Source organism: Tepidimonas ignava (assembly GCF_004342625.1).
Lineage (GTDB): Bacteria > Pseudomonadota > Gammaproteobacteria > Burkholderiales > Burkholderiaceae_C > Tepidimonas > Tepidimonas ignava.
On the sequence record NZ_SMAH01000018.1, the window covers coordinates 1 to 42,808 of the forward strand.

General features: G+C 69.2%; 38 protein-coding genes and 1 pseudogene. 15 read left to right on the plus strand and 24 right to left on the minus strand.

The window, feature by feature from the left end:
- Positions 1-752 (minus strand): annotated as a pseudogene (locus tag EDC36_RS11870) (heme utilization protein); the annotation flags it as partial.
- Positions 753-851: 99 nt separating this feature from the next.
- Here EDC36_RS11870 and EDC36_RS11875 point away from each other — a divergent pair.
- The 5 genes from EDC36_RS11875 to EDC36_RS11895 all read left to right on the plus strand — a co-directional run bounded on the left by EDC36_RS11875 (position 852) and on the right by EDC36_RS11895 (position 4,892).
- Entirely contained in the window at positions 852-2,090 is a 1,239-nt protein-coding gene (locus EDC36_RS11875; RefSeq protein WP_132963481.1) for an IS256 family transposase, read from the plus strand.
- A gap of 368 nt (positions 2,091-2,458) precedes the next feature.
- Positions 2,459-3,301 (plus strand): prepilin peptidase, encoded by an 843-nt coding sequence (locus EDC36_RS11880; RefSeq protein ID WP_132963482.1) that lies wholly within the window; start codon positions 2,459-2,461, stop codon positions 3,299-3,301.
- Positions 3,298-3,909: a dephospho-CoA kinase gene (coaE, locus tag EDC36_RS11885; protein WP_132963483.1), complete on the plus strand. Its 612-nt coding sequence runs from the start codon at positions 3,298-3,300 to the stop codon at positions 3,907-3,909. Before EDC36_RS11880 ends, coaE begins: the two co-directional genes overlap by 4 nt.
- 4 nt (positions 3,910-3,913) lie before the next feature.
- The gene (gene zapD / locus EDC36_RS11890; protein WP_132963484.1) at positions 3,914-4,672 is read left to right on the plus strand and encodes a cell division protein ZapD; all 759 of its coding nucleotides are present in this window, start codon (positions 3,914-3,916) and stop codon (positions 4,670-4,672) included.
- A 10-nt stretch (positions 4,673-4,682) separates the two neighbouring features.
- A complete protein-coding gene (locus EDC36_RS11895; protein ID WP_132963485.1) occupies positions 4,683-4,892 on the plus strand; it encodes a DNA gyrase inhibitor YacG in 210 nt (69 codons plus the stop codon).
- A gap of 26 nt (positions 4,893-4,918) precedes the next feature.
- Here the strand turns inward: EDC36_RS11895 and EDC36_RS11900 are convergent, their stop codons facing one another.
- The 7 genes from EDC36_RS11900 to EDC36_RS11930 all read right to left on the minus strand — a co-directional run bounded on the left by EDC36_RS11900 (position 4,919) and on the right by EDC36_RS11930 (position 11,777).
- Entirely contained in the window at positions 4,919-5,503 is a 585-nt protein-coding gene (locus tag EDC36_RS11900) for a CBS domain-containing protein (protein WP_207895079.1), read from the minus strand.
- 99 nt (positions 5,504-5,602) lie between these two features.
- Positions 5,603-6,082, minus strand: a complete 480-nt coding sequence (locus EDC36_RS11905) for an NUDIX domain-containing protein (protein ID WP_132963486.1) — start codon at positions 6,080-6,082, stop codon at positions 5,603-5,605.
- Positions 6,079-6,960 (minus strand): ATP-binding protein, encoded by an 882-nt coding sequence (locus tag EDC36_RS11910; RefSeq protein WP_132963487.1) that lies wholly within the window; start codon positions 6,958-6,960, stop codon positions 6,079-6,081. The genes EDC36_RS11905 and EDC36_RS11910 overlap by 4 nt, the downstream gene beginning before the upstream one ends.
- Before the next feature lie 8 nt (positions 6,961-6,968).
- Positions 6,969-8,204, minus strand: a complete 1,236-nt coding sequence (gene argJ, locus EDC36_RS11915; RefSeq protein ID WP_132963488.1) for a bifunctional glutamate N-acetyltransferase/amino-acid acetyltransferase ArgJ — start codon at positions 8,202-8,204, stop codon at positions 6,969-6,971.
- A gap of 23 nt (positions 8,205-8,227) precedes the next feature.
- On the minus strand, positions 8,228-10,984 hold the full coding sequence (secA, locus tag EDC36_RS11920) for a preprotein translocase subunit SecA (RefSeq protein ID WP_132963489.1): 2,757 nt from the start codon (positions 10,982-10,984) through the stop codon (positions 8,228-8,230).
- A 183-nt stretch (positions 10,985-11,167) separates the two neighbouring features.
- Positions 11,168-11,461 carry a DciA family protein gene (locus EDC36_RS11925; RefSeq protein ID WP_165902867.1) on the minus strand — a complete coding sequence of 98 codons (294 nt, stop codon included), beginning with the start codon at positions 11,459-11,461 and terminating at the stop codon, positions 11,168-11,170.
- Positions 11,462-11,471: 10 nt separating this feature from the next.
- Entirely contained in the window at positions 11,472-11,777 is a 306-nt protein-coding gene (locus tag EDC36_RS11930) for a hypothetical protein (RefSeq protein ID WP_243646584.1), read from the minus strand.
- Between the two features lie 177 nt (positions 11,778-11,954).
- Between EDC36_RS11930 and rpoH the strand changes: the two genes are divergently transcribed.
- A complete protein-coding gene (gene rpoH, locus EDC36_RS11935; RefSeq protein ID WP_132963491.1) occupies positions 11,955-12,914 on the plus strand; it encodes an RNA polymerase sigma factor RpoH in 960 nt (319 codons plus the stop codon).
- On the opposite strand, the gene lysS is transcribed toward rpoH, so the two are convergent.
- From lysS to EDC36_RS11975, 8 genes are all read right to left on the minus strand, one after another.
- Positions 12,915-14,465 carry a lysine--tRNA ligase gene (lysS, locus tag EDC36_RS11940; protein WP_132963492.1) on the minus strand — a complete coding sequence of 517 codons (1,551 nt, stop codon included), beginning with the start codon at positions 14,463-14,465 and terminating at the stop codon, positions 12,915-12,917. It abuts the gene before it with no gap.
- A gap of 114 nt (positions 14,466-14,579) precedes the next feature.
- Positions 14,580-15,308: an ABC transporter ATP-binding protein gene (locus EDC36_RS11945; RefSeq protein WP_132963493.1), complete on the minus strand. Its 729-nt coding sequence runs from the start codon at positions 15,306-15,308 to the stop codon at positions 14,580-14,582.
- Position 15,309: 1 nt separating this feature from the next.
- Positions 15,310-16,080, minus strand: a complete 771-nt coding sequence (locus tag EDC36_RS11950) for an ABC transporter ATP-binding protein (RefSeq protein ID WP_132963494.1) — start codon at positions 16,078-16,080, stop codon at positions 15,310-15,312.
- An 18-nt stretch (positions 16,081-16,098) separates the two neighbouring features.
- On the minus strand, positions 16,099-17,208 hold the full coding sequence (locus EDC36_RS11955) for an ABC transporter permease subunit (RefSeq protein WP_132963495.1): 1,110 nt from the start codon (positions 17,206-17,208) through the stop codon (positions 16,099-16,101).
- A 20-nt stretch (positions 17,209-17,228) separates the two neighbouring features.
- On the minus strand, positions 17,229-18,158 hold the full coding sequence (locus tag EDC36_RS11960) for a branched-chain amino acid ABC transporter permease (protein WP_132963496.1): 930 nt from the start codon (positions 18,156-18,158) through the stop codon (positions 17,229-17,231).
- A 247-nt stretch (positions 18,159-18,405) separates the two neighbouring features.
- Positions 18,406-19,737 (minus strand): replication-associated recombination protein A, encoded by a 1,332-nt coding sequence (locus tag EDC36_RS11965; protein ID WP_132963497.1) that lies wholly within the window; start codon positions 19,735-19,737, stop codon positions 18,406-18,408.
- Positions 19,738-19,781: 44 nt separating this feature from the next.
- Positions 19,782-20,432: an outer membrane lipoprotein periplasmic chaperone LolA gene (lolA, locus tag EDC36_RS11970; RefSeq protein WP_132963498.1), complete on the minus strand. Its 651-nt coding sequence runs from the start codon at positions 20,430-20,432 to the stop codon at positions 19,782-19,784.
- 54 nt (positions 20,433-20,486) lie between these two features.
- Entirely contained in the window at positions 20,487-22,925 is a 2,439-nt protein-coding gene (locus tag EDC36_RS11975; RefSeq protein WP_132963499.1) for a DNA translocase FtsK, read from the minus strand.
- 112 nt (positions 22,926-23,037) lie between these two features.
- Here EDC36_RS11975 and trxB point away from each other — a divergent pair, with 112 nt between their 5' ends.
- From trxB to rpmG, 3 genes are all read left to right on the plus strand, one after another.
- On the plus strand, positions 23,038-23,997 hold the full coding sequence (gene trxB, locus EDC36_RS11980; RefSeq protein ID WP_132963500.1) for a thioredoxin-disulfide reductase: 960 nt from the start codon (positions 23,038-23,040) through the stop codon (positions 23,995-23,997).
- Positions 23,998-24,315: 318 nt separating this feature from the next.
- A complete protein-coding gene (rpmB, locus tag EDC36_RS11985) occupies positions 24,316-24,549 on the plus strand; it encodes a 50S ribosomal protein L28 (protein ID WP_132963501.1) in 234 nt (77 codons plus the stop codon).
- Between the two features lie 28 nt (positions 24,550-24,577).
- Entirely contained in the window at positions 24,578-24,748 is a 171-nt protein-coding gene (rpmG, locus tag EDC36_RS11990; protein ID WP_132963502.1) for a 50S ribosomal protein L33, read from the plus strand.
- Between the two features lie 153 nt (positions 24,749-24,901).
- Here the strand turns inward: rpmG and EDC36_RS11995 are convergent, their stop codons facing one another.
- Complete coding sequence (locus tag EDC36_RS11995) at positions 24,902-26,122, minus strand: DesA family fatty acid desaturase (protein ID WP_132963503.1); 1,221 nt, start codon at positions 26,120-26,122, stop codon at positions 24,902-24,904.
- A gap of 149 nt (positions 26,123-26,271) precedes the next feature.
- On the opposite strand from EDC36_RS11995, the gene EDC36_RS12000 reads away from it, so the two are divergent.
- From EDC36_RS12000 to EDC36_RS12010, 3 genes are read left to right on the plus strand one after another with little or no spacing between them, the layout of a single operon-like run.
- Positions 26,272-27,006 (plus strand): SOS cell division inhibitor SulA, encoded by a 735-nt coding sequence (locus EDC36_RS12000; protein ID WP_132963504.1) that lies wholly within the window; start codon positions 26,272-26,274, stop codon positions 27,004-27,006.
- Entirely contained in the window at positions 26,945-28,213 is a 1,269-nt protein-coding gene (locus EDC36_RS12005) for a DNA polymerase Y subunit UmuC family protein (RefSeq protein WP_132963505.1), read from the plus strand. Before EDC36_RS12000 ends, EDC36_RS12005 begins: the two co-directional genes overlap by 62 nt.
- Positions 28,206-31,457: an error-prone DNA polymerase gene (locus EDC36_RS12010; protein ID WP_279388355.1), complete on the plus strand. Its 3,252-nt coding sequence runs from the start codon at positions 28,206-28,208 to the stop codon at positions 31,455-31,457. The genes EDC36_RS12005 and EDC36_RS12010 overlap by 8 nt, the downstream gene beginning before the upstream one ends.
- A 25-nt stretch (positions 31,458-31,482) precedes the next feature.
- On the opposite strand, the gene lexA is transcribed toward EDC36_RS12010, so the two are convergent.
- The 5 genes from lexA to EDC36_RS12035 form a co-directional block, all read right to left on the minus strand.
- Complete coding sequence (lexA, locus tag EDC36_RS12015; protein ID WP_132963506.1) at positions 31,483-32,148, minus strand: transcriptional repressor LexA; 666 nt, start codon at positions 32,146-32,148, stop codon at positions 31,483-31,485.
- Positions 32,149-32,167: 19 nt separating this feature from the next.
- Positions 32,168-33,112, minus strand: a complete 945-nt coding sequence (gene ylqF, locus EDC36_RS12020; protein WP_132963507.1) for a ribosome biogenesis GTPase YlqF — start codon at positions 33,110-33,112, stop codon at positions 32,168-32,170.
- Between the two features lie 15 nt (positions 33,113-33,127).
- Complete coding sequence (locus EDC36_RS12025) at positions 33,128-33,808, minus strand: HAD family hydrolase (protein ID WP_132963508.1); 681 nt, start codon at positions 33,806-33,808, stop codon at positions 33,128-33,130.
- An 88-nt stretch (positions 33,809-33,896) separates the two neighbouring features.
- Positions 33,897-34,205, minus strand: a complete 309-nt coding sequence (locus EDC36_RS12030) for an H-NS histone family protein (RefSeq protein ID WP_132963509.1) — start codon at positions 34,203-34,205, stop codon at positions 33,897-33,899.
- Positions 34,206-34,276: 71 nt separating this feature from the next.
- The gene (locus EDC36_RS12035; RefSeq protein ID WP_132963510.1) at positions 34,277-35,248 is read right to left on the minus strand and encodes an RluA family pseudouridine synthase; all 972 of its coding nucleotides are present in this window, start codon (positions 35,246-35,248) and stop codon (positions 34,277-34,279) included.
- Between the two features lie 599 nt (positions 35,249-35,847).
- On the opposite strand from EDC36_RS12035, the gene EDC36_RS12040 reads away from it, so the two are divergent.
- The 3 genes from EDC36_RS12040 (at position 35,848) to EDC36_RS12050 (ending at position 40,734) form a co-directional block, all read left to right on the plus strand.
- Positions 35,848-38,871, plus strand: a complete 3,024-nt coding sequence (locus tag EDC36_RS12040) for an Rne/Rng family ribonuclease (RefSeq protein ID WP_132963511.1) — start codon at positions 35,848-35,850, stop codon at positions 38,869-38,871.
- 78 nt (positions 38,872-38,949) lie between these two features.
- Positions 38,950-39,447, plus strand: coding sequence for a hemerythrin domain-containing protein (locus EDC36_RS12045; protein WP_132963512.1), 498 nt, complete (start codon positions 38,950-38,952; stop codon positions 39,445-39,447).
- Between the two features lie 132 nt (positions 39,448-39,579).
- On the plus strand, positions 39,580-40,734 hold the full coding sequence (locus tag EDC36_RS12050) for an alpha-hydroxy acid oxidase (protein WP_132963513.1): 1,155 nt from the start codon (positions 39,580-39,582) through the stop codon (positions 40,732-40,734).
- Positions 40,735-40,806: 72 nt separating this feature from the next.
- Here EDC36_RS12050 and soxB read toward each other — a convergent pair whose 3' ends face one another.
- Both soxB and EDC36_RS12060 read right to left on the minus strand, forming a co-directional pair.
- Positions 40,807-42,537, minus strand: a complete 1,731-nt coding sequence (soxB, locus tag EDC36_RS12055; RefSeq protein ID WP_132963514.1) for a thiosulfohydrolase SoxB — start codon at positions 42,535-42,537, stop codon at positions 40,807-40,809.
- A 174-nt stretch (positions 42,538-42,711) separates the two neighbouring features.
- Positions 42,712-42,808, minus strand: a 97-nt coding sequence (locus tag EDC36_RS12060) for a thiosulfate oxidation carrier complex protein SoxZ (protein WP_207895080.1), incomplete at its 5' end; no start/stop codon positions are given.

Consider the following 42,808-nt stretch of genomic DNA (forward strand, 5'->3'; position numbering starts at 1 on the left):
TGCGCCGCGGTGAGCGCCGCCACATCCTCCGTGTCCAGGCTCGCAACCTGATCCGTGCCCAGCGCCGCCACCTGCGCCGCCGTCAGCGCCTTGACCTGGTCCGACGTCAGATTCTTCGTAAAGTCCGTGCCCGCACCTTGCAGCTGCGTCGTCGTCAGCGCCACGAGCTGCGTCGCCTTGAGCGCCTGCACTTGATCCGACGTCAGCGCCTGCAACTGTGCCGTGGTCAACGCCTTGATCTGCGCCGCGGTGAGCGCCGCCACCTGCGCCGTGCTCATCTCAGCCAAATCAGCCGCGTCGATTGCCGCCACCTGCGCCGCGGTGAGCGCCGCCACCTGCGCCGTACCCAACGCCTTGACTTGATCCGAGGTCAACGCAACGATCGAGTCGGTGCTCAGCGCCTTGATTTGCTGGGCTGAGAGCTGCGCCACGTCCTCCGTGTCCCACTCGACGATCTCAGTTCCCAAGGCGTTGATCTGGGCCGCCGTCAGACCAGCCACCTGATTGCTGGTCAACGTCTTCATATCGTAGGGCCCCATGGCGTCTGCAAACGCCTTGGTATTGAATGCCGAGATTTGGGCGCTGCTCAGGACAACAAAATCCTGTGTCTCGATCGCTGCGATCTGCTCCGACGTAAGCGCCGCGATCTGGGTTTTGCTGAGTGCCGCAACGTCAGCGGTCCCTAGATTTTGGATTTGTGTGGTGGTCAGCGCAGCGATTTGGGTAGGGGTCAGGCTGGAAATGATCGACATGGCACACACCTCTCTGTAAGGTTGAGCTGACTTGCGCTCGCGCGAGGGTGTCAGGATTTTTGTGTGAGGGGCCTACCATGACGATGTTCAGGAGCCCCCATGCCACGCAAGAAGACCACCCCCGCCGCGAAGCCGGACGCCATTCTTCCCGACGAGCTGCTTGAGAAGCTGATCCCCGGACCGATGGACGCCGCCGGCGTCGAGGCCGTGTTCCAGAAGCTGAAGAAGGCCGTGATCGAGCGCGCCTTGGGGGCTGAGCTGGGCGTGCACTTGGCCAGCCCCGAGGGCGGCTGCGGGAACCATCGCAACGGCCGCAGCGGCAAGACCGTGCTGACCGACGGCGGGCCGCTGCGGATCGAGGTGCCCCGCGACCGGGCCGGCAGCTTCGAACCGCAGCTGATCCCGAAGCATGAGCGCCGGTTTGCCGGCTTTGACGACCGGATCATCTCGATGTATGCCCGCGGCATGTCGGTGCGCGAGATTCAGGGCCATCTGGCCGAGATGTACGCCATCGAGGTGTCAGCGGAGTTCATCAGCGCCGTCACCGACGCGGTGATGGCCGAGGTGGGGGCCTGGCAGGCCCGGCCGCTGGAGCCGATGTACCCGGTGGTGTTCTTCGATGCCCTGCGGGTGAAGATCCGCGAGGACGGCGTGGTGCGCAACAAGGCGGTGTATCTGGCCTTGGGCGTGCTGCCGGACGGGACCCGCGACATTCTGGGGCTTTGGATCGAGAACACCGAAGGCGCGAAGTTCTGGATGAAGGTGTTCAACGATCTCAAGACCCGCGGGGTCACGGACCTGCTGATCGGCGTGGCCGACGGCCTGAAGGGCCTGCCGGAGGCACTGGAGGCGGTGTTTCCGGCCACGACCCTGCAGACCTGCATCGTGCACCTGATCCGCAACAGCCTCGACTATGCGAGCTGGAAGGACCGTAAGGCGCTGGCCGCGGCGATCAAGCCGATCTACACCGCACCGAGCGCGGAAGCCGCCGAGCGCGCGCTGGACGCGTTCGAGGCAGGGCCGTGGGGCCAGCGCTTCCCGACCGTGGTCGCGGCCTGGCGGCGGGCGTGGAGCCGGGTGATCCCGTTCTTCGCGTTCCCGCCCGAAGTGCGGCGGATCATCTACACCACCAACGCCATCGAGAGCGTGCATTCGCGGTTACGCAAGATCATCAAGAGCCGCGGGCACTTCCCAAGCGACGAGGCGGCCACCAAGCTGATCTGGCTGGCCTTGCGCAACATCACCGCGGACTGGAAGCGGGCGAGCAAGGAGTGGAAATCGGCGATGAACCAGTTCGCGATACTATACGGCGACCGCTTCACCCTCGCACCACGCTGAACGACACGAGGACAGATTCAGAAACCGCCCCACACACAAAAAACAGGACATCCCCGCTCGCGCCGCACCGTTCGCAGAAAACCAAGAGCCCCTGCCCCTGCGACATCCCGTTGTGGCGCACTCACATGCGGTATCGGCCAAAGCCAGGAAAACTTGAGGGTGCAACCTGCACGAGCCGACACGACACACGTTGCTTTTAAAGGCTACCTCGGTATCGTTTTGCTGTGCATGCGTTCAGTGTCGCTTTGGGGGCGTGTTCGCTGGACAGGGGACCCGCGAGGGCAGCAGCCAGGGCTCGGTGACCCTAGGGCCACCACATCCACCGCTTCGCGCAGGCGAACGCCTGCCGTGCAAGTACACTGGCGCCCATGCTCAGCACCCTCGAATGGTCCGCTGCCGTGCTGCTTGGCCTGCTGGTGGGCAGCTTCCTCAACGTCGTCATCCACCGCCTGCCCACCATGCTGCAGCGGCGCTGGGAGGTCGAATGCGCCGCGCTGCGCGGCGAGGAGCCGCCCGCGCAGCCCCCCTACAACCTGCTGGTGCCGCGATCGCACTGCCCGGCGTGCCGGGCGTCGATCCCGTGGTGGCGCAACATTCCGCTCGTCAGTTTTGCGCTGCAGCGCGGGCGCTGCGCGGCGTGCGGGACGCGCATCGCGTGGCGCTACCCCGTGGTGGAGCTGGCCTGCGGGGCGCTGTTTGGGGCGGCGGCGTGGCGCTACGGGGTCAGCTACCCTGCGCTGGCCTGGGCCGTTTGGGGGGCGGCGTTGCTGGCGCTGGCCGCCATCGATTGGGACACAACGCTGCTGCCGGACGACATCACGCTGCCGCTGACGTGGGCGGGGCTGATCGGGGCGGCGCTGGGCTGGACCGGGGTGCCGCTGGCCGATGCGCTGTGGGGTGCGGTCGCCGGTTACCTGAGCCTGTGGAGCGTGTACTGGGCGTTCAAGCTGCTCACCGGCAAGGAGGGCATGGGCTACGGTGATTTCAAGTTGCTGGCGGGGCTGGGGGCGTGGCTTGGTTGGCAGGCGCTGATCCCGCTGGTGTTGGTCGCGTCGCTGGTGGGCGCCGTCGTGGGCCTTGTGCTCAAGGCCACGGGCGGCCTGCGCGAAGGACGCTACGTGCCGTTTGGTCCGTTTTTGGCCTTGGGCGGGCTACTGGTGTGGGCCGCAGGCCCCAAGACGCTGCTGACGTGGCTGGGGCTGCCGGCATGAGTAGGCCGCTGCGCATCGGGCTGACCGGCGGCATCGGCAGCGGCAAAAGCACCGTGGCGGCGATGCTGGCGGCGTTGGGCGCCGAGGTCATCGACGCCGACGCCATCGCCCGTGCGGTCACGGCCCCCGGGGGTTCGGCCATCGAACCCATCCGCCAGGCTTTTGGCCCCGAGGTCATCGACGACCAAGGCGCGCTGGACCGTGCGCGCATGCGGGCCTTGGTCTTTGGGGATGCTGGGGCGCGGGCGCGGCTGGAGGCCATTGTGCACCCGCTGGTGCGCGCCGAGATCGACCGCCGCGTGGCCGCGTCGACCGCCGACACGGTGGTGCTGGACCTGCCGTTGCTGGTGGAATCGGCCGCGTGGCGCCAGCGCTGCGACCGCGTGTGGGTGGTGGACTGCGCCCCCGAGACCCAAATCGAGCGCGTGATGGCACGCAACGGCTGGCCGCGTGAGCAGGTGCAGGCCGTGCTGGCGGCCCAGGCGGACCGGGCCACGCGGCTGGCCGCCGCCGACGTCGTGATCGACAACGACGCCGGCACCGACCTGGCCACGCTGCGCGAGCGCGTGGCACGCGCGTGGGCAGCGCGCCGAATGCCGCTATCATGACCGTGTGATCCTTTACGAATACCCCCTCAACGAGCGCACCCGCACCTACCTGCGGCTGGAGCACCTGCTGCAACGGTTGGGCCAGTTGGTGCCGCGCGAACACCCGCTGGACCACCACCACGCGCTGCAGACGTTGTTCGAGATCCTCGAAGTGGGCGCGCGCGCCGACCTCAAGAGCGAAATCCTCAAAGACCTGGAGCGCCACAAGCACGTGTTCGAGGGCTACCGGGGCAACCCCGCCATCTCGGAGGCTGCGCTGGAGCAACTGATCGCCCGCATCGACCGCTGCTACGCGGTGCTGCGCGACGACGAGGGCCGCCCCGGCCACGCGCTGGCCGGCGTGGAGTGGCTGCAAACGGTGCGCAACCGCATGGCCATCCCGGGGGGCACCTGCGGCTTTGATGTGCCGGCCTACCACGACTGGCAGCACCGGCCGCCGGCCGAGCGACAGGCCGACTTGGCGCGCTGGGCGCAGGAGGTGGCATGCCTGGCCGAGCCGGTGCACCTGCTGCTGCAACTGCTGCGGGAGTCGGCCATCGCGCAAAAGGTGTACGCCACGCAGGGGCAGTTCCAGCAAAACCTGCCCCAGAGCCGAACGTTCCAGTTGCTGCGCGTGTGGCTGGATCCAGCGCTGCAACTGATCCCCGAAATCAGCGGCAACCGCCTGCTGGTGGCGGTGCGCTTGTTGCGGCGCAACGGCGACGGTCGGCTGGAGCACGCGGCCGACGCCGAGGCTGAGTTCGAAATCCACCTGTGCCACTGAGCCCGCGGCCATGACGGACACCCCGCCCCCGACGTGGCCCGCCCGTACCGTGCCGTGCCCGGCCTGCGGTCAGCCGGCCCGCTACGCCCCGGACAACCCGTGGCGGCCGTTTTGCAGCGCGCGCTGCAAGCAGCTCGACCTGGGTGCATGGGCCAGCGAGGCGTACCGCGTGCCGGACCCCACACCCCCGGCACCGCCCGACGACACCCCGCCGCACTAAGCCGCGCGGCGGGGCCTGCGCGCCCCTCAGGCGGCCAACGACGCGCGGATTTCCGAAAACGTGCTGGCTAGGTCCAGCACGTCGATGGGCTGGCCGAGCTGGCGCTCGATTTGCGTGTGCGAGATGACACCCCGGATCCACGGGCCGTGGTCGGCGCCCGCCTTTTCGGCCACCAGCAGGTGGCGCCGCCCGACGCTTTTGAGCGTGGCGATCACGTCGGCCACGCTGCAGCGCTTGAGGTCGTCGTAGTCGACGGCGTCGAACGCTTCCAGCGGCGTCATCACGTCGGACACCACCAGTTCGCCGTAGGCGACGCCACGGCGCTGGGCCGCCATCAAGGGGCGCTCGCCCTCCAGATCGGCGGCGGTGATCAGCCCCTCCACGCACGGCATGGCGCGCACCACGAACAGCAGGCGCACCCCTTGGTGGATCATGGCCTGCCGCGCCGCCTCCAGCGTTTCGTCGGGATGGGTGGTCGCCGCGCGCACCTCGGTCAGGTCGGTCATCACCGTGATGCCGGGCGAGTGCAGCGTCACCGAAGGGCGCTGCGGCGGCTGCGCTTGGACGATGCAGGTGCCGGGAGGGAAGCGAAACGGTGTCAGGCGTGCCATGAACGACTCCAGTCCAACCCCCGTCACCACCGCCGGGGGTATTCAGCGTCAAGCCTAGCGCCACTCGACCCGCGCCGCAAGGGGGCGCACCCGAACCCGTTACGGCGTTGCGGCCAGCGGCTCGTCTTCGAGCCAGCGCAGCAGCGGCACCGTACCCGGCAGCACCGGCGCCACCGCCACCGGCAGGCGCTGCCAGGCGTAGGTTTGGCCTTCGTGCATCTGCAGCTCGCCGTGCCAGGTGTGGACACGACCGACGTGCAACCGCACCAGCGCGTGGGGGTAGTCCACCGTCAGCGTGCGCCAGGGCCGCACCGGGCCGATGGTGACGCCGATTTCTTCCTGCAGCTCGCGGCGCAACGCTTGCTCGACGCTTTCGCCCGGCTCGACCTTGCCACCGGGGAACTCCCAGTACCCGGCGTAGGCCTTGCCCGGCGGCCGCGTGGTCAGCAGCACACGCCCCTCGGGGTCGGTGAGCACGCCCACGGCCACATCCGTCACCGGGCGCGGCCCGGCCTTGCGGGGCTCGGCCGCGTCCACCACCAGCACGCCGCCGTCGGCCCACGCCGCGGGCGCGGTCATGCCACGGCCCCCACACCGACGCGGCCGGCCCAATCGCGCGCGAACTGGTGCGCCACACGGCCGCTGCGCGAGCCGCGCTCCAAGGCCCACACCAGCGCGGCGCGACGGGCGTCGTCCCACTGCGCCTCGGGCACGCCGTACGCCTGCAGCCACTGGCGCACGACGCGCAGGTACTCGTCCTGACTGAAGGGGTAAAAGCTCACCCACAGCCCGAAGCGCTCGGACAGCGAGATTTTTTCCTCCACCGCCTCGGCCGGGTGCAATTCGCCGTCCTCGTCGTAGGTGGCGTCGAGGTTGTCACGCATCGTCTCCGGCAGCAGATGACGGCGGTTGCTGGTGGCGTAAATGAGCACGTTGGGGCTGGCCGCCGCCACCGAGCCGTCCAGCATCGACTTGAGCGCCTTGTAGCCCGACTCGCCCGCTTCGAAGCTCAGGTCGTCGCAGTACACGATGAAGCGCTCCGGGCGGCCCGCCACCAGCTCGGCGATGTCCGGCAGGTCCACCAAATCGGCCTTGTCGACCTCGATCAGGCGCAGCCCTGCGGGCGCGTAAGCGTTGAGGCAAGCGCGGATCAGGGAGCTTTTGCCGGTGCCGCGCGCGCCGGTCAGCAGCACGTTGTTGGCCGGCAAGCCACGCACAAAGCGCTCGGTGTTGGCGCGCACGCGCTCCTTTTGGTCGTCGATCTCGCGCAGGTCGTCCAGCCGGATCGTGGCCACGTGCCGCACGGGCTCCAGCACCCCGTGCGCGCCGCGCTTGCGGTAGCGAAACGCCACCGCCGCGGCCCAATCGGGCGCGGTCAACGGCTGCGGCAACACGGCCTCCAGCCGCGTCACCAGGCTTTCCACACGCTGCAACACACGCTCGAAGTGCTCGTTCATCGAGGGCCTCAGCTGCGGTAGTCGGCGTTGATGCTGACGTAGTCGTGGCTGAGGTCGCAGGTCCACACCGTTTCGGCGGCCTGCCCGCGCCCCAGCAACACCCGCACGGTGATTTCGCTTTGCTTCATGACGCGCTGGCCATCTTCTTCGCGGTACGCAGGGTGGCGCCCGCCGCGCGTGACGACGTGCACGTCGTCCAGGTACAGCTCGATGCCGCGTTGGTCCAGGTCGTCGATGCCGGCGTAGCCCACGGCGGCCAGGATGCGCCCGAGGTTGGGGTCGCTGGCGTAGAACGCGGTTTTGACCAACGGCGAGTGCGCGATCGCGTAAGCGGCTTTGAGGCACTCATCGGCGTCGCGCCCGCCTTCGACGCGCACGGTGATGAACTTGGTCGCCCCCTCGCCGTCGCGCACGATGGCGTGCGCCAGCCAGCGCGCCACGTCGATAAGCGCGGCCAGCAACGCCTGCCCTGCGGGGCTGTCCAGCGCGGTGATGGGGGGCAGCGACGCACGGCCGGTGGCGATGACGATGAACGAGTCGTTGGTGGACGTGTCGCCGTCGACCGTGATGCGGTTGAACGAGGCGTCGGCCACCCGCCGGGCCAGCTCCGGCATCAGCGCCGCCGCCACCGGCGCGTCGGTGGCCACGAACCCCAGCATCGTGGCCATGTTGGGCCGGATCATGCCCGCGCCTTTGGCGATGCCCGTGACGCTGACCGGCACCCCGTCGATGACCACGCGGCGGCTGGTGGCCTTGGGCACGGTGTCGGTGGTCATGATGCCCTCGGCCGCGCGCGCCCAGTGCGCGCCGTCGTCTGCGGCGTCGGCCAGCGCCGCCGGCAGCCCATCGACGATGCGCTGCACCGGCAGCGGCTCCATGATGACGCCGGTGGAAAACGGCAGCACCTGCTGCGGCGACACGCCCAGCTTTTGCGCCAGCGCGATGCACACGGTGCGTGCGTCGATGAGACCTTGCTCGCCCGTGCCGGCGTTGGCGCAACCGGTGTTGATCACCAGCGCCCGGATGGCGTGGCCCGCCGCCAGGTGCTCGCGGCACACCTGCACCGGCGCGGCGCAGTAGCGGTTGCGCGTGAACACCCCGCCCACCGTGGCGCCGTCATCGAGCAGCATCACGGTCAGGTCTTTGCGCTGGGCCTTGCGGATACCCGCTTCGGCCACGCCGAGACGCAAACCAGGCACGCACAGCAGGTCCGCGGGGTTGGGGGCACTCAGGTTGACGGCCATCGCTCGGGGCTCCAGCAGGGGGTTCAAGTCAATTTGCCGTGGCAGTGCTTGTATTTTTTGCCACTGCCACACGGACAGGGGTCGTTGCGCCCCACGCGCGCCACAGCCGGCGCTGGCGGTTGACCCAGCAGGCCTTGGTCGGCCACGGTCTGCGCTTCGCCGGTTTCGGTGGGGGCGGTGTAGGTCACGTTGGTCAGGTGCGTGGCGCTTTGCTCGATGCGCTGCGCCGCGCCGCTGACCTCATCGGGCGTTTGCACGCGCACGTTCATCAGGATGCGCGTGACTTCGTCGCGCACCGCGTCGAGCATCTGACCAAAAAGCTGGAACGCTTCGCGCTTGTACTCCTGCTTGGGTTGCTTTTGCGCGTAGCCGCGCAGGTGGATGCCCTGGCGCAGGTAGTCCAGCGCGGCCAGGTGGTCGCGCCAGTGCTGGTCCAGCGTTTGCAGCAGCACCACACGTTCAAACGGCGTGAACGCGGCGCGGCCCGCCAGGGCCACCTTGGCCTCGTAGGCGTCGTGCCCGGCCTGCACCACGCGACGCACGATCTCCTCGTCGTCCATCTCGCTGGCCTGCTCCACCTGCGCGGTCAGGTCCAGTTGCAGGCCGTACTGCTCGGCCAGCGCCTTTTGCAAGCCGGGCAGGTCCCACTGCTCCTCGACGCTGCCGGCGGGCACGTACTGGCGCACGAGGTCGGTCAAGCAACCCTCGCGCAGCGCGGTGATTTGCGCCGTCAGGTCGTCGGCGTCGATGATGTCGTTGCGCTGCTGGTAAATCACCTTGCGCTGGTCGTTGGCGACGTCGTCGTACTCGAGCAACTGCTTGCGGATGTCGAAGTTGCGCGCTTCGACCTTGCGCTGCGCGCTCTCGATGGCGCGGGTGACCATGCCGGCTTCGATCGCCTCGCCCTCGGGGATCTTGAGCCGCTCCATGATGGCCTTGACGCGCTCGCCAGCGAAGATGCGCATCAGCGGATCGTCCAGGCTGAGGTAAAAGCGGCTGGAGCCCGGGTCGCCCTGGCGGCCGGCGCGGCCGCGCAGCTGGTTGTCGATGCGCCGGCTCTCGTGCCGCTCGGTGCCGATGATGCGCAAGCCCCCCAGCGCCTTGACCTTGTCGTGGTCAGCCTGCCACTGCGCGCGCGCTTGCTCGACGCGCTGGCGCTTGGTGGCCTCGTCCAGGCTGGCGTCGGCCTCGATGGCGGCGATCATTTTCTCGAGGTTGCCGCCGAGCACGATGTCGGTGCCGCGGCCCGCCATGTTGGTGGCGATGGTGATGGCGCCTGGACGGCCCGCCTGGGCGATGATCTCGGCCTCGCGCGCGTGCTGCTTGGCGTTGAGCACCTCGTGCGGCAGGCCCTCGCGCTGCAGCAGTTGCGACAGCACCTCGGAGTTTTCGATCGACGACGTGCCCACCAGCACCGGCTGGCCGCGCTCGTGGCAGGCGCGGATGTCCTCGACCACCGCGCGGTATTTCTCCGCCAGGGTTTTGTAGACGCGGTCTTGCTCGTCGCGCCGCTGGCTGGGCTTGTTGGGCGGGATGACCACCGTCTCCAGCCCGTAGATTTGCTGGAACTCGTACGCCTCGGTGTCGGCGGTGCCGGTCATGCCCGCCAGCTTTTCGTACAGGCGGAAGTAGTTCTGGAACGTGATCGACGCCAACGTTTGGTTTTCCGGCTGGATGGCCACGCCTTCCTTGGCCTCGACCGCCTGGTGCAGGCCGTCACTCCAGCGCCGCCCGACCATCAGGCGGCCGGTGAACTCGTCGACGATGACCACTTCGCCGTTTTGCACCACGTAGTGCTGGTCGCGGTGGTACAGGTGGTGCGCTTTGAGCGCCGTGACCAGGTGGTGCAGCAAGGTGATGTTGGCCGGGTCGTACAACGACGCGCCCTCGGGCAGCAGCCCGGCGCGGGCCAGCAGCTCCTCGGCGCGCTCGTGCCCCTGCTCGGTCAGGTGGATCTGGTGCGACTTTTCGTCCAACGTGAAGTCGCCCGGCTCGACAACGCCTTCGCCCGTGCGCGGGTCGGCCTCGCCGATTTGGCGCTTGAGCTGCGGCACCAGCCGGTTGATCTTGATGTACAGCTCGGTGTGGTCCTCGGCCTGGCCACTGATGATCAGCGGCGTGCGCGCTTCGTCGATCAGGATCGAGTCCACCTCGTCGACGATGGCGTAGTGCAGCCCACGCTGCACGCGGTCGCGCGCCTCGTAGACCATGTTGTCGCGCAGGTAGTCGAAACCGTACTCGTTGTTGGTGCCGTAGGTGATGTCGGCGGCGTAGGCGGCTTGCTTTTGCTCGCGGCTCATCAGCGGCAGGTTGACGCCGACGCTCAGGCCCAACCAGTTGTACAGCCGCCCCATCCACTCGGCGTCGCGCCCGGCCAGGTAGTCGTTGACGGTGACGACGTGCACGCCCTTGCCGGTCAGGGCGTTGAGGTACACCGGCAGCGTGGCGGTCAGCGTTTTGCCTTCGCCGGTGCGCATCTCGGCGATCTTGCCCTGGTGCAGCGCGATGCCGCCCATCAGCTGCACGTCGAAGTGGCGCATCTTCATGACACGCCGGCTGGCCTCGCGCACGACGGCAAACGCTTCGGGCAGCAGCTCGTCGAGCGTCTGCCCGTTGGCCAGGCGCTGCTTGAACTCGGCCGTCTTGGCCTGCAGCTGCTCGTCGCTGAGCGACTGCAGGCCGCTTTCCAGCGCGTTGATGCGCTCGACGATGCGGCGGTAGCCCTTGAGCAGCCGGTCGTTGCGGCTGCCGAAAATTTTGGTCAACAACGGGATGGCCATACAAACCCCGCCGCGGCGACCCTGCCCGAGCAGTGCTGCGCGCGGCCCTGACTGTTCATAACGTTGGCGCCGCCACCCCCGTGGGGCAGCGCCGCGATGGCTGGGTCTGGCATTGTGGCGCGCACCCGGCACGCCGCTGGCCAGCCCAAAGCGGTCATTGTAGTGGCCTCGCCGAACCGGGCTTCAGACGCGGCTGCGCCCCGCCACGCGCACACGCAGCTCCTGCACCGGCGCGCCAGCGTTGCGCGCGGCCGCCAGCAGCACCGGCACCAGTTGCCGAACTTTGGCCGCCACCGACGGGTTGGCCGCCAGCACGCACCACGTCCCCTCCTCCAAAGGACCCGCCTGCACCAGGTCGCGCAACCCCGGTGGCAGGTGCACCGCCACCCGTTGCAGCAGCCGCCGCGAGGCCCAGGCCCGCTCGGCCACGTCGGCCAGCGTGGCGTTGGCGCGCACCGCTTGTTGCAGTGTCAGCATCGCGACAACGTCACTGGCCCGGGGTGGGCACGGGGGTCTCGCGCACGCATTTCTTGACGAAGCTGGTGCGTGCGGCGCCCGCGAGCTTTTTGTCGGCTGCCTGGGCTTCACAAGCAGCTTGCGCATCGCGCTCGCACTTGGTCACGAACGAAGTGCGCGCCGCCCCAGCGAGCTTTTTGCCCTGCGCTGCAGCCTCGCAGGCAGACGTACCGGCGGCATGGACGGCCCCGGACGCCACCAACAGCCAACCCAACGAACAGGCCGCCCACACCCGGACGTGCCTCTTGGCCCGTGTCCTCATCAACTGGTTCGTCATCGCTTGGCCACCTACGCTTACCAACTTACCAACACGCAGTCTACGTCAATCATAGGGGAAGCGTGGGGAACGAACTCCCACGCGGTGGTTGCAGGCACGGAACTTCACCGTTAGCACTCGATCCAAGAGAGTGCTAATATGATGACCACGCTCCCACAGTCAAGGAGAGGAGAACCGATGAGCGGCACGTCTTTTGCCCTGGCCCCCAGCACCGCGGCCACGCTGCCGGCGGCGTCGTGGAGCAGCACGGCGCTGACGCTGCCGCCGCTGGGCAACCTGGATGCTTACATCAGCGCGGTCAACCGCATTCCGATGCTCAGCGCCGACGAGGAGCGCGAGTGCGCGCGGCGCTGGCGCGAGCAGCACGACCTGGAAGCCGCCGGCAAGCTGGTGTTGTCGCACCTGCGGCTGGTGGTGGCCATTTCACGCCAATACCTGGGCTACGGCCTGCCGCAGGCCGACCTGATCCAGGAGGGCAACATCGGCCTGATGAAGGCGGTCAAGCGCTTCGACCCGGCGCAGGGCGTGCGCCTGGTCAGCTACGCCGTGCACTGGATCAAGGCCGAGATCCACGAATTCATCGTGCGCAACTGGCGCATGGTCAAAGTGGCCACCACCAAGGCGCAGCGCAAGCTGTTTTTCAACCTGCGCGCGCTCAAGCGCAGCGTCAAGGCCGGCGCCGGTGACGACGAGGTGCTGCGTGAGCGGCTGACCGACGCCGAGATCGACGTCGTGGCGCGTGAGCTCAACGTCAAGCGCGAAGACGTCATCGAGATGGAAACGCGCCTGAGCGGCCACGACGTGGCGCTGGACCCGCTGCCCGCCGCGGACGATGCCGATGAACCGCAGGCGCCGATCGCCTACCTGGCCGACCTGCGCCACGAACCCACCGAGGTGCTGGCCGCGCGCGAGCGCGAGCTGCTGGCCACCGAAGGCATCGAGCAGGCGCTGGCGCAGCTCGACGAGCGCGCGCGGCGCATCATCACCGCGCGCTGGTTGCAGGTCAACGACGATGGCAGCGGTGGCGCCACGCTGCACGAGCTGGCCGCCGAGTTTGGCATCAGCGCCGAGCGCGTGCGGCAAATCGAAGCGGCCGCGCTCAAAAAGCTGCGCAAGGCGCTCGAAGCCTACGCCTGATCAGCCCTCGCGCCGCAACGCGGGGAACAGGATCACGTCGCGGATGCTGGGGCTGTCGGTCAGCAGCATCACCAGCCGGTCGATGCCCACGCCGCAGCCACCGGCGGGCGGCATGCCGTACTCCAGCGCACGGATGTAGTCGGCGTCGAAGTACATCGCTTCGTCGTCGCCCGCCTCTTTGTTGGCCACCTGAGCCAAAAAGCGCTCGGCCTGGTCTTCGGGGTCGTTGAGCTCGGAAAAGCCGTTGGCGATTTCGCGTCCGGTGATGTACAGCTCGAAGCGCTCGGTGATGCTGGGGTCGGCGTCGCTGGCGCGCGCCAGCGGCGAAATTTCGGTCGGGTGGTTGCAAATGAAGGTGGGCTGCCACAGCTTGTCTTCCACCACCTCCTCGAAGTACAGCACCTGCAGCGCGGCAAGGCTGCGCTGATCGAGCCGCTCCTTGACCGGGTCCACCCCCAAGCGGCGCAGTTGCTCGCGCAGCCACGCGGCGTCGTCCACGCGCGCGCCGGCGTCGGTGTGCTTGAGGATGGCCTCGCGGATGGTCAGGCGCTCAAACGGCGCGTCCAGGTCCACGTCGCGCCCTTGGTAAACGAGCTTGCCGCCACCGCACACGGCGTGCGCGACGCGGCGGATCATGTCCTCGGTGAAGGCCATCATGTCGGCGTGGTTCCAGTACGCCGCGTAAAACTCCATCATCGTGAACTCGGGGTTGTGGCGCACGCTGATGCCTTCGTTGCGGAAGTTGCGGTTGATCTCGAAGACGCGATCAAACCCACCCACCAACAGCCGCTTGAGGTACAGCTCTGGCGCGATGCGCAGGTACATATCCTGCTCCAGCGCGTTGTGGTGGGTCACGAAGGGCCGCGCGTTGGCGCCACCCGGGATGGGGTGCAGCATTGGCGTTTCCACCTCCAAAAAGCCCTGCTGCACCATGTGCTCGCGCAGCGTCGTCACCGCCAAGCTGCGCGCCACGAAGCGCTGGCGCGCCTGTACGTCGGTCATCAAATCGACGTAGCGCTGGCGGTACTTGAGCTCCTGGTCGTGGATGCCGTGGAATTTGTCCGGCAGCGGCCGCAGGCTTTTGACCACCAGGCGCAGCCGCGCAACCTTGATCGACAGCTCGCCCGTGCGGGTTTTGAACACCGTGCCTTCGGCGTACAGGATGTCGCCCAGGTCCCAGTGCTTGAAGGCTTCGTAGGTGGCCTCGCCCACGCCGTCCTTGGTGATGTAGAGCTGGATGCGCCCGCCCGTGGGGCCGAACGAGGCGTCTTGCACGGTGGCGAAGCTGGCCTTGCCCATGACGCGCTTGAGCATCATGCGCCCGGCCACGCTGACGCGCGCCTGCAGCGGCTCCAGCAGTTCGTTGCTCATGTGGCCGTACTCGGCCTGCAGGCCGGCCGCCGTGTGCTGCGGCCGCACGTCGTTGGGGAAAGCCGGCCCGGCCCCGTGACGGGCCGCTTCGCGCAGGGCGGCCAGTTTGGCGCGGCGCTCGGCGATGAGCTGGTTGTCGTCGACGTGGGGCGCAGCGGGGGTGTGGTCGGGCTGGGTCATGGTACGAAAGCCGCAAAAAGCAAGGCAGGCGCCGGCGCGGCGCCTTGGGCAACAAAAAAGCTTGGCGGCCATCGAAACCGCCAAGCCCGCGATTGTAGGACGCCCGCCGGGGGTTCAGGCGACGGACGCTTCGCCCAGGTACGCCGCGCGCACCTTGGGGTCGTCCAGCATGGCCTTGGCCTCGCCGGTCATGATGATCTCGCCCGAGTCCATCACGTAGCCGCGATCGGCCACTTGCAGCGCGCGGCGGGCGTTTTGCTCCACCAGCAGCACCGTCATGCCCTGCGCGTGCACGTCGCGCACCACCTCGAAGATCTTGTCCACCATGATCGGCGACAGGCCCATCGACGGCTCGTCCAGCAGCAGCAGCTTGGGGCGGCTCATCAGCGCGCGGGCCATCGCCAGCATCTGCTGCTCGCCGCCGGACATCGTGCCGGCCAACTGGTCTTTGCGCTCGCGCAAGCGCGGAAACAGCTCGAACATGCGCTCGATGTCGCGCTGGATGTCGGCCTTGTCGGTGCGGGTGTAGGCGCCCATCAGCAGGTTTTCGACGATGGTCATGCGCGCAAACACACCCCGGCCCTCCGGCACCATGGCCAGCCCACGCTTGACCAGGTCCCACGACCCCACGCCGCGGATGCTTTGACCGTCGTACACGATGTCGCCCGCTTCGGCCAGCAACATGCCGGTGATGGCCTTCATCGTCGTCGTTTTGCCCGCGCCGTTGGAGCCGATCAGGGTCACCAGCTCGCCTTGACGCACCTCCAGGTCGATGCCCTTGACGGCCTTGATGCCGCCGTACGAGACCTTCAGGCCCGTGACTTTCAACAGGGTGTTGGCCATTTCAATGTCCTCCGGTGCCCAGGTAGGCCTCGATGACCTTGGGGTTCTTTTGCACCTCGGCCGGCGTGCCCTCGGCGAGCTGCTTGCCATAGTCCAGCACGGTGACGCGGTCGCACAGGCCCATCACGAGCTTGACATCGTGCTCGATCAGCAGGATGGTGCGGTTGTCGCGCCGAATGCGGTCGATCAGCTCGCGCAGCTGCACCTTCTCGGTGGCGTTCATGCCCGCAGCCGGCTCATCCAGCGCGATCAGCTTGGGGTCGGTAGCCAGCGCGCGCGCGATTTCAAGCCGGCGCTGGTCGCCATAGGACAGCGTGCGCGCCTTGTAGTCGGCGTACTTGGCGATGCCGACGTACTCCAGCAGCTCCATCGCGCGCTCGGCGATGGCACGCTCCTCGGCTTTGAAGCCGGGCGTGCGCAGGATGGCGCTGAGCAGCCCCCCGCGTGTGCGCACGTGGCGCCCCACCATGACGTTTTCCAGCACCGTCATTTCGGCAAACAGGCGAATGTTCTGGAACGTGCGCGCGATGCCCGCCTTGGCCACTTCGTGCACCGCGGTGGGCGTGTAGGGCTTGCCGTCAAGCTCGAAGCTGCCGCTGTCGGGCGTGTACAGGCCGGTCAGCACGTTGAAAAACGTCGTCTTGCCCGCACCGTTGGGGCCGATCAGGCCGTAGACCTGGCCGCGCTTGATTTCGATGCCCACGTCCGACAGCGCCTGCAGCCCGCCGAAGCGCTTGGACACCCCGCTGACTTTGAGAATGGTGTCTGTCATGAAAGCTCTCCTGCGCCGTTATTTGCTGAGCGACTTGCCGTGCTCGGGCGCGGGCCACAGGCCACGCGGACGCAGCAGCATGATGATGATCATCGCCAGCGCGATCAGCAGCTGACGCAGGATTTCCGGGGCCAGGCGGCCGTCGGTCAGGTGGTGCAGCGGGCCGGCCAGGTGGCGCAGCAGCTCCGGCAGACCGGCCAGCAGCAGCGCACCCAGGATCACGCCAGGAATGTGCCCCAGCCCGCCCAGCACCACCATGGCCACGATCATCACCGACTCCATCAGCACGAACGATTCGGGGTACACGCCGCGCATCAGCGAGGCAAACAACACCCCGGCGATGCCGCCGAAGGTGGCGCTGGTGCCAAACGCGGCCAGCTTCAGGTTGCGCGTGTTGATGCCCATGGCCTTGGCGGCGATTTCGTCTTCGCGGATCGCCATCCACGCGCGCCCGATGCGCGAATCCGCCAACCGGTACGCCACCACGATGGTCATGATCACAAACGCCAGGATCAGGTAGTAGTACAGCGTCACCGACTCGAACGTGTACGACCAGCCCCCCAGCTCGACCGTGAGGCGCTGCGCCATGTTGTGGCCAAACACCGTCACCGCGTCCACACCGGCGATGCCTTTGGGGCCGTTGGTGATGTTGATCGGGCGGTCCAGGTTGAGCATGAAGATGCGCACGATCTCACCAAAACCCAGCGTGACGATGGCCAGGTAGTCGCCGCGCAGCTTGAGCACGGGGTAGCCCAGGATCAGGCCGGTGATGCCCGCCAGCACGGCCGCCAGGATGATGACGATCCAAAAGCTCACGTGCAGCCCGTTGGGGAACGCCGCCGCGATGGCGGGGAAGTTTTCCGCCAGGTGCGGCGAGGCCAGCAGGCTGTACAGGTACGCCCCCACCGCGAAAAACGCGATGAAGCCCAGGTCCAGCAAGCCGGCAAACCCCACCACGATGTTGAGGCCCAGCGCCAGCATCACGTACAGCAGGGCCACATCGACGATGCGCACCCACGAGTTGCTGCCGGTGGCTTGCAGCAGCAGCGGCAGCACCAGCAGCCCCACGGCGGCCAGCGCAAACGTCACGTACTTGGCCTTGGTGGACGAAGAAGACGTTGTGGTCATGTTGCGTTCCTCCTGCACCCTCAGGCCCGGTCGGCCACGCGCTCACCCAGCAGGCCCGACGGGCGCAGCGTCAGCACGATGGCCAGCACGATGAAAGCAAAAATGTCGGAGTACTGGCTGCCCAAAAAGCCGCCGGTCAGCGGCCCCAGGTAGCCCGCGCCCAGCGACTCGATCAGCCCCAACGCCACACCGCCCACGACCGCACCGGCCAGGTTGCCGATGCCGCCAAACACCGCCGCCACGAACGCCTTGAGGCCGGGCATGAAGCCCATCGAGTGCTGCACGGTGCCGTAGTTGGACGCCCACATGATGCCGGCGATGGCCGCCAGCATCGCGCCGATGACGAACGTGGCCGAAATCACCACGTCGGGCTTGATGCCCATCAGCGCCGCGACGCGTGGGTTTTCGGCGGTGGCGCGCATCGCGCGGCCCAGGTTGGTCTTGTTGACGATGTACATCAGCAGCGACAGCACGATGGCCGTGGTGGCCAGGATCGTGACCTGCGTGGGCGAAATCACCGCGCCGCCCAGGTTGAACGGCTCGCTGGGCAGCAGCGTCGGGTACGACTTGGGCGCCGGCTTCCAGATGATCATCGCCAGGGTCTGGATCAGGATGCTCATGCCGATCGCGGTGATCAGCGGCGCCAGGCGGGGCGAGTTGCGCAGCGGCCGGTAGGCCAGCTTTTCGATGCTGAAGTTGAGCAGCGCGCACACCACCATCGAGATCAACGCCGCCAGCGCCAGCAGCATCCAGCCAGGCATGCCGGGCATGGCGTCGCGTGCCCAGGTGATGATGGTCCAGCTGGTCAGCGCGCCCACCATCAAAACGTCACCATGGGCGAAGTTGATCAGCCCGATGATGCCGTAGACCATCGTGTAGCCGAGTGCGACCAGCGCGTACATGCTGCCCAGCACCAGCCCGTTGATGATCTGCTGAAGCAAAACATCCATGAGAGCTCTCCGTTGTGAGGAACCTCCAACCCGGTGGCTCCTGGCCCATCGGGTTAGCAAAAAACCCGCCAGGGCAGGCCGTGTTGCGGCCGGAGGCGGGTTGAAGTGGCGGGATTGTAGCCAAGCCACCTGGGCGCCACCGTGCTGGTTTGCCCTAGGTGACGGGCGGCGGCCTCAGGGTTTTCCCGAATATTGACCCCCGCTGCGTGGGAGGCAACACGCGCCCATCAACGCACCAGCGTTTGCATTAGCTTGGCTGATGATCGTCGGCGCGTCGTGACCCGCCGGACGCGCGCGCCTCGGCGTTGCGGCGTCGCAGCTCGGCCAAACGCTCGCCAATGCGCAGCTCCAGCCCGCGCGGCACCGGCTCGTACAGGCGTACCTCGTCCATGCCATCGGGGAAGTAGCGCTCGCCCGCGGCAAAGGCGTCGGGCTCGTCGTGCGCGTAGCGGTAGCCACGGCCGTGGTCCAGCGCCTTCATCAGCGCGGTGGGCGCATTGCGCAGGTGCAACGGCACCGGCCGGGTGCCTTCGCGCGCCACCAAGGTGCGCGCCGCCTTGTACGCGGTGTACACGGCGTTGCTCTTGGGCGCCACGGCCAGGTACACCACCGCCTGCGCCAGCGCCAGCTCACCTTCGGGGCTGCCCAGGCGCTCGTACACCTCGGCGGCGTCCAGCGCCAGCCGCAGCGCGCGCGGGTCGGCCAAGCCGATATCTTCGGTGGCCATGCGGATGAGGCGCCGGGCCACGTAGCGCGGGTCGGCGCCGCCGTCGAGCATGCGCACCAACCAGTACAGCGCGGCGTCGGGGTCGGAGCCACGCACGCTCTTGTGCAGCGCGCTGATGGTGTCGTAAAACTGGTCGCCGCCTTTGTCGTAGCGGCGCAGCCGTTCACCCAGCGTGGTCAGCAGCCAGGCATCATCGACATGGCCGCGCCCCTGCGCACGCGCCGCCACAGCCACCGTTTCCAGGGTGTTGAGCAGCCGGCGCGCATCGCCGTCGGCGTAGGCCGCCAGCCGCTGGCGCGCCGCTGGGTCCAGCGCCGGCACCTCGCCCGTGGCCAGCGCGCGGTCGATCAGGGTTTGCAGGTCGCCCTCGGTCAGCGGTTGCAGCACGTACACGGTGGCGCGCGACAGCAACGCCGCGTTGACCTCGAAGCTGGGGTTTTCGGTGGTGGCGCCCACGAACGTGAACAGGCCGCTTTCGACGTGCGGCAAAAAAGCGTCTTGCTGCGCCTTGTTGAAGCGGTGCACCTCGTCCACGAACACGAGGGTGGGCTGGGGGTGCAGTCCGCTGCGCGCCGCTTCGGCCTGCTGCACGGCGTCGCGGATCTCTTTGACGCCGCCCAGCACCGCGCTGATGGCGATGAACTGCGCGTCGAAGGCCTGCGCCATCAGGCGCGCCAGGGTCGTCTTGCCCACGCCCGGCGGCCCCCACAGGATGCAGCTGTGCGGCCGGCCGCTTTCAAACGCCAGGCGCAGCGGCATGCCCGGCCCCAGCAGGTGGGTCTGGCCAATGACGTCGTCCAGCGAGCGTGGCCGCAGCCGTTCGGCCAAGGGAACGTGCAACGTGGCTGCCATGCCGCCATTGTCACGCAACAGGGTGCGCGGCGGCGCCACCCCGCTCACGGGCGCAACACCTCGGCCCCCGGCGGCGGCTGAAAACGAAACGCCGCCGCGGTCAACCCCTGCGTGCGCCACGGGCCAAAGCGCAGCTCCGAGCGCTGGCCCAAGCCATCGAGCACGTCCAGCGCGACCAGGGCGCCGTCGCGCCAACCGATGGCCATGCGTTGGATCTGACCTTCGCGGCTTTTGGGCGTGACCTCCACCCAGGCCAGACCGTCGCGCGGCTCGCCTTCGCTGAGCGTGAACACCTGGCGCACCGCGCGCAGGTCGGCGGCGCTGGCCAGCAACGCCGCCGGGGTGTTGGCCAGCGCCTGCGCTTGGGCACGGGCGCTCACCTGGTTGAGGTCGGGGTCCCACAGCCACAGGGTTTGGCCGTCGGCCACGATGAGCTGCTCGAACGGTTGGGTGTAGTGCAGGCGAAAGCGGTCGGGGCGCAGAAAGCTGAACTCGCCGCGGCTCGTGCGCACGCGCGCCGGCTCGCCCTGCCGGGGCGGGGCGGTGACGGTTTGCGTGAACGTCGCCTGGCCCTGGCGGACGTTGACGACAAAAGCTTCGAACTGAGCCAAGCCGGTGGCTTGGCCCCGGGCGCCGGTGAAGGCATGGGCCCCGAGGATCCCCCCTAAGGCGCACAAAACGTGTCGGCGTTGCATGATGGTTGGTGGTTCAGACCGGCGCGACGGTTCCCGGTGAGCGGCGCGCCTGCCTCATTCGGGACGGGCGGCCACCAGGATGTCGCGCTGGCCGCTGGCGGTCAACGCGCTCACCAGCCCCGCTTTTTCCATGTCCTCCAGCAGCCGCGCGGCGCGGTTGTAGCCGATTTTGAGCTTGCGTTGCACGTAGCTGATGCTGGCTTTGCGGTCTTGCAACACGATGGCCACCGCCTGGTCGTACAGTGGGTCCTTTTCGCCACCGCCATCGCCGTCGGTGACGCCGTCCAGCGCGGCACCCTCGCCGGCTGCGGGCTCCAGCACATCGTCAACGTAGTCCGGCTCGCCGTAGCGCTCTTTGAGAAAGGCCACCACGCGGTGCACCTCGTCATCGCTGACGAAGGCCCCGTGCACCCGGGTAGGCAGCCCAGCCCCCGCGGGCAGGTACAACATGTCGCCCATGCCCAGCAGCGCCTCGGCCCCCATCTGGTCCAGGATGGTGCGGCTGTCGATGCGGCTGCTGACCTGGAAGCTGATGCGCGTGGGGATGTTGGCCTTGATCAGCCCGGTGATGACATCGACGCTGGGGCGCTGGGTGGCCAGGATCAGGTGGATGCCCGCGGCGCGCGCCTTTTGCGCCAGGCGGGCGATCAACTCCTCGATTTTTTTGCCCACCACCATCATCAGGTCGGCCAGCTCGTCGATGACGACCACGATGTAGGGCAGGCGCTGCAGGGGCTCGGGCGCTTCGGGCGTCAGGCTGAACGGGTTGGGTATCGACTCGCCGCGCGCGGCGGCCTCGTCGATCTTGGCGTTGTAGCCGGCCAGGTTGCGCACGCCCAGCTTGCTCATCAGGCGGTAGCGGCGCTCCATCTCGGCCACGCACCAGTTCAGGCCGTTGGCGGCCTGCTTCATGTCGGTCACCACCGGCGCGATCAGGTGCGGGATGCCCTCGTAGACGCTGAGCTCCAGCATCTTGGGGTCGATCAGCAGCAGGCGCACGTCCTTGGGCTCGGCCTTGTACAGCAGGCTCAGGATCATCGCGTTGATGCCGACCGACTTGCCCGAGCCGGTGGTGCCCGCCACCAGGCAGTGCGGCATCTTGGCCAGGTCCGCCACCACCGGATGACCGGCGATGTCCTTGCCCAGCCCCAGTGTCAGCAGGCTTTTGGCCTCGTGGTAAACCTGCGACCCGAGGATTTCGCTCAGGTGGATGGTCTGGCGCCGTGCGTTGGGCAGCTCCAGCGCCATCAGGCTTTTGCCCGGGATGGTCTCAATGACCCGGATCGACACCAGCGACAGCGAACGCGCCAAGTCCTTGGCCAGGTTGACGATCTGCGAGCCCTTGACGCCGGTGGCCGGCTCGATTTCGTAGCGGGTGATGACCGGGCCGGGCTGCGCGGCCACCACCTGCACCTCGACGCCAAAGTCGGCCAGCTTTTTTTCGATCAGGCGGCTGGTCATCTCCAGCGTTTCGGGCGCCACGGTGCTGGTCTGGCGCGGCGCGGGGTCCAGCAGGTCCAGCCGCGGCAACGGCGATTCGCCTTCGGCGAACAGGGCCTGCTGGCGCTCCTTGACCACGCGGGGGCTGGGCACGACCTCGGCAGCCGCCGCTTCGATGTGCAACCGGGGGGCCACGGGTGCCGCCTGCGGGGGCGACGGCGCGGGCGCCTCGCCGCTGGGGTCTGCCTCGGCCGGCTCGCTCGCGCACGCCGGGCGCGGCGGCGCCGCCATCGCCAAGCCCGGCTCTTCGCGCGCAGCGGGCGCGCGCGCCGCCACCGCGCCACCGCGCTCGCGCGCCGCGCGCTGGCCGATGCGGGCGTCCTCGCTCGCTTCGCGGCGCTGGCGCCAGCGCATCCAGGCGCGCTCCAGCGCCGCCCCGATGGCCTCGGTCAACCCCGCCCACGAAAAGCGCAACGCCACCGAGGCGCACGCCGCCCCCAGCGTCAGCGGCACCAGCACCGAGCCCACGTCCCCCAGCCAGCGCAGCGCCAACGGCCCCAGCATCGCCCCCAGCACCCCACCGGCGATGTGTCCGGGCAGCCACGCGTCCCAGCGGTACAACCGTGTCCATTCCAGCACCGCGCTGGCGGCCAGCAGCCCCAGCAGCGCCGCCCAGCGGCCCGCGGCGCGCCACACCGCCGCCGGCTGCGGCCCCGCTGGATCGATGGTGACGCTGCCGCGCAGCCAGCGCGCCAACGCCGCCAGCCACACCCGCAACCCGGCCAGCACCAACCACCACACCGACGCGCCGAACAACGCGTAGCCCAGGTCGGCGATCCACGCGCCCACCCCCCCGGCCCAGTTGCGGTAGCCCACCCCGGTGCCCGACGTGGTCCAGGCCGGGTCGGCCGGGTGGTGGCTCAGCAGCGCCACCACCACCAGGCCCAGCGCCGCCGCGCCCGCCAGCAGCGCCAGCTCGTGCGCGAAACGGCGCCAACCGCGCAGCGGCGGTGCGACCAGGTCGGCGTGAAAGGCGTTGGTGGTTCGGCTCATGCGTGCGTGACAACGTTGCAGCGCCTGCACCCGGCACAGGCAACCGCTAGCTTAGCAGGCCGCGTGGCCCCACGGACCACCCCTCCCCGCCCGGCTTCGTACAATGCCAGCCATGAGCACGACCTCTTTGCACGCCCGCGTGTTGATCTTGGGCTCCGGCCCTGCCGGTTACACCGCCGCCATTTACGCCGCCCGCGCCAACCTCAAGCCGGTGTTGATCACCGGCCTGGCCCAAGGCGGGCAACTGATGACCACCACCGAGGTGGACAACTGGCCGGCCGACGTCAACGGCGTGCAGGGGCCCGAGCTGATGCAGCGCTTTCAGCAGCACGCCGAGCGCTTCCACACCCAGATCGTCTTTGACCACATCCACACCGCCGACCTGTCCAAGCGGCCTTTCACGCTGGTGGGCGACAGCGGCACCTACACGTGCGATGCGCTGATCATCGCCACCGGGGCGTCGGCCAAATACCTGGGGCTGCCGTCGGAGCAGGCGTTCATGGGCAAGGGCGTGAGCGCCTGCGCCACCTGCGATGGGTTCTTTTACCGCGGGCAGGACGTGTGCGTCGTGGGCGGTGGCAACACGGCGGTTGAAGAAGCGCTGTACCTGGCCAACATCGCGCGCAAGGTCACGCTGATCCACCGCCGCGACACCTTCCGCGCCGAAGCCATCATGGTGGACAAGCTGATGGACAAGGTGCGCGAGGGCAAGATCGAACTCAAGCTGTGGCACGTGCTCGACGAGGTGCTGGGCGACGACTCGGGCGTCACCGGCGTGCGCATCCGCCATGTGGAGTCCGGCGCCACCGAAACGCTGGCCTTGCAAGGTGTCTTCATTGCCATCGGCCACAGCCCCAACACCCAGATCTTCCAGGGGCAGTTGGCCATGAAGGACGGCTACATCCTCACCCGCGGCGGGCACGACGGTATGGCCACGATGACCAGCGTCCCCGGCGTGTTCGCCGCCGGCGACGTGCAGGATCACGTCTACCGCCAAGCCATCACCAGCGCGGGCACGGGCTGCATGGCGGCGCTGGATGCGCAGCGCTTCCTGGAGCAGCAACCCACATGACCGTGGTCCCCGCGGCGGCGGGCGCAGCGGCCCAGCCGCCCTGCCGGTGGGCCGTCGCTCGCCACGGGTTGGACGGCCCTGTATAATGTAGGGTTTGCTGCCGCAAGGGCCGGAGCGTCGGCCATGCGCGGCAAACAGGCCGCCCGTGAGCCGGAGCCGTCCACACGCCGTGTTTCGATCGAAACCGCGTTTGCCCGATCGCATGATTTGGCACTCCACGTGTGGCAGGCGGCACAACACAGGACACGGGCGAGGTGCGGCCTGCCAGCGTTGCAACGCCAGCAGGCCGCTGGATCTTCGATTGGAGTGACCAACATCATGGCACGCGTGTGCGAAGTCACGGGCAAAAAGCCCATGGTGGGACATAACGTTTCCCACGCCAACAACAAGACCAAGCGTCGGTTCCTGCCCAACCTGCAAACCCGTCGCTTCTGGATCGAAAGCGAAAAACGCTGGGTGCGTCTGCGCGTCTCGGGTGCGGCGCTGCGCCTGATCGACAAAGTGGGCATCGAAGCGGTGCTGGCCGACCTGCGTGCCCGCGGCCAGGCCTAAACAGCACGGAACCAAGGAGTAGTCCATCATGGCTGCCAAAGGCGGACGCGAAAAAATCAAGCTGGAATCGACCGCAGGTACCGGTCACTTCTACACCACCACCAAGAACAAAAAGACGACGCCGGACAAGCTGTCGTTCATGAAGTACGACCCGGTGGCGCGCAAGCACGTCGAGTACAAAGAAGCCAAGCTGAAGTGATGCGCGGGCGGCTCGGCCGCCCGGCGCCAACGTGGCGCAGGGCTGCTCTGGCGAGGCCCTAACAAACAAACCGCCGCATCCCGTGCCGGGGTGCGGCGGTTTTTGCTTGCGGACGGTGCGCGGGCCGGCCACCCGCGCGGCCGGCCGCCCTTCTCAGGCCGCGACCAAACGTGCGGCGCGCAGCCGCTGGGCAAACTGGCGCAGCGCTTCCACGCCGCTGTGCTCGGCGCGCTGGATCCAGGCTTGCAGCTCGCGCGCCATCTGCTCGCGCGACAGGCCCGCGTCCGACCACAGGCGGCGCAGCTCTTCGCGCATCGCGTGCATCGTGGCCAGCGTGGGCGCCGCTTGCAGCAGCGTTTGCAGCCGCTCGCGCACCGGGGGCGGCACCTTGTCGGTGTCGCGGTGCAGCCAGCGGCGCGCCAGCTTCAACAGCGACTCATCCCGCACCTGCGCGCGCAGCGTCGCCCACTCGGCCTGCACGGCGGCGCGCATCTCGCGCGCGTAGCGGGCCATCACCTCATAGCGGTTGGCCACGATGGCCTCCAGCGTTTGCTCGTCGGCCACCGGCTTGACGTCACCAAAGGCCAGCTTGGGCGGCACCTTCTTGGGCCGCGCCAGCCCCAACGCCGCCAGCGCCTTGATGTACACCCACCCCAGGTCGAATTCATACGGCTTGACGGAAAACTTGGCCGACGTCGGGTAGGTGTGGTGGTTGTTGTGCAGCTCCTCGCCGCCGATGATGATGCCCCAGGGAAACACGTTGGTGCTGGCGTCGGCCGACTCGAAGTTGCGGTAACCCCAGTAGTGGCCGATGCCGTTGATGACCCCGGCAGCCCAAAACGGGATCCACGCCATCTGCACGGCCCACACCGCCAGACCTGCCGCGCCGAACAGCAGCACATCCAGGATCAACATCAGGCTGACCCCCAAGCGTGAGTGGGGCGTGTAGAGCTTGCGCTCGATCCAGTCGTCGGGCGTGCCGTGGCCGTAGCGGCGCAGCGTGTCGGCGTTGGCGGCCTCGGCGCGGTACAGCTCAGCGCCTTCCCACAGCACCTTGCGGATGCCGAACACCTGCGGGCTGTGGGGATCGCCGTCTTGCTCGCACTTGGCGTGGTGCTTGCGGTGGATGGCCGCCCACTCCTTGGTGACCATGCCGGTGGTCAGCCACAGCCAGAAACGGAAAAAGTGCGCCACCGCCGGATGCAGGTCCAGGGCGCGGTGCGCCTGGTGGCGGTGCAGGTACAGCGTGACGCTGACGATGGTGATGTGGGTCATCACCAGGGTGAACAGAACGATCTGCCACCACGAGGCTGCGGTCAGCCCCTGGGCCAAAAAGTCGACGAAGGCATTCCAGCCCGAATCCGAAAACAACATGCAAAACCTTTGCCAAAACACACCAACAAACGCCACAGCCGACCCTGCAGGCCCACTGCGACGAGATCCATTGTAGGCGCAAACGCGCCGTCGTGCGCAAGCGCAGCGTGGCTGGACACCGCATACTGTTTTTTTGTACAGTATTCGGCATGCAATCCGTGCTTCAGCGCAACGACGTGTGGCGCGCCCACCAGCTCGCCCCCCCGGCCCACCCCACCCACCCCACCGGCTGGGCAGCGCTGGACGCCGCCTTGCCCGGCGGTGGCTGGCCGCTGGGGGCGCTGGTCGAATGCAGTCACCCGGCCGGCACCTTGGCGTGGCGGCTTTGGCTGCCCGCGCTGCGCAGCGCCAGCGCCCAGGGCCAGGTGGTGCTGCTGGGCCTGCCGCTGCAACCCAACGCCGCCGCCTGGGCCGCCCACGGTATCGACACGCCACGCCTGTGGTGCGTGCACACCGACGACGACGCCCAGACCCTGTGGTGCGCCCAGCAGTTGCTGGGTTGCCCCAGCGTGGCGTTGCTGTGGCTGCACCTGCGCCACCCCACCTGGGCGGCCACCCAGCGGCTGCAACACGCGGCCCACCAGGCCCGCTGTTCCACCGACGGCGGGGGCGCTTGGCCCGCGCCGCTGGTGTTGCTCAGCGTGGCCGAGGCGCACGCTTCGCCCAGCAGCGCCGCGGTGCTGCGCCTGCACGTGCAACCCAAGGGCCCTGAGGGGCTGCTGGTGTGGGTGCGCAAGCGCCGCGGCGCACCGCGGCACCACCCGCTCGACCTCAGCGCGCCTTGGCCTTGGTGCGAATGGCTCCCCCCTACCCCGCGAAATCATGCCCCCGCCCCCGCTGTGGATCGCCTGCCTGCCCAGCCAGCCCGCGCCTGCCCAGCTTGAGCCGCCGGCCGCGCTGCTGGCCGCCCATGCCCCGGCGGTGGCGGCGCTGGAAGACGCCTGGGTGGCCGACGTGACCACGACGCTGCGGCTGCTGGGCGGCCGCGCCGCGCTGCTGCGGCGCCTGTGGCCGGCGCTGCGCAGCGCCGGCTGGGCCCGTGTTGGGGTGGCCCCCACGGCGCTGGCGGCACTGGCCGTGGCACGCACCACCCCCGCCGATGGGGGCTGGCGCGCGCTGGCGCCGCACACCTGGACCGACGAGCTGGATGCGCTGCCGGTGGCGCTGCTTGGCGCGGCGCAGCCGCACCTGACCACGCTGCATGCGCTGGGCCTGCGCACTTTGGGCGCCTTGCGCCAGCAGGAAGCGCCGGCGCTGGCCGCGCGCACCAGCCCCGACTTGGTGCAGGCGCTGCGCCAATGCTACGCGCTGGCCCCCACGGCGCTGCCGCTGTGGCAGGCGCCGCCGGTGTTCGAAGCGACGCTGGAGCTGCCCGCCCCCACCGCCGACGCCACCGCCCTGGCCTTCGCCGCGCAGCGCTTGCTGCATCAACTGCAAACCTGGCTGCAGCGGCAACGGCTGGGCGTGTTGCGCTGGGCGCTGGGCTGGCCGCCGCACGCGCCCGAAGCGCTGGTGCTGCAACACCCCACCCCGGTGCACGACGCCACCCGGCTGCAACGCTTGCTGCACGAACGGCTGGCCCGCCTGCCGCTGCCGCGGCCGGTGCAGCAACTCACCTTGCGCACGCTGCAGGTGGCCACCCACCACGCCCCCAACGACGACTGGCTGCGCGGCACCACCGCCCCGAGCGCGGTGTGCTGGGACGAAGTGCTGGAGCGCCTGCAAGCGCGCCTGGGCCCCGAGCGTGTGCACGGCCTAGCGCTGCGCGCCGCCTGGACGCCACACGCCCGCCAACGCCCGCGCGCGAGCCACGACCCCGTGGCGCCCACGCCACCGCTGCCCCCCGACAGCGCGTGGCTGCCGCCGTGGTGGCTGCCGCAGGCGCATCCCCTGGCCTGCGACGGCACGGGCCAGCCGCTGCACCGTGGCCAGCCGCTGCGCTGCCTGCTGGGGCCGTTGCGGCTGCGTGACCCCAGCGGGGCCGCGCACCTTGGCTACATCGCCACCGACGGACACGCCCGCGTGCTGTGGATCACCCGCGACGACGCCGGCGACCGCCGGTGTTGGTGGCTGCGAGGCATCTATGCCTGAACCCTCGTCCCGGCCTCAGCCGCCCCGGCCGGCGGCCACCCCGTTGATGCTGTGGGCGCAAAGCGCCTACAGCTTTGCCCAAGCCAGCGCCACGCCCGAAACCCTGGTGCAGCAGGCCCACGCCTTGGGCCACACCGCGCTGGGGTTGGCCGACGCCTGCACGCTGGGCGGCGTGGTGCGGGCCCATGTGGCCGCGCGCACCCACGGCTTGCGGCTGCTGGTGGGGGCGCATTGGCGTGTGGCCGACCCGGTTTTGCCTGGCGGTGGTTTTACGTTGGTGGCGCTGGCCATGAACCGTGTCGGCCACGGCGCCATCAGCCGCTGGATCAGCCACCTGCGCCGCCACCACACGCCCGGGTCGCCCAGCCCCCACGACCCCGAGGCTTTGCCCCTGCACGCCAGCTGGCCCCAGGTGCCGCCGCTGCCCGGCTGCGCGCTGCTGGCGCTGCCGTGGAGCTGGGCGCTGCCTCTGGCCAGCCGTTCCACGTGGACCGAGGCGCTGGACGCCTGGGCGGTGCGGCTGCGCCAGCACTTTGCCGACCGCGTTTGGCTCGGGGCCAGCGCCGACGGCTGGCTGCACGACCGCGCGTGGATCGAGCTGCTGCAGACCTGCGGCGCGCGCCACGGCCTGCCGGTGGCGGCCGCCCCAACGGTGCGCATGGCCTGCGCCGACGAGCAGGGGCTGCTGGAGGTGCTCAGCGCCGTGCGGCTGCACCGCCCCGTGGATGAACTGGGGCTGGCGTGCCCTCCCAACGCCCAGGCGCGCCTGTGGAGCGCGGCCCGCTGGCGTCAGCATTACCCGTGGACGCTGCGCGCGCAGGCGCACGCGCTGGCGGCGCGGTGCCAGTTTTCGCTCGATCAACTGCGTTACGAATACCCCCCCGAGCTGGTGCCGGCGGGCCGCACGCCCATCGGGCATCTGCGCCGTCTGGTGCAGCGCGGCGCCGCCCAACGCTACCCCCACGGCGTGCCCCCACGGGTGCAGCAACAACTCGCGCACGAACTGGCTCTGATCGCCGAACTGCGCTACGAGCACTACTTCCTGACCGTGCACGACATCGTGTCGTTTGCACGCCAGCGCGGCATCCTGTGCCAGGGGCGTGGCTCGGCGGCCAATTCCGCGGTGTGCTACTGCCTGGGCATCACCGAAGTGGACCCGGCGCGCGGCCACACGCTGTTCGAGCGCTTCATCAGCCGCGCGCGCGCCGAACCGCCCGACATCGACGTCGATTTCGAGCATCAGCGCCGCGAAGAGGTCATCCAGTACCTGTACCAGCGCTACGGCCGCCAGCGCGCCGCCCTGGCCGCCAGCGTCATCACGTGGCAGCCCGCCAGCGCCGTGCGGGCCGTGGGGCGGGCGCTGGGGCTGGCGCCGTCGGCGATCGACCGGCTGGCGCGTTGGTGCCGGCGCCGTCCGCCGGCGCAGCTCACCGCCGAGCACCTGGCCGACGCCGGGCTGGCCGCCGACGACCCCGTGGTGCAGCGTGCCCTGGCCCTGGCGCAGCAACTGCTGGCGCTGCCGCGCCACCGCAGCCAGCACCCTGGCGGCTTCGTGCTGGGGCGCCGGGCGCTGGACTTGAGCGTGCCGGTGGTGCCGGCGGCGATGGACGGCCGTACCCTCGTCGAGTGGGACAAGGACGACCTGGACGCGCTGGGCATGCTGAAGGTGGACGTGCTGGCGCTGGGCATGCTCAGCGCCCTCAGCGGTGCGCTGCGCCTGGTCAGCCAGTGGCGCGGCCGCCCGATGACGCTGGCCGACATCCCTCCGCACGACCCCGCCACCTACGCGATGATCCAACGCGCCGACACCGTGGGGGTGTTCCAAATCGAAAGCCGCGCGCAGATGAGCATGTTGCCGCGGCTGCGCCCGGCGTGCTTTTACGACCTGGTGGTGCAGGTGGCCATCGTGCGCCCTGGCCCGATCCAGGGCGGCATGGTGCACCCTTACCTGGCCGCGCGGGAGCGCCAACGCCGCGGCCTGCCGGTGCGGCATCTGCACCCGCAGCTGGCGCCGGCGCTGCAACGCACGCTGGGCGTGCCGATTTTTCAGGAGCAGGTGATGCAACTGGCCATGCTGGCCGCCGGCTTCAGCGCCGAAGAGGCCGACGCGCTGCGCCGCGCGATGGGCGCGTGGCGCCGCCGCGGCGACCTGCAGCCGCTGCAGCAGCGGCTGCGCGACGGCATGGCGGCGCGTGGCTACGCGGCCGACTTCATCGAGCGCATCGTGCAGCAAATCCAGGGCTTTGGCGAATATGGCTTTCCGGAAAGCCACGCCGCCAGCTTTGCGCTGCTGGCCTACGCCAGCGCGTGGCTCAAATGCCACGAGCCAGCCGCGTTCGTGGCCGCGCTGCTCAACGCCCAACCGATGGGTTTTTACGGCCCAGCGCAACTGGTGCAGGATGCACGCCGCCACGGCGTGCAGGTGCGTCCGGTGGACGTGCTGCACAGCGCATGGGATTGCACGCTGGAGCCCCCCGACCCCATGCCCAGCGCCGGCGCGCCAGCGGCGCAGCCGCCCCAGCCCGCGGTGCGGCTGGGGTTGCGGCTCGTGCGTGGGCTGGGGCCGCAGGCAGCGGCGCGCATCGTGGCGGCGCGCGCGCACGCCGCCTTTGTCAGTGTGGACGACGTGGCCGAGCGCGCCCGCCTGAGCCGTGCGCAACTGCAGGCGCTGGCCCAGGCCGACGCCTTGGCCAGCCTGGCTGGCCCACGCCGCCAGCAGTGGTGGCACGCCAGCGCCTGGCAGCCACCGTTGGCGCTGCCGGCGCACGCGCCGTCCCAACCCGCTACCGCCGAGCCTGCGGCGCCGCTGCCAGCGGCCACGTTGGCCGAGGACGTGTGGGCCGACTACGACGCGCTGGGCCTGAGCCTGCGCGCCCACCCGCTGGCGCTGCTGCGCCCTCGCTTACCGCCGCACACCCGCGCCGCCGACGCCGCCAGCCGCCCCCATGGGGCGTGGCTGCGTGTGGCCGGGCTGGTCACGGCACGCCAGCGCCCTGCCACCGCGCGCGGCACCCTGTTCATCACGCTGGAAGACGACAGTGGCAGCGTGCAGATCATCGTGCGCGCCGCGCTGGCCGAGCGCACCGAGGCCATCTGGCGCCATGCGCGCTTGCTGCTGGTGCGCGGGCGCTGGCAACGCCAAGGGCAGCCCCCGCACACGGTGACCCATTTGCTGGCGCACGAACTGCTGGACGCCAGCGACTTGCTGGGCCACCTGAACAGCGCGAGCCACGATTTCCACTGAACGGCGCGTCCCCCCGGGAACCCGGTTACGGCCAACCGTGCGGGCGCACCAAGCCGACCACCACACCCTCGATGACCAACGGCTCGTCGGGCCTGACGATGATGTCCGCCACCTCGGGATGGGCAGCCTGCAGACGCCACCCCTGGCCATGGCGCTGCAGCCGCTTGACCGTCACGTCCTCGCCCAGCCGGGCCACGACGATTTGGCCGGGCCGCGCCTCACGCACGGCCTGCACCGCCACCAGGTCGCCGTCGTGGATACCGGCGTCGCGCATCGACCAGCCGCGCACGCGCAGCAGGTAGTCGGGCCGGCGGGCAAACCAGCGCGCATCGGCCGGGTACACCGCCTCGACGTGCTCCTGCGCCAGGATCGGCGAACCCGCCGCCACCCGCCCCACCAGCGGCAGTTGCAACACATCCTGCGCCGGGGCGTGCGCCAACTGGATGCCCCGCGCGCTGCCGTCGCGCAACGCCAGCACGCCCTTGCGTTGCAGCGCGCGCAAGTGCGCTTGGGCCGCGTTGGGCGAGCGAAACCCAAACGCCTGCGCGATTTCGGCGCGCGTCGGCGGCGCGCCGTGCGCCTGCACACAGCGCTCGATAAAGTCCAACACCTCGCGCTGGCGCGCCGTCAAGCCGTCGGCGCGACCATCCAAAGCGTGCCCGCCGCGGCGGGGGCGATGCTCGGCTGCCATGGCGGCACTTTAGCAGCCCTCAGCCCGGCGGGTCATCCCCCGGTGGGCGGCGCCGACGCGCCTGACGCTCGGCTTGGCGCTGCGCCTCGGCCGCGCGCGCGGCGGCCATCCAGGCTTCGAACGCCGGGGGCGTCTCCAGCGTGATGCGGCCCAGCGCCCCGCTGCGCAGGTCGGCCAGCACCACCTCGCCGGCTTTGTGGCCATCGATGCGTCCGCCGGGCAGCAGTGCGCCGCGCTTGCGCCCGATGGCCGCCAGCAGCTCATGCGCCGGCAGCGCCGCCACCGCGTCCGCGCCCGTGCCGAGCCGGTAGCGCTGCGCCAGTTGGGTCGGGTAGGCCTGTTGCAGGTAGCGCAACAGCTCCAGCGCCACCGCCTCCTCGTCGTAGGCGTTGCGCCCGATGGCGCCGCTGGCGGCCAGCCGCCAGCCTGACTCCGGCGCCACAATTTTGGGCCACAACAACCCAGGGGTGTCGTACAGGTAGACGTCGTCGGCCAGCGCCACGCGCTGTTCGTGGCGGGTCACCCCTGGCTCGTCGGCAGCGCGCGCCACGCGGCGCCCCAGCAGCGTGTTGAGCAGCGTGGACTTGCCCACGTTGGGGATGCCCGCGATCAGCACCCGCAACGGCTTGGCCATGCCGCCGCGCTGCGGCGCCAAACGGCGGCATTCGGCCACCAGCAAGCGCGCCAGCCCCGGCTGCTGCGCCTGCAGCGCCAGCGCGCGCGTGCCGGGCTGCGCGCCGTAGTGCGCCAACCACTCGGCGGTGCGCGCCGGGTCGGCCAAATCCTCTTTGTTGAGCACCTTGAGCGTCGGTTTGGCGCCGATGAGCTGCGCCAACAGTGGGTTGGCGCTGGAGCCGGGCAAGCGTGCATCGAGCAGCTCGATCACCACGTCGGTGGTGGAGAGCCGCTCGGCCAGCGCCTTGCGCGTGGCGTGCATGTGTCCGGGAAACCATTGAATCGCCATCGCCGTGCCCCAGGCTCAAGCGTGCGTGTGCAGCCAGTGCTGCAGCTCGGCCACCGAATGGACCACCGCCAGCGGCGCGTGCGCGGCCAGCTCGTCGTGGGCGTGCGCCCCGTAATTGACGGCCAACGCGGCGCACCCCGCGTTGCGCGCCAGCAGCAGGTCGTGCGTGGTGTCGCCGATCATCAACGTGCGCTCGGGCGGCGTGCCCAGTTCGTCCATGAGTTCCAGCAGCATTTGCGGGTGGGGCTTGCTGGCGGTCTCGTCGGCGGTGCGGGTGGCGTCGAACAGGCCGTGCAGCGCCACCGACTGCAGGGCCGCGTCCAGCCCGCGGCGGCTTTTGCCGGTGGCCACGCCCAAGCGGTGCCCACGCGCGCGCAAGCCGTGCAGCAGCGGCAGCACCCCTTCGAACAGCGTGACTTCGTGCTGGCGCGCAAACCAATGGTACTGGTAGCGCCGCACCAGCTCGGCGTGGCGCTGCGGTGGCACGTCGGGGGCGGCGTGCGCCAACGCCTGCTGCAGCCCCATGCCGATCACCCACGCCGCGCGCTCGCGCGGCGGCTCACGTCCACCCACGTCACGCACCGCGGCCTGGATGCACTGCACGATCAGCGCCGTCGAATCGAACAGCGTGCCATCCCAGTCGAACACGATCAAGTCGAAGCGGCGCGGCGCGGCGGTTGGTGCAGGGTGGTCCATCGGTGTTGACAACGACAAAAAAGGCGCATGGCGCGCCTTCAGGCGGCTGGCCCGGCGGGCCAGCCATGCTCGCACAGCGGACGGGACGTCAGCGCGCGATGCGGTATTGTTCCAGATCGCCACCGGCGGCCAGGATCTGGCGCACCCATTCCGGCTTGCGACCGGGGCCGCCCGACCAGGTTTCGCCGTTGGGGCCGCGGTATTTGGGTTCGGCCTTGCTGCGGCTGGCACGGCGACGGCCGCGTGCACCGCCGGCCAATTCTTCCGCCGTGATGCCGTATTCGGCCATTTTGGCGCGCAGCTCGGCGATCACACCAGCACGCTCTTGCTGGCGCATCTCTTCGGCCTGACGCAACAGGGCTTCGGCTTGGGCTTTGAGTTCGGCGTACGTAGGCATGTTCGACGTTCCTGTTTGCTGATGTTGTAAAAGTCGGTTTTGCCATGCTTGGCATGCGTGGCGCGCGTATTCTAAACAAAAAACCGCGCCACGTCACCCCAACGCAGCAATTCCGGCGGCAGCGGCGCCGTCAACGACAATAGCCGATCTTCGACCGGATGGCGAATCTGCAACTGCCACGCATGCAAAAACATGCGCTGCAAACCACAGCGCGCCAGCGACCGGTTCCAGGCGAAATCGCCGTATTTATCATCGCCCGCGATCGGGTGGCCGGCGTGCGCCAGATGCACCCGAATCTGGTGCGTGCGGCCGGTTTTGATCGTGACGGCCAACAGCGTCATTGGCCCGATCGAGGCGCCGTCCGCCGGCGGCTGCACCGGCCCCAACACCCGCACCAACGACAACGCGGGTTGCGCCTGCGGGTCGTCGGCCGTCGTGACCCGCACGCGGCGCTCGCCGTCGGGCAGCAGGTATTTGTGCAGCGGCGCATCGATCACCTTGCGCGCCGCCGGCCACACGCCGCGCACCAGCGCGAGGTAGGTTTTGCCCGTGCTGCGGGCTCGGAACTGGTCCTGCAACGCCTTGAGCGCGCTGCGCTTTTTGGCCACCAGCAGCACCCCGCTGGTTTCGCGGTCGAGCCGGTGCACCAGCTCCAGCAGCGGCGCCTGGGGCCGCGCGCGCCGCAACTGCTCGATCACCCCAAACGACACCCCACTGCCGCCGTGCACCGCCACGCCGGCCGGCTTGTCGATGGCCAGCAGCCACGCGTCCTCGTACAGCAGCGCAAATTCGCGCGGCGGCACGGCGGGTGCGGGTGGCTGCGCGGGCAGGCGCAACGGCGGCACCCGCACCACGTCGCCCGCGCTCAGGCGCGTGTCGGCGTGCGCACGGGCTTTGTTGACACGCACCTCGCCGCTGCGAATGATGCGGTAAATCAGGGACTTTGGCGCCCCTTTGAGTTCGCGCAACAAATAGTTGTCCAGGCGCTGACCGGCCGACTCGGCGTCGACCGTCCAGTGGCGCACGGTGGCGGCTTCGTTCATGCGTGGCGGCTCGGGTCGGCAGGGGCAAGGGGGCACGCGCGGCCTGGCTGCGCCGCCCACCCACTTGCCCCGTATAATGTGATGGCCTGATCGGGCGCCCTTGGGCGCGCCTACAGCGTTGGGGCTGCGAGTGTACGCCACGCTGCCGCCCTCATTGAGCCCGACCCAGGCAAAGCGCGCCGATGTGTTCGCCCGCGCGCGCAGGTGCCCACAGGACAGCGTTGGCCATGATGCACCGCGCTCTGTGTGGCGCTTGCCCGGCGGCGAACGAACCGATGCCTTTTGCAGCGAACCCGTACGGAATACCCCCAACGTGCAGCCTTCGTACCATCAGGCTGCACGCGGACACCAGTGACCCACGTGACGAGTGCCCCGTGATCGACTACGGCCCGTCCCCAACGCTCACCGTGCTCCACGCGCCCACGCCGTGGCGCGTCTGCTGCGCCCTGCCCCGCCGTCGGCGGGGCATCGCCTGACGCTGCGCCCAACGGCTCTCCGGCAATTCCCAGTCGTTCGCTCGATCGGCCCCCGGTTCGCGGCTGACCCGGCGCCCTGATGCAGGGCGCGTTTGTCATCGTGATCGAGAAACGGACGACACCATGAAACGCATGTTGATCAACGCCACGCAGGCCGAAGAGCGCCGCCTGGCGATCGTGGACGGGCAAAAACTGCTCGACTACGAAGTCGAAATCGAAGGGCGCGAGCAGCGCAAGGGCAATATCTACAAGGCGGTGGTGACGCGCGTCGAGCCTTCGCTGGAGGCCTGCTTCGTCGACTACGGCGAAGACCGCCACGGCTTTTTGCCGTTCAAGGAAATCTCCAAACAGTATTTTCAGGGCAACGTGCCGCCGTCGCAGGCACGCATCCAGGACGTCATCAAGGAAGGCCAGGAACTGCTGGTGCAGGTGGAAAAGGAAGAGCGCGGCAACAAAGGCGCGGCGCTGACCACCTTCATCAGCCTGGCGGGGCGCTACGTGGTGTTGATGCCCAACAACCCGCGCGGCGGAGGGGTCAGCCGCCGCATCGAAGGCGAAGACCGCGCCGAACTCAAGGCCACGCTGGACAAACTCGAATACCCCAGTGGCATGAGCATCATCGCGCGCACCGCCGGCATTGGGCGCGAAGCCGCTGAACTGCAGTGGGACTTGAACTACCTGCTCAAACTGTGGAACGCCATCGAAGGCGCGGCCAAGGCGCTGAGCAAGCCGGAGCTGATTTACCAGGAATCGACGCTGGTCATTCGCGCCATCCGCGACTACTTCAACAGCGACATCGGCGAAATCCTCATCGACACCGACGACATTTACGAGCAGGCGCGCGGCTTCATGTCGCACGTGATGCCCGAGTACGTCAACCGCGTCAAGCGCTACCGTGACAACGCGCCGCTGTTTTCGCGCTTCCAGATCGAGCACCAGATCGAGACCGCCTACAGCCGCACGGTGACGCTGCCGTCGGGCGGGGCCATCGTCATCGACCAAACCGAGGCGCTGGTGGCCATCGACGTCAACTCGGCGCGCGCGATCAAGGGCGGCGACATCGAGGAGACCGCGCTGCGCACCAACCTGGAAGCGGCTGACGAAGTGGCGCGCCAGGCCCGCCTGCGCGACCTGGGGGGCCTGATCGTCATCGACTTCATCGACATGGAAGACAGCAAAAACCGTCGTGAAGTCGAAAACCGCCTGCGCGAAGCGCTCAAGCAGGACCGCGCGCGCGTGCAGTTTGCCCCGATCAGCAAATTTGGCCTGTTGGAGATGAGCCGCCAGCGCCTGCGCCCGACGCTGTCCGAGGGCGCCTCGATCCCCTGCCCGCGCTGCGGCGGCTCGGGCCACATCCGCGACACCGAATCCTCGGCACTGCAAATCCTGCGCGTCATTCAGGAAGAATCGCTCAAGGACAACACCGCCGCGGTGCTGGTGCAGGTGCCGGTGGACGTGGCCAGCTTCCTGCTCAACGAAAAGCGGGTCGAAATCACCAAAATCGAGCTCAAGCAACGCATCAGCGTGCTGCTGGTGCCCAACAAGTCGCTGGAGACGCCCAACTACAAACTCGAGCGGCTCAAGCACGATGACCCGCGGCTGGACAACCTGGACGCCAGCTACAAGCTGGCCGACATCGTCGAGGACGTGGCGCTGGTGACGCGCCGCAGCCAGGAGCGCACCAACCGCCAGGAGCCGATCATCAAGGGGGTGCTGCCCGACACGCCCGCGCCGGTGGCCACGCCCAAGCCGCAGCCCGCGCCCATGGCGCCTGCGGCCCCGATCCCGGCCGCTGTGGCCGCCCCCGCCCCGATCGCCGCGGCGGCCCAGACCGACAAAGGCTTCTTTGCCTGGTTGCGCCGCCTGTTCGGCCTGCAACTGCCGCCGACAGCCCCCCAGCCGACACCCCCCCGCACACAGGCCGCGCCCACGCCCGCCGTTGACGCTGCGCCCACGGGCGCCACGGCCGCCGGCGCGGACGAGCGCCGTGGCCGCAACCGGCGTGGTGGACGCCACGGCGACCGACCGCCGCGTTCCGAAGGCGACGGGGTGGGTGCGCGACCCGAGCGCGCTCCCCGCACCCCGGCGGCGGCGCGCGGCGACGCCGCAGACGCGCCGCGCACGGCGGCCACGCCCACCCCCGCGGAGGCTGAAGCCAACGCCCCCGCACGGCGCGAACGCCCCGCACGCCCCCACCGGCCCGAGCGTGCGCCGGCGGCTGCGGCGCCCGACACCGACGGCGTGACCGGCGCGCCATCCGACGCCACGGCCGGCGCCCCCGGCAGCGATGCCGCGCCGCCAGCCGAGGGCGCGCCCGCCGAGCGCAGCCGCGAGCGGCGCCGCCGCGGACGCCGCGGACGCGGGGCGGACAACCAGACCGAGGCCGTTGGCGAGCCCAGCGCCGCCACGCCGGACAGCCCGCAGCCGGCACCGACGCCGCCGCGGCCGGACGACGCCGACGCACCCGTGACCGAGGCAACGTCCACCCCTGACGCGACGGGCCAAGGGGCCGACGGTGCACCGCGCGAACGCCGCAGCCGCGACCGCTACGGCCGCCAGCGCGAGCGCCGCGACACCACGGGCGCAGAGGCCACCCCGGCCGCCGCAGCGCCCGCCGACCAGGAAGAGCGCCAGATGGACCGCGAGCCGCCGGCCAACCCCACGCCGCGCCGGTCGTACTTCGCGCCGGTGGCGCAGGCGGTCGAACCCACGGCGCCGGCCGTGACGTCAACCGACGCCGAGGGTGCCGAGGCCGCCGCGCCGGCTGTGGTCGAGACGACCCACCCGCCCGCGCCTATGGCGGCGACGACCGAAGCCGCGGCGGCGGGCGCCACCGCCGAGCCCGCGCCCGAGCCGGCGCCGATGCCGCAAGCCACGGTGCAGCCGCCCGCCGCGACAGCGGCCAACCGCTACGCGCTGCCGGTGGACGAGCTGGCGCGCTTGGCCGCCGAGGCGGGGCTGCAGTGGGTGCAATCCGACCCCGAGCGGGTGGCCGCGGCGCAGGCTGCGATCGCGGCTGAGCCGCCGCCCGCGCGCGTGCCGCGCGAGCGTCCACCGGCGCCCGCGTTGGACGAAGGCCCGCTGGTGCTGGTGGAAACCCAACGTGACTTGCGCACGATGCGCTTCCCATTCGACACCCAGGCTTGAGCGCCCCGCCGCGCCCGCGCGCGGTGTTGATGCACGTCAACACCGCGCCGGCACCGTCCGGCCTAAGCTACGCGAATCATGAGCACCACCGACACCTTTCCCGACGTGCCGCCGCTGGAGTGGAGCGCGCAGCTGGCCACCGGCGACGCCCGCATGGACGCCACGCACGAGGAATTTGTGCAGCAGCTGGCCGCCTTGCGCGCCCTGCCGCCCGAAGCGCAACTCGAGCCGTACCGTGCGCTGATCGCCCACACCGAAGCGCACTTTGCGCGCGAAGAGCGCTGGATGGTCGCGGTGGGCTTTGCCGCCGACAACTGCCATGCGCGCCACCACGCCGAAATCCTGGACATGATGCGCAAGGTCGAACAGCACCATCTGGAGGGCGACACCGACATCATCGGCCGCATGGCCGCTGCGCTGGCCGAGTGGTTTCCGATGCACGCCCAAACGATGGACGCGGGGTTGGCGCTGCACATGCGCCAGGTGGGGTTCGATTCCAGCACCGAAACCCTGGCCGACCCCAGCCGGGTGCGCCCCGCCACGATGAGCGGCTGCGGCAGCGTGCACTGCAGCTGAGGCACCCAACTTGCCGGCTTGCCACGCAGGCCACGGCGGTTTTTCACAACCACCGGTCACGTTTTCAACAGCACGCGACGCCGCCTGGCGCTACGATGGGCCACCCCACAGCACGAGGAGGCCACGAGCGTCATGACCGTCATCACCTGCATCGAGGATCTGCGCCGGCTGGCGCAGCGGCGTGTGCCGCGCATGTTTTACGACTACGCCGACAGCGGCGCCTGGACTGAGAGCACCTACCGCGCCAACGAACAGGACTTTCAACCGATCCGGCTGCGCCAGCGTGTGGCCGTGCCGATGGAGCCGCGCAGCACCCGCACCACGATGGTGGGCCAGCCCGTGGCCATGCCGGTGGCGCTGGCCCCCACGGGCCTGACCGGCATGCAGCATGCCGACGGCGAGATTCTGGCCGCACGCGCGGCGCGCGCCTTTGGGGTGCCGTTCACGTTGTCGACGATGAGCATTTGCTCGATCGAGGACGTGGCCGAGCACGCCGGGCGTGGCTTTTGGTTCCAGCTGTACGTGATGCGCGACCGCGACTTCGTCGCGCGCCTGATCGACCGTGCCAAGGCCGCCGGCTGTGGCGCGCTGGTGCTGACGCTGGACCTGCAAATCCTCGGCCAGCGCCACAAGGACCTGAAAAACGGCCTGTCCGCGCCGCCCAAGCCGACGCTGGCCAACCTGATCAACCTGGCCACCAAACCGCGTTGGTGCTGGAACATGCTGCGCACGCCGCGGCGCCAGTTTGGCAACATCGTCGGCCACGTCAAGGGCGTGGACGACATGAGCAGCCTGTCCGCCTGGACGCAGCAGCAGTTCGACCCTACGCTCAACTGGCGCGATGTCGAATGGATCAAAAACCGCTGGGGTGGCAAGCTGATCCTCAAAGGCATCATGGACCCGATCGACGCGCGCCTGGCGGTGCAAAGCGGGGCCGACGCTATTGTCGTCAGCAACCACGGCGGCCGCCAGTTGGACGGCGCGGAGTCGGCCATCCGCGCGCTGCCGCGCATCGTCGACGCGGTGGGCGGCCAGATCGAAATCCACATGGACAGCGGCATCCGCAGCGGCCAGGACGTGCTCAAAGCGCGGGCGCTGGGCGCGCGCGGCACCTACATCGGGCGAGCCTTCTTGTACGGGTTGGGCGCGATGGGCGAAGCCGGCGTGACCAAGGCGCTGCAGATCATCCACCGCGAGCTCGAGCTGACGATGGCGTTCACCGGCCACACCGACATCGAAACGGTGGACCGCTCGGTGCTGGTCGAAGGCACCTACCCCACCGCCTGAACGACCAAGGCGCCCATCGGGCGCCTTGGCTCGGCAGGGGCGCCACGGCACGGGGCCGTGGCGCGGCGTCGGTCACAGCACCACGCCAGGGTTGTTTTCCATGCCGATCAGCTTGGGCTGGTTGAGCTTCATGCGCCCAATGACCTTCTTGTCGCGCAGGTACTTGCCCACCACGTCCCAGATTGGCTCGGCGGTGCCCTGCACCCCCTCCTGCACCGAGGCCCAGCCGGCGACCTTGTACTTCTTGTCGGCGTCCATCGGCTTGCCGCGGATCATCAGGTTTTGGATGCGCTTGCCCATCGGCGCGGCCGGCTCGATCGTGTACTCGATGCCACCGACACGCACCATGTCGCCGCCCTGCTGGTAGTACGGGTCGGGGTTGAACAGGTTGTCGGCGATATCTTCCATGATCTCCTTGATCTGCGCGCCGGTGAACTCGTTGAGCGTCGTCGTCGGGTAGGTGATGGCCATCTGGTCCATCATGCGCTCGTAGGTGATGACGTCGCCCGGCAGCAGGCTGGTGCCCCAACGCACCCCCGGCGAGAACGCCGCGTCGGCGCCCTTGACTTCCATCAGCGCCTCGCAGATGAGCTGGTCCCAGGTGCCGTTGAAGTTGCCGCGACGGTACAGCACGCCCTCGGTGACGGCCAGCTTTTCTTCCAGCTTGGCCTTGTACGGCGCACGCACCTTGTCGATGTAGGCGGCCATCTCGGCGTCGGCCGGCAGCAGGTTGGCGAACACCGGCAGCAGACGGTATTGGTAGCCCTGCACCTTGCCGCCACGCACGTCGAAGTCCAGCACGCCCAAAAACTTGCCGTTGGAGCCGGCGTTGGTCACGAGGGTTTGCCCGCCGCCGTTCTTGACGATGACCGGCGCGGGCATGCCGTCGTGCGTGTGCCCGCCCAGAATGGCGTCGATGCCGCGCACGCGCGAGGCCATCTTGATGTCGACGTCCATGCCGTTGTGCGACAACACCACGACCACCTGCGCCCCCTTGGCGCGCACCTCGTCGACCATTTTCTGCATGTGGTCGTCGCGGATGCCAAAGGTCCAGTCCGGCACCATGTAGCGCGGGTTGGCGATCGGGGTGTACGGGAACGCCTGCCCAATGACCGCCACCGGCACGCCGTTTTGTTCTTTGATGACGTAGGGCTCGAAGACGAGCTCCTCGAAGTCGGCCGTCTTGACGTTGTGGGCGACGAAGTCGATGTGCCCTTTGAAATCCTTTTCGACGATTTCCTTGACGCGCTGAGCCCCGAAGGTGAACTCCCAGTGCGGGGTCATGATGTTGACGCCCAAGAGCTTGCAGGCATCCACCATGTCTTGCGCGTTGGTCCACAGCGACGTGGCCGAGCCCTGCCAGGTGTCGCCGCCGTCGCACAGCAACGCGTGCGGCCGGCTGGCCTTGAGCATCTTGACCAGCGTGCGCAGGTGCGCAAAGCCGCCCACTTTGCCGTAGGTCTTGGCGGCGCGCTCGAAGTTCAGGTAGGTGAACGCATGCGCCGCCGCGGTGCCGGGCTTGATGTTGAAATACTTGAGCAGGTGCTCACCCACGATGTGGGGCGCGCGCCCAAACGCTTCACCCAGGCCGATGTTGACGTTGGGTTCGCGGAAGTAAATCGGCATCAGCTGCGCGTGGCAGTCGGTGAAGTGCAAAAAGCTCACGTTGCCGAACTTGGGCACGTGGTACAGGCGCTCACCCGCGCCGGGTTTGGCCGCCAGCGCATCTTCCGACGCGATGGCCATGCCCGACGCGCTGGCCACGGCCAGCACCTGCAAAAACTCTCGACGGCTAAAACTCATGGGTTGCGACTCCTGGATCGTGCGGCGCCCCACGGTGGGCCGCGCCGCTTCAACACAAAGGGGCCAGTGCGCCACCTCGAGATGGTGCTGTCTGACCCCTGAAGAAGGGCTGCCTGCGCCGCCGCGGTGTGGGCGGACACGGTGCGCAGCCCTTGACGTGTCACCGCGCCGCCGTCAGGCGATGGTGGCTTCGTCGGTGCGGGACTCGCCCTTGTTGTCGGTCCACTTGACCACCACCTTGTCGCCCTTGGCCCCACCCTTGAACTTGAAG

Excerpts from the sequence above, each read along its gene's own strand:
- EDC36_RS11895 (WP_132963485.1), top strand. The coding sequence starts at position 4,683 with ATGACGGACACCCCGCCCCCGACGTGGCCCGCCCGTACCGTGCCGTGC.
- EDC36_RS11875 (WP_132963481.1), top strand. The coding sequence starts at position 852 with ATGCCACGCAAGAAGACCACCCCCGCCGCGAAGCCGGACGCCATTCTT.
- EDC36_RS11880 (WP_132963482.1), top strand. The coding sequence starts at position 2,459 with ATGCTCAGCACCCTCGAATGGTCCGCTGCCGTGCTGCTTGGCCTGCTG.
- argJ (WP_132963488.1), bottom strand. The coding sequence starts at position 8,204 with ATGGCCGTCAACCTGAGTGCCCCCAACCCCGCGGACCTGCTGTGCGTG.
- EDC36_RS11925 (WP_165902867.1), bottom strand. The coding sequence starts at position 11,461 with ATGCTGACACTGCAACAAGCGGTGCGCGCCAACGCCACGCTGGCCGAC.
- ylqF (WP_132963507.1), bottom strand. The coding sequence starts at position 33,112 with ATGGCGATTCAATGGTTTCCCGGACACATGCACGCCACGCGCAAGGCG.
- EDC36_RS11995 (WP_132963503.1), bottom strand. The coding sequence starts at position 26,122 with ATGTTGTTTTCGGATTCGGGCTGGAATGCCTTCGTCGACTTTTTGGCC.
- EDC36_RS11930 (WP_243646584.1), bottom strand. The coding sequence starts at position 11,777 with ATGACGAACCAGTTGATGAGGACACGGGCCAAGAGGCACGTCCGGGTG.
- secA (WP_132963489.1), bottom strand. The coding sequence starts at position 10,984 with ATGGCCATCCCGTTGTTGACCAAAATTTTCGGCAGCCGCAACGACCGG.
- EDC36_RS11900 (WP_207895079.1), bottom strand. The coding sequence starts at position 5,503 with ATGGCACGCCTGACACCGTTTCGCTTCCCTCCCGGCACCTGCATCGTC.
- EDC36_RS12025 (WP_132963508.1), bottom strand. The coding sequence starts at position 33,808 with ATGGACCACCCTGCACCAACCGCCGCGCCGCGCCGCTTCGACTTGATC.
- EDC36_RS12005 (WP_132963505.1), top strand. The coding sequence starts at position 26,945 with ATGCCCCCGCCCCCGCTGTGGATCGCCTGCCTGCCCAGCCAGCCCGCG.
- lexA (WP_132963506.1), bottom strand. The coding sequence starts at position 32,148 with ATGGCAGCCGAGCATCGCCCCCGCCGCGGCGGGCACGCTTTGGATGGT.
- EDC36_RS12030 (WP_132963509.1), bottom strand. The coding sequence starts at position 34,205 with ATGCCTACGTACGCCGAACTCAAAGCCCAAGCCGAAGCCCTGTTGCGT.
- EDC36_RS11965 (WP_132963497.1), bottom strand. The coding sequence starts at position 19,737 with ATGGCAGCCACGTTGCACGTTCCCTTGGCCGAACGGCTGCGGCCACGC.
- rpmB (WP_132963501.1), top strand. The coding sequence starts at position 24,316 with ATGGCACGCGTGTGCGAAGTCACGGGCAAAAAGCCCATGGTGGGACAT.
- EDC36_RS11905 (WP_132963486.1), bottom strand. The coding sequence starts at position 6,082 with ATGACCGCGCCCGCGGCGTGGGCCGACGGCGGCGTGCTGGTGGTGGAC.
- trxB (WP_132963500.1), top strand. The coding sequence starts at position 23,038 with ATGAGCACGACCTCTTTGCACGCCCGCGTGTTGATCTTGGGCTCCGGC.
- EDC36_RS12000 (WP_132963504.1), top strand. The coding sequence starts at position 26,272 with ATGCAATCCGTGCTTCAGCGCAACGACGTGTGGCGCGCCCACCAGCTC.
- soxB (WP_132963514.1), bottom strand. The coding sequence starts at position 42,537 with ATGAGTTTTAGCCGTCGAGAGTTTTTGCAGGTGCTGGCCGTGGCCAGC.
- EDC36_RS11945 (WP_132963493.1), bottom strand. The coding sequence starts at position 15,308 with ATGGCCAACACCCTGTTGAAAGTCACGGGCCTGAAGGTCTCGTACGGC.
- EDC36_RS12045 (WP_132963512.1), top strand. The coding sequence starts at position 38,950 with ATGAGCACCACCGACACCTTTCCCGACGTGCCGCCGCTGGAGTGGAGC.
- EDC36_RS12040 (WP_132963511.1), top strand. The coding sequence starts at position 35,848 with ATGAAACGCATGTTGATCAACGCCACGCAGGCCGAAGAGCGCCGCCTG.
- rpoH (WP_132963491.1), top strand. The coding sequence starts at position 11,955 with ATGAGCGGCACGTCTTTTGCCCTGGCCCCCAGCACCGCGGCCACGCTG.
- EDC36_RS11910 (WP_132963487.1), bottom strand. The coding sequence starts at position 6,960 with ATGAACGAGCACTTCGAGCGTGTGTTGCAGCGTGTGGAAAGCCTGGTG.
- rpmG (WP_132963502.1), top strand. The coding sequence starts at position 24,578 with ATGGCTGCCAAAGGCGGACGCGAAAAAATCAAGCTGGAATCGACCGCA.
- EDC36_RS11960 (WP_132963496.1), bottom strand. The coding sequence starts at position 18,158 with ATGGATGTTTTGCTTCAGCAGATCATCAACGGGCTGGTGCTGGGCAGC.
- EDC36_RS11955 (WP_132963495.1), bottom strand. The coding sequence starts at position 17,208 with ATGACCACAACGTCTTCTTCGTCCACCAAGGCCAAGTACGTGACGTTT.
- coaE (WP_132963483.1), top strand. The coding sequence starts at position 3,298 with ATGAGTAGGCCGCTGCGCATCGGGCTGACCGGCGGCATCGGCAGCGGC.
- lysS (WP_132963492.1), bottom strand. The coding sequence starts at position 14,465 with ATGACCCAGCCCGACCACACCCCCGCTGCGCCCCACGTCGACGACAAC.
- EDC36_RS11950 (WP_132963494.1), bottom strand. The coding sequence starts at position 16,080 with ATGACAGACACCATTCTCAAAGTCAGCGGGGTGTCCAAGCGCTTCGGC.
- EDC36_RS11975 (WP_132963499.1), bottom strand. The coding sequence starts at position 22,925 with ATGAGCCGAACCACCAACGCCTTTCACGCCGACCTGGTCGCACCGCCG.
- EDC36_RS12010 (WP_279388355.1), top strand. The coding sequence starts at position 28,206 with ATGCCTGAACCCTCGTCCCGGCCTCAGCCGCCCCGGCCGGCGGCCACC.
- EDC36_RS12035 (WP_132963510.1), bottom strand. The coding sequence starts at position 35,248 with ATGAACGAAGCCGCCACCGTGCGCCACTGGACGGTCGACGCCGAGTCG.
- EDC36_RS12050 (WP_132963513.1), top strand. The coding sequence starts at position 39,580 with ATGACCGTCATCACCTGCATCGAGGATCTGCGCCGGCTGGCGCAGCGG.
- lolA (WP_132963498.1), bottom strand. The coding sequence starts at position 20,432 with ATGCAACGCCGACACGTTTTGTGCGCCTTAGGGGGGATCCTCGGGGCC.